This window comes from Blautia sp. HCP3S3_G3, from assembly GCF_052063365.1.
In the GTDB taxonomy this organism is placed as follows: domain Bacteria; phylum Bacillota; class Clostridia; order Lachnospirales; family Lachnospiraceae; genus Blautia_A.
Genome location: NZ_JBQHXR010000002.1, coordinates 1 through 56161, shown reverse-complemented (window position 1 = coordinate 56161; position 56161 = coordinate 1). Strand labels below are relative to the sequence as shown.

Genomic DNA, 56161 nt, shown 5'->3' with positions numbered 1-56161 from the left:
AATACCAGTGCCTGCGGTTTTTCCATTGGATTTGAACGAATCGTTATGCTTCTTCTGGAGCGCGGTTATGAAGTTCCCACTGCAAACGGCAAAAAAGCATACCTGATCGAGAAGAATATGCCGGCAGATAAGCTGCGTGAGATTCTGAAACAGGCGGAAGAAGAACGCAGAAATGGAGCACAGGTCAATATTGCCATTATGAAGAAGAATAAAAAATTCCAGAAGGACCAGATGATGTCTGAAGGATATACGGAATTTGTGGAATTCTTTAAAGACCGTATGTAAGAACAGATTATAAGTAAGAAAAGCTTGAAAAAAGGAGAACAATCATGGCTGAAAGTATGAAAGGTCTGCATAGAACCTGCCGTTGTGCAGAAGTGACGAAAGAAATGATCGGCAGCGAAGTGACTTTGATGGGATGGGTGCAGAAAGCACGTGACAAAGGCGGAATCGTATTTGTGGATCTGCGTGACCGTTCCGGAATCATGCAGTTGATTTTTGAAAACGGAAGTATTGATGAAGAAGGTTTTGAAAAAGCCGGTAAGCTGAGAAGCGAATTTGTGATCGCAGTCATTGGTACTGTTGAAAAACGTGGCGGTGCTGTCAATCCTAATCTTGCAACAGGCGAGATTGAATTGCGTGTAAAATCTCTTCGTGTTCTTGCGGAATCCGAAGTTCCGCCATTCCCGATTGAGGAGAACAGCAAGACAAAAGATGAAATTCGTCTGAAATACCGTTATCTGGATCTGAGAAGACCGGATCTTCAGAGAAATATCATGCTGAAGAGCCGTGTGGCAATGCTTACAAGACAGTTTTTTGCAAATGAAGGATTTCTGGAAATTGAAACGCCGATGCTTGGCAAAAGCACTCCGGAAGGTGCCAGAGATTATCTTGTTCCTTCCCGTGTACATCCGGGATGCTTCTACGGACTTCCGCAGTCTCCGCAGCTTTACAAACAGCTTCTGATGTGCTCCGGTTATGACCGTTACATTCAGATTGCCCGCTGCTTCCGTGACGAGGATTTAAGAGCAGACCGTCAGCCGGAATTTACCCAGATCGATATGGAGCTTTCATTTGTAGATGTGGATGATGTCATTGATGTCAATGAAAGATATCTGGCATATCTGTTTAAAGAAGTACTGGACGTGGATGTACAGCTTCCTATTGAGCGTATTACCTGGCAGGAGGCTATGGACCGTTTTGGATCTGATAAGCCGGATATGCGTTTTGGAATGGAACTTCACGATGTAAGTGAAGTTGTGAAAGATTGCGAATTTGTTGTATTCAAAAATGCACTGGAAAATGGCGGAAGTGTTCGTGGTATCAATGCAGAAGGCCAGGGAGCAATGCCGCGTAAAAAAATCGACAAGCTTGTGGAATTTGCAAAGGGATATGGTGCAAAAGGTCTTGCTTATATTGCAATTGCAGAAGATGGTACAAGAAAATCTTCTTTTGCAAAATTCATGAAAGAGGAAGAGATGGATGCCCTGGTACAGGCTATGGATGGCAAGCCGGGTGACCTGCTTCTGTTTGCTGCAGATAAAAATAAACTGGTGTATGATGTTCTTGGCGCACTTCGTCTGGAACTGGCAAAACAGATGAATCTTCTTGATAAAAATGAATATCGTTTCGTATGGGTAACAGAATTCCCGCTTCTTGAGTGGAATGAGGAGGAAAATCGTTTCACAGCCATGCATCATCCATTTACGATGCTGATGGAAGAAGATCTTCCGCTCCTTGATACAGATCCTGGAAAGGTACGCGCAAAAGCATATGATATCGTTCTGAACGGTAATGAGATTGGTGGAGGTAGTGTCAGAATCCATCAGAATCATATTCAGGAGAGAATGTTTGAGGCTCTGGGCTTTACAAAAGAAGCAGCATATGAGCAGTTTGGTTTCCTTCTGAATGCGTTTAAATATGGTGTTCCGCCTCACGCAGGACTGGCTTACGGTCTGGACCGTCTGGTTATGCTCATGGCAAGGGCAGATACGATTCGTGATGTCATCGCATTCCCGAAAGTAAAAGATGCTTCCTGCCTTATGACCCAGTCACCGAGTTATGTCAGTGAAGCTCAGCTGAAAGAACTGAGCCTTGCGGTAGATGTGGAAGAAATAGCAGAAAGTGAACAGGAATAATACCGGAGAGAGATGATGGAACTTACGATACAGAATTTTTTGATTGTATGTCCGTTGGTATTTCTCGCGAGTTTTGTAGATGCTATTGCAGGCGGCGGAGGTCTGATCTCCCTGCCTGCATATTTGCTGGCAGGAGTACCGATGCATTATGCGATTGCCACGAACAAGCTTTCTTCGGCAACGGGAACTGTTTTTTCTACCGTGCGGTTATGTAAAAATAAATTTGTGGACTGGGGACTTGCTGTTCCCTGTATTTCCATGGCTTTGCTGGGATCTTATATCGGTGCGAATCTTGCGCTTCTGGCAAGTGACAGAGTGCTGAAAGTGATGCTGATTCCGGTTCTTCCGATTGTTGCTTTTTATGTTTTGAAGAAAAAAGACCTGGACAGAGACGGCGATGCGGAGATTTCCAGAAAGAAGCAGTGGCTGATCTGCGGAATATGCTCTCTTGCTGTCGGATGCTATGATGGATTTTATGGTCCTGGAACAGGGACTTTTTTGCTGCTTCTGTATACAGGAGTGGCAAAAATGCATGTAAGGGAAGCATCCGGAAATATGAAGCTTGCCAATCTTTCTTCTAATGTGTCAGCACTGGTGGTATTTCTTTTCAGCGGAAAGATTATTTTTCCGCTGGGACTTGCAGCAGCTGTTTTTTCCGTTGCCGGACATTATACAGGTGCCGGAATGGTTATGAAGAATGGAAGCAGAATTGTAAGACCGGTGATTCTGGTTGTGATCACACTTTTATTTATAAAGATTTTATTGGATTTTTAAAAAGTCCGGGATAACGGATGACGCCTGCCTGACAGCTGCAAAAGAACTGTCAGGCAGGCGTCTGTACGTAATTCCGGACTTTTGACTTATGATTGAGAGAAAAATATCGGATTTGAAATATTCCTGAGAATAATTTGAGGAACAATCTCAATGGGAACGGTTATTCTGCCGATTCACTGTCTTCTTCTACCGGAGTAGTGGCCAGTGTACCAAAAATGGCATTGCCCAGTTCCTCATTTCCATTTGCCAGCTTCCAGGAAACACCGTCATTGATAAGCTGAAAATCCGCGGATGCTGTTTTTACCGCTGTATTCTGTTCGATGTTTTCAAGAAGCAGGTCATAGGATTTCTGGTAACGCTTCTGTGGACCGTCAATCACGGCATCAGGAGAAGAGAGATATTCATCCAGTTCTTTCTGATAGCTTTCAAGAATAGCATCGCTGTCAAAGGTAGTTATTTCTGTACGGATAGATGCAGTATATCCTTCCGTGGAACAATCTTTGATCTCAAAATTAAAATTTTTATGTACCTGTTCCACAAGAGAGGAAGCGAGAGCACTTTTGGCGGAATCAGAGGTATTGATGATACTTTCTATGCCAAGATAATTGCTCATTTCTTCTGTATCCATGTTTTTGAGGGTGTTCAGATAGATGGCAAGTGTATCCTCCGGTGAGAGGGTATCACTGTCGGACAGATAGGTCATAAGACCGCCGACCAAATCATTCTCCAGGGCATGTGTCCGTTTTATTTCCCAAATATCTTCTTTATCACCGGTATTCTTCAGCTGCATGGTGCAGTTGGTCTCTACCGTATTGTATTCATGATCCTTCAGGAGTCTGTTCAGAATCAGATAACGTTCTTCCAGTGTAGGGATCGTTTCTTCAGTATTTTGGGAACCGGAGGCAGCGGCTGCCAGGATTTCCTCTTCCAGCTGGGCTTTTGCATAATCGCTGGAAAGAGTTTTTGCATCGATGGTGGTCAGACGGATGGAGGCAGTTGCAGTGGTTTTGTCTTTGCCGACGTCAATATCCATGATTTTGTAATCAAAATTATGGAAGAAGAGTGAAAATACTTCCTGTATTTCAGCAGAAAGTTCTGTTTCATCTGGGGTATCGGGAAATAGTTCTTTGTAGGAAATATACTTTTGTACCGTTTCGGAATCCAGATTTTTTAATAAATCCAGTTCACTTGTTATTACCTGTTCCACTTCTGTCTTGTTCAGGTGGGAGCAGCCCAGTCCAGTCAGGGCCAGAACGAACAGAAGAACAGGCAATATACACTTCAAGATCTTCATACGGGTCTTTTCTTCCTTTCCAATCCAAATTGTTTCTATCTATTCTAACAGATTTTGTATGAAAAGTCAAAAAAACCATAATTATGTATGGATTACCTAAAAAAAGAATGAAAATTTTGTGAAAAATGAATAGTTTCGCCCGAAGACTTTTCTTTTTACACGTTATCTGTTATCATATGTTATGATGTTACGCAGTAAAAAATCTGTTACTGTGGAGCGAACAGTAACTGTCTCTTGTGTATGAAAAAGGAACAAAAACTGCAGAAATTGGAGGAAAATATGAAGAAACGTTATTTGGCTGTCGGGCTGATCCTGATGGCAGCAGGTGCAGCCGGCGGTTTTGGATGGTATTATTTCCATGACGGTATGGATTTATCTTCCGATGAACAGGCTGTTTACGTGTCATCAGTCAGTTCCATTGTCGGAAGCGAGTCCGGAGTTACGAACAGGTATGCCGGTGTAGTGGAACCGCAGAAGACCGTGGAAGTGTCAATTGAGAGCGGACGTACCGTCAAGAGTGTGAATGTCAAGACCGGACAGGAAGTCAGTCAGGGGCAGCTTTTGTTTGAATATGATCTGAGCAGTATTCAGGATGATCTCAAACAGGCACAGCTGGATCTTGACAGACTGAAAAACGAGGCAATGAGTCTGAATGAACAGATTGCCACGCTGGAAAAAGAAAAGAAACAGGCAAGCAAGGATAATCAGCTTTCCTATACGATTGAGATTGAGACCAGCAAAATGAATCTCAAGAAAAATGAATATGATCAGGAGAGTAAGACGGCTGAGATCGAGAAGCTGCAGAATGCCACCGGAAATACGGAAGTACGCAGTGAGATTGACGGTGTGATCCAGAAAATCGATACATCCAAGATGACGACAGAAGAGGGGGATTATCTGGATGAGAGTTCTATGGATACATCGTCTTCGTCTGATGGCAGCAGTAATGCCTTTATTACGATTTTAAGTACCGGTGCTTATCGTGTCAAAGGCCAGATCAATGAATTGGAAGCGCAGTCTTTGATGGAAGGAGAACCGATGATCATACGCTCCAGAATAGATGAGGATCAGATCTGGCGCGGAACCATGGGAACCATTGACCGGGAGAATGCAGTTTCAGACAGCAGTAATTCCATGTATTATGGAATGATGGATACCGGCAGTTCCCAGACAACATCCAGTACCTATCCGTTTTATGTGGAACTGGATGCTTCAGATGGACTGATGCTTGGACAGCATGTTTACATAGAACGGGATAATGGACAGAAAGAGGAGAAGGACGGTCTCTGGCTGAGTGAGTTCTATATTGTGGACGCAGATACTCCGGATCCCTATGTATGGGCAGTCGATGATAAGAATAAACTGGAAAAGCGCAGTGTGATCCTTGGCAATTATGATGAGGGGCTTTGTGAATATGAGATTGTGGATGGAGTAACCCTGCAGGATTATCTGGCATATCCGTCCGACAGTCTGGAAGAGGGAATGAAAACCACAACCAGCGAAACCGCTCTTTTGAATTCCGAGGATATGAATTCCGAGGATATGTATTCTGAGGACATGTATTCGGAAGAGATGTATTCCGACGATTTGGAAGCAATAGATGAGTCCGAAGAGGAATATACAGAGGATTCGTACGGTCTGCCTGAAGATGGCGAAATCATCGAAGGTGACTCCGGGGAAGAAGTTCTGGATTCTGAGATGATGGAAGATGTTTTTGAAGAGGATCTGGTGCCGATTGAAGAAAATGAAGAAGAGTATTACAGTGAGGAAGAAATCACTTATGATGATGCGGAGGATTTGGAATGATTTTGGAACTGAAGGGAATTTATAAAAATTACCAGCAGGGAAAGATGACCGTTCCGGTATTGAAAAATGTTGATTTTTCAATGGAAGAGGGCGAATATGTCGCAATCATGGGTCCTTCCGGATCCGGAAAAACGACACTGATGAATATCATCGGCTGTCTCGATCAGGCTACGGAAGGAAGCTTTCTGCTGGACGGGCAGGATATTCGTTCCTGTTCGGAGAATGAAATGTCTGATATCCGGTTGCATAAGATTGGTTTTGTATTTCAGAGTTTTCATCTTCTTCCGAGACAGACGGCCCTTTCCAATGTGGAGATGCCGCTGCACTATGCAAAAGTACCCAAAAAAGAGAGAAGATCGAAAGCATTGAAGGCCCTGGACAGGGTAGGATTATCCGACAGAGTGGATTTCCACCCCAATCAGCTTTCTGGTGGACAGATGCAGAGAGTTGCCATCGCAAGAGCAATTGTGAATAGTCCGAAGCTTCTTCTTGCAGATGAGCCTACCGGTGCCCTGGACAGTAAGTCAGGCGCACAGGTAATGGAGCTTTTTAAGACATTGAATGAAGAAGGCGTGTCCGTGCTGATGATCACTCACGACCCTGAAATTGCGGCTCATGCGAAACGGGTAGTTACGATACGTGACGGAGAGCTGCGGGAGAAAGAGGTGAAGACATGAGCAGAATCAAAAAGGTCATTGCCGGAGTTGTAGTGACTGCTCTGCTTGCCGGAGCGGCTTCCGCCGGTGCAGTTTATATCAGAAAATCCAATGAAACGGAAGTTCTGGTATACGATGTGAGCAGCCTGGCCAGTGATTATTATTCGCAGGATACGTATCTGGATGGTACGGTTACGACCAGTGTTTCACAGAATGTGACGGTAGACAAGGATATGATCATTGAAGATGTTCCGGTTCAGAAAGGAGACAGTGTAAAAAAGGGTGATGTTCTTATCACATTTGATATGACACTGGTGGAAATGGAACTGAATATTGCGAAACTGAAAAAACAGCAGCAGGAGCAGAATCTGAATAAAGCGGTGAACAGACTGAACAGTCTTCAGAATGGCGGGCCTTTGGTAGAAGAAGATGACAGTGTGCCGGACAGTATTGAGAATGATACTTCCAGTCTGAACAGCACCACAATGAATGAGGAAGCTTCGGCAGCAGCGGGATCTGCTGGTGCTTATCTGGCAGCTTCATTCAGCCCTGTGCTGCTTGCAGCTGCGGTAGGAGATCTCTTTTCGGAAGGAACGGAAGAATCGGGAAATTCTGATGAGACAATGCTTTCGGAAGGCGTCGATCAGGATATGGATGTAATGACAGAGGAATCTTCCGGAGAAACACCGGTGTCAGACAGTGAATCAGGAAGTGAGTTCAGTTCGGGCGAAAATTCCGGATCCGGGGATTCTTTTATTTCCGGAGAGATCGATCCACCTTTGGCAACTCCTACACCGGTGCCTGATTTTGAAGAGGATATCGATATTTTTGACCCGTATCCGACGCAGGGAGATTCTCAGTTCCATGATGGCAATCCCGTATTTTACAGCAGGCTGGATGGAGATTCCATACCGTTTACGGGCCGGGGCAGTGAGACAGAGCCTTATGTATTCTTATGCAGCTCTGCAACCGGCAAAGTTGTACTGACAGGGGAATTTCTGAATACCATGGCAGGCTTCAGTAAAGATGGAACCAGAGTATTAAGTGAAAACGGATCCTGGTATCAGCTTGAATTTCACAATCTTGATACGATTACAAATTTTGAAGACCGTACGCAGTCCTGTACCGGATATTATCTGATTGATGGAAATCTTCTGGAAACACCTGTGAGTGATGTTGCAGAAATGGAACTTACTCTGGAGGATGCAAGTAAATATACACAGGAGGATATAGAACCGGAAATACCTGGAAGTAATTCCGGAACAGGCGGAAGTACTTCAACACTTACCAGATCGGAAGCAATCAAACAGAAGCAAAACGAGATCGCAAGTCTGAAACTGGATATCCAGGAAAGCGAGATCAATATTTCCAAACTGGAAAAAAAGGTGCAGAAGCAGGTTGTTTACAGTAAGATCGACGGTACAGTATCCTATGTCGGTGACCCGTTGACAGGAACTTCTTCCGAGAATGCCTTTCTCATCGTGCGAAGCAAGGACGGATACTATGTCAAAGGTACGGTCAGTGAGCTGATGCTGGATGAGATGAAGGACGGAACGATACTGAACTGTCAGAGTTACGAGAATGGCAGTTTTGAAGCCGAAGTTGTGGATGTTTCTGATTTTCCGGTATCTTCCGGCAGCGGGTACTATTACGGTGACGGCAATCCGAACGCATCTTATTATACCTACAGTGCCATTGTGACGGACAAAAGTATCAAGCTTTCCGATCAGGACTGGCTGACGGTAACTTTGAACAGCCAGACTTCCAGTGAAGGCAGCCTTGTACTGGACAAAGCCTTTGTATTATCTGAAGATGGAGTAAGTTATGTCTATAAAGATGATAACGGTGTTCTGAAAAAACAGGTATTAGATTCCGGCGGCAATGTGAATGGCGGATACAGTGTACTGGTAAAAGGCGGAATCACCCGGGAGGATAAGATTGCATTTCCGTATGGAAAAGACATTAAAGAAGGTGCAAAAACAAAACAGGGAACAATGGAAGATTTGTATGGATACTAAGGAGGCGGGATTACATGATTGAAAATATTCGAATTTCTTTTCAGGGCATCTGGTCTCATAAGATGCGTTCTTTCCTGACCATGCTTGGTATTATCATCGGAATTGCATCCATTATCGCGATTGTTTCTACGATTAAGGGAACCAGCGAACAGATCAAAGAAGACCTGATCGGAGCAGGAAATAATACAGTAAATATCAGCCTGTATTATGGGGATACCACTTATGACAGCGATTATGGAATGGGAGGTACCCCTCCGCTTTTGACACAGGAACAGAAGGAAGAAGTTCTGGAGATGGAACATGTGGAAAATGCCACATTTTTTTACAGCCGTTCTTATTCCAGCAATATTTATTATCAGAATACCAGTTTTCAGGGCGGCAAGGTATATGGAATTGACCTGAATTTCCTGGATACCTGTGGTTATGAACTTCAAAAAGGAAGAGAATTTATTCAGAAAGATTATGACGATTTTCATAAAGTGGTACTGATTGATTCCAATGCAGCGGAAAATCTGTTTCCCGGCGAACAGGCAGTGGGAAAAATCATAGAAATCGGATCTGAGCCGTTTACGGTGGTCGGTGTAGTTCATCAGAGTGATGATTATCTGCCGAATATTGATAATATCCAGGAGTTTTATGAGTATTACCAGACGGTTATGGGTACGGTAATGATTCCGTCCAGATGCTGGCCGATGGTATTCAAATTTGATGAACCGGAGAATGCGATTATTCGTGCGGATTCCACGGATAATATGAGTACAGCAGGCAATGCTGCGGCAAAGGTTCTGAACCAGAATATTTCCGGTCAGAATGGGGAGAGCAGTTCTACTTACGAATATCGGGCAGATGATGTGATGGAGCGTGTGAAAAACCTGCAGAAACTCAGTGAGAGTACCAATCAGCAGCTGATCTGGATCGCCAGCATTTCTCTTCTCGTCGGAGGAATTGGTGTGATGAATATTATGCTGGTTTCCGTTACGGAACGAACACGCGAGATTGGTCTGAAAAAGGCGATCGGAGCCAGAAAGAAAACAATTCTGTTTCAGTTCCTGACCGAGGCTTCTGTTTTGACGAGCATCGGCGGAATCATAGGAGTTGCATCCGGAATTGCGCTTTCCAGGGTGGTTTCGCGGTTGTCCGGATCGCCAACTGCAATCAGTGTTCCGGCAATTGTTGGATCGGTTGTATTTTCGATGCTGATCGGAGTGATTTTTGGCCTGCTTCCTTCTGTAAAAGCAGCAAACCTGAATCCGATCGATGCACTGAGAAGTGAGTGATACCGGTACAGGAAAAGCCGGATATAGAAATGTACTCAATAGATACAGGAAAGCAGTATCAAAACAAAAGAGGATTTTGCCATTACAGCAAAATCCTCTTTTGTTTTGCAATTTCCAGACATGTTCCGGAATCTGTTAAAATCCAAGTTTCTCTCCGCAGAGTACCACGGTGATTCTTCCTGGAACTCTGGAATATCTGGTGACAAGAATCTGACAGCAGATACATTCCGGACTCAGGCAGTCGCCGCATACGCCGGTTTTGGCACAGGGAGTCTGGACATTGACACGGACAGCATTAGGCGGAGAAGCAAGAGTGCGGATACGTCTGACAGCATCCTCTACGTTGTCGCACATTTTATCCATGCTTGCCAGAACGATGACATGAGCCGGTCCATGAGCGATACATGCCACGCGATTGCTGGCTCCGTCAATATTGACCAACATACCGTCTTTGGTAAAAGCGTTGGTACTGGTAAGAAAATAATCTGCACAGACGATCTTGCCGTATAAAGCCCGTGCTTCTTCCGGAGTTTTGGCAGATTTGCGGTCGATCACTTCATAATTTCCCTGATTGACAGCTTCGATCACTCCGGCTTCCATCATGGATTCTGTGCCGCCCCAGGTGACGGAAGAACCTTCCGGAATTATGGAAAGGATTTTTTCTTTTGCTTCTTCTGCTGTAGCGCAGTAACAGGCATCCATGCCGTGACGGGCAAATGCTTTTTTCAGTGTTTCGCCTGCCATGAGAAAACTCTCTGATCTGTAAGACATATGTATGATCCTCCTTTTCTGGTATTCAGACAAAATGATGGTGCAGATGTGCGGTACCTTCATTCTGCCGCTTATTTTCTGATAATTCCTGTAAAATTATATCACAGCAGATTCACATTTTCAATTGAGATACCGATGGAAATATGATACACTACATTAAGAGCGTAGAAAAAAACGCTGTATTCAGGAATTATCAGGAATCAAGGAGAAAGAGAATATGGGAAAAATTGCTATTGTTACAGACAGCAACAGCGGTATTACACAGGATCAGGGACGTGAGCTTGGAATCTTTGTTGTACCGATGCCCTTCTACATTAATGAAAAGATGTACCTGGAAGGGATTACTCTTTCACAGGAAGAATTTTATAAACGACTGACGCAGGACGAACCGATTTCTACTTCTCAGCCGAATCCGGGAGAAGTTTGCGGTTTATGGGATAATCTTCTGGAGGAATATGATGAAATCGTTCATATCCCCATGTCCAGCGGACTGAGTGCATCCTGTGAAACAGCTATGGCTCTTGCCCGTGACTACGATGGCAAAGTGCAGGTAGTCAATAATCAGAGAATTTCCGTGACACAGAGACAGTCTGTTCTGGATGCTATGGAACTGGTAAAGGCTGGCAGAAATGCTGCTGAGATCAAACAGACACTAGAAGATGAGAAATTTCAGTCCAGTATTTATATTACACTGGAAACATTGAAGTATCTGAAACGAGGCGGAAGAATCACACCTGCTGCTGCGGCTATCGGTACCGTGCTGAACCTCAAACCGGTTCTGCAGATCCAGGGTGAGAAGCTGGATTCTTATGCCAAAGTCCGCGGCAAAAAACAGGCAAAACGTGTGATGCTTAAGGCCATGCAGGAAGATATGGAGAAACGTTTTTCGGAATATTTGAAGAAAGGGGAAATGTGCCTTCAGATTGCCTATACGGGAACGAGCGAAGAAGCAGAGGAATTTAAAAAGGAAGTACAGGAAACATTTCCTGAAATTCATGAGATCCATATGGATCCGCTTTCTCTGAGTGTGGCATGTCACATTGGGGATGGTGCACTTGCCATTGCCTGTGCCAAAAAAGTAACAGTCAGTGAAAATGCGTAAATATTTGAGACAGATTGTGAGGAGTCAACAGGAATGAAGAAACTTATGGAACAAATGGCGGAAGAACTTTCTGCCGCTTTTGAAAAAGCAGGATATGATCCATCTTATGGAAAAGTGACGGTTTCCAACCGCCCGGATTTATGTGAATTCCAGTGCAACGGAGCGATGGCCGGAGCCAAGGCTTATAAAAAAGCTCCTTTTATGATCGCCGATGACGTTGTGGCAAATCTGGGAGACAGCCGTGTATTTTCCATGGCAGAGGTAGTAAAACCGGGTTTTATCAACTTAAAAGTAAAAGAAGAATTTCTTGCAGATTATCTGGAAGAGATGGCTGCAGATGAAAAGCTTTCGGTTACAACGGCAGAAACACCGAAAACCATCATCATTGATTACGGCGGACCGAATGTGGCCAAGCCGCTTCATGTAGGACATCTCCGTTCTGCGATCATTGGTGAGAGTATCAAGAGAATCGGGCGTTATGTGGGACATAAGGTGATTGGAGATGTACATCTTGGTGACTGGGGTCTGCAGATGGGACTGATCATTACAGAGCTGAAACACCGTCAGCCGGATCTGGTATACTTTGACGACAGCTTTGAGGGAGAGTATCCGTCAGAAGCTCCTTTTACCATCAGTGAACTGGAAGAAATTTATCCGTGTGCCAGCGGAAAGTCCAAGACAGATGAAGAATACCGCAATGAAGCACTGGAGGCGACCCATCTTCTGCAGCAGGGCAAACCGGGTTATATGGCTCTCTGGAATCATATTATGAATGTTTCAGTAACAGACTTAAAGAGAAACTATGATAATCTGAACGTTTCGTTTGACTTATGGAAAAAAGAGTCGGATGCACAGCCGTATATTCCGGATATGGTTGCGAAAATGAAAGAGCAGGGCTTCGCTTATGAAGACCAGGGTGCTCTTGTCGTGGATGTAAAAGAAGAGAGTGATACCAAGGAAATTCCTCCGTGTATGCTCCTGAAATCAGATGGTGCATCGCTTTATACGACGACTGACCTTGCTACGATCGTGGAACGTGTGAAATTATTTGATCCGGATGAGATTCTTTATGTGGTGGATAAGCGTCAGGAACTCCATTTCATTCAGGTGTTCCGCTGCGCACGCAAGACCAGACTTGTAAAAGATGAGACAAAGCTGTCTTTCCTGGGATTCGGAACGATGAACGGCAAAGATGGAAAGCCCTTTAAGACAAGAGAGGGCGGTGTGATGCGTCTGGAAAACCTGATAGCCGATATTGATGAGGAAATGTTCCGCAAGATTGTGGAGAACAGAAGTGTCAGGGATAAAGATGCCGATGAGACTGCAAAGATCGTTGGCCTTTCTGCAATCAAATATGGAGACCTGTCCAATCAGGCCACCAAAGATTATATTTTTGATGTTGACCGGTTCACTTCTTTTGAAGGAAATACAGGCCCGTATATCCTTTATACAATTGTCAGAATTAAATCCATTCTGAACCGGTATACAGATGAAGGCGGAGATACAGATGCAGGCAGAATTCTTCCGGCTGTCAATGACAGCGAGAAAAATCTGATGCTTCAGCTGACCGGATTTGGTGCTGTGATCGAGAATGCTTTTGAGGAAAAGGCACCGCACAAAATCTGTGCATATATTTATGAAGTATCCAATGCGTTTAACAGCTTTTATCATGAAACAAAGATTCTCAGCGAAGAGAATCAGGCACAGAAAGAATCTTTCATTCAGCTCCTGAAGCTGACAAAGAAAGTGCTGGAAACCAGTATTGATCTTCTTGGATTCTCTGCGCCGGACAGAATGTAACAGGGGTAGTCAATCATTTATCAGCAGAGCCGGAGTCATGATGAGGATTCCGGCTCTGTGATTGTGTGACAGATGCGTAAGCAGAATGAATAAGGAATATACCTGAGGTGACGAAATGAAAATCGGAATAGGAATTGATACGGGCGGCACATATACAGATGCAGTTATTTATGATTTTGAAGATAAAACCATTCTTGGCAGTGCCAAAAGTCTTACAACGAAAAATGATCTGGCAATCGGAATCATAAATGCGATTGACGGACTGCACACGGATCTGGTACAGAAGGCGGAAATCATTTCTCTCTCGACAACACTTGCTACCAATGCCTGTGTAGAAGATAAAGGAGGACAGGCAAAGCTGATTTTTATGGCGGATCCTCACAGGAGCCAGACTGGGAACTGTTTAACAGCCGGATAGACAATGGATTTGAAAATCTGGACGGGGTAGGAATTCTTGAGATAAATGCCATGAGAAATGGTGCTGTGGTCGAAAAGAAAGCAAAAGAGATTTTTCAGAAGAAATTGTTATATAAAAAATGGTTGACAGAACCGATGTATCAGTAAATAGATGCAATGGTTCTGTCGGGATAATTGTGTCAAAGTAAAATGTTTTGAAAAAAGGAATCAGGGCATAGTTTTAAGGAGTTTACTGGTCAGGGAGTGAATCATCATCAACGGATCGGAAATGAACAGCATCTCCAGGAGTTTATAAAACAACCGGTTTTTCACAAAATAATCACAGAAAAACAGAACAAAGTGTGCTATAATCAAATACATATTTCTATGAGTTGGCATTCTGTTGTATTTCAACAGCAGCTTTATTTTATCATAGGAAAGTACTTTGCATTTTCCTATGATCATTTAAATATTGAAATCTTATTCTTTTCTAAAGTGTTTTTGGTATGAAAATGATAATTTTTTGTCTAAAAATACGTATTCTTAATTTTCTATACTTCGAAAAAATCCATGTATAACCAATAATAGCATAAAAGGAAATGGAGTGAGTAGAATCGATCGGATTGGCATTATTTTAAAAGGACGCTATTGTATGATCGAACAGATCGGTCAGGGAGGAGAGGGGAACCTTTACCTTGCGCGGGATATGGAGCTTGGAACTTTATGGGCAGTCAAAGAGCTTCCTCTGGAACGGAAAAAAGAGGCTAAACTGATGAGACTCCTCGAACATCCGGCCTTACCGAAAATGATGGATTATACGGAACGCGGTGAGTTCTGTTATCTTGTGATGGAGTATATCCGGGGAAAATCCATCAGGGAATGGATGGAGGAGGGAAGGAGTTTTTCGCTGGAAGAAATTCTTCATATTGGTCAGGAAGTCACGGAAGTGATGGAATATTTTCATAAGCAGAAACCTGCTGTTTATTATGGGGATCTGAAACCGGATAATCTGATGCTTACAGAAAAAGGCAGGCTGTATCTGGTGGATCTGGGAAGTGCTGTTTTTGGATACAGGGAATCACAGAAAATCTGTATCGGTACACCGGGATTTGCAGCGCCGGAGCAGCATGAAGGAAGAATGACAGCGGCAAGTGATATTTATGCATTTGGAAAAACATTGTCTGCATTGTGTGGCAGGAACAGAAAACGATATATTTTCCAGCATCCCAGGTTGGGTTTTCTGCTCTGGAAATGCTGCAGAAAAGAGGAAAAATTACGCTATCCGGATATGGTAACCGTCCGGAAAGAAATCAGAACTATTTCAGAAAATAATATTCCCGCAAAAATCAGGAACCTGTGGATGCTTCTGTTCATGATGTTATGTATTATTTTGTCTGTGCTGGTCTGGTTAAGAAACTGGTCAGAAAGGCCTGTACTGGAAGAAAGACTGACAGAAGTGACTCAGAATTATTATAGTGATGCATTTTTGCATAACAGTCTCTCTGACAGGAAGAAAATATGCGCAGAGACAGAAAAAGAGCTTCAGCTGCTGCTGAAAGAATATCCGGAAAAAGAATTTCAGAGAAAACTTCTTCTTATGCTGGCTTTGAACAGTGAACTGCAGGGGGAAGAAGAGCATGCCGCTATTTATTATGAGCAGCTATTGCTTTATGATGAAAATTACGGGGAAGCATATGGACAATATGGTCTTTTTCTGTGCAGAATCGGATTAAGAGAGGAAAGCATCCGGTTGTGGGAAAAGTATCGTATGATGGAAAAGAAGACGATGGAATCTATGGAGCCAGGGACATTCAGGCAATGGAGGGAAAGGCTGTATGAAAATATGGATGAAGACGGGAATGAGATCACATCAAACGAAGAATATACGGAAAAACAATAGAAATGATGGAAAATCGGAAAAAGTTTCAGCGGAAAAAGCAGATAAGGAAGGGAAAAGAATAACAGCAAAAAAGACGAAACAGAATTGCAGGATAGTCTTTCTTATTTCAATCTTTATGCTGTGTGCGGTGCCGGCATCAGGGATGGAAATGGGAGGCTTTGATATAGAAATCGGTGCCGGAGAACAGAAAGATTTCGCGTCATTTGGACAGAATAATGCTGTGGAATTGCCTGATGCTGGAAGTGAATCCCAGGATACGTTTTCTGGTGGTGGTTCTTCGGATTCAGGGACAGGTTCGTCAGAAGCAGCTGCTCCGGAAGCAGACAAGGGTTCGGGAACAGGTCAAAATACAGGTGGGGGAGCAGGTACAAATACAGGTGGGGGAGCAGGTACAAATGCAGGTTCGGGAGCAGGTACAAATGCAGCTGGGGGAGCAGGTGCATTTGTAGGTGGAACAGGTACCAATACAGGCAGTGGAATAGGTACAAATGCAGGAGGCGGAACAGGTACAAATGCAGGAGGCGGAACAAGTACAAATACGGGTGGAGGAACAAGTACAAATACGGGTGCAGGAGCAGGCACAAATGCAGGAGGAACAAGTACAAATACCGGCAGTGGAGCAGGTATGAATGCAGGCGGAGGAACAAGTACAAATACAGGTAGTGGAACAGGTATAAATGCAGGAAGCGGAACAGGTACAAATAGAGGAAACGGAACAAATATAAGCAATGGAACAAATACAAATGTAAGTACAGGAAAAGGTACGGAAAAAGAAAACAGTTCGATACAAAAAGAATTGCCGTCCGGTGTTTCAGGCAGGAAACCTGCACAAAGCGCTTCCGGCAGCAGTGGGCATAGTCAAAACAGTTTGAAGCAGAGTAACCATACCAGTCAGAACGAAATGAGAAACGGCAGTAATACAGGTCAGAAAGCATTGATAAGCAGCACTTTATCCCCGACGCCTTCTCCTGCTCCCCAATTATTTTTTTATCAGAAAAAGCCGGAAGAAACCGTACAGGAAAGTGTTCTTACGGTATCTTATCATCAGGAAGAACTGGAGACTTCAGGAGGTCCATTGAAGTTTCGAATCTCTGCGGATTGTCCGGTACTGATACTGTCGGCGAGAATCAACCAGAAAGAGTGTCTCTGGCACTGGGAAGGGAATGTACTTGTACTGGAGAATACAGAAGAAGGAAAGTGCAGTGCTGAGTGGATCTCAGCGCATGAGGCAGAATCCATAAGTGCTTTTGTTTTATAGAAGCAGAATTCATAAGTGCTTTGGTTTTATAGAAGCAGGATCCGTAAGTGTTTTTTGCGTGGACTGAAAGAGTAAAGCGTGATATAATAAAACATCAGCACATTGTTTATGAAATAACGAAGAATAAATCGGAGGAACTATGTATAAAGCAATTATGTTTGATCTGGACGGAACGCTTACGGAGTCTGGAGAAGGAATCACGAAATCGGTTCAATATGCATTGGAGAAAATCGGCAGACCGGAACCGGATCTGGAAAAACTGAAAGTATTTGTAGGTCCGCCGCTTCTGGATCAGTTTATGAAATATGCGGATACAGATGAAGAGACAGCCAGACAGGCGGTTGCCTTTTACCGGGAGCGTTATGGAGTGACCGGAATTTATGAAAACAGCGTATATCCGGGAATTCCGGAACTTCTGGAAGAACTCCGGAGAAAAGGATATCTTCTTGCAGTAGCATCTTCCAAGCCGGAAAACTATGTGAATCAGGTTTTGGATTATTTTCATCTGTCCGGCTATTTTGATGTAATCGTTGGAAGTGAAATGAATGGAAACAGAACCAGAAAGGCGCAGGTGATCGAAGAAACTCTGGAACGGCTGAAGCTGTCCGGGCATCGGAATCAGGTTCTGATGGTGGGAGATAAAGAACATGATGTGCTTGGTGCGAGAGAGGCAGGTGTGTCCTGTGTTGCGGTTTCCTACGGATATGGAACGATGGAAGAACTGGAAGCAGCAGAACCATTGAAAATTGTTTCCTCTGCGGAAGAACTGCTTCATTTTTTCGGCTGAGCCCTCTGCGCAGACAGAGCTTTTTTTCACAGTTGTGGAGGGTTCTGTACCCGGTTCTGATTTCCTTCGCAATCGGTCAGATTGTCGGAGGCACTGCACTGGCATTGATCAATCAGTATGGAAAAGGAATGGATACGTATTACAAAAGTACTATGTTTTTGACAGGTGTGGCAGGACTTCTGACGATGCTTCCTCTGCTGTATTTTTACAGAAAAGACCGTTTATGCAGAATTGCAGGAGGAATCGTAAAGCCTGAAGGAATCAGGCACGGCAGAGTTTTGGATTATCTGCTGCTTCTTTTTATGGGAGCTGCAATGGCACAGCTTGGCAATTTGATTGTTGCGATTTTTCAGATATTCCTGCAGTCGTCCACCTATCAGGATACGATGTCACTGGTGACAGACGGGAAAAGCCTGATGGAAATGATCTACTGGATGGGTATCGTGGCTCCTGTAGCAGAAGAAACCGTATTCCGGTGGATGGTATTTGCGCGCCTGCGTGATTATATGAAACTGTGGCCTTCTGTTTTGATTTCCGCTTTGATGTTTGGCATCTATCATGGAAATATTGTACAGTTTTTATACGCGTTTCTGCTGGGATCGTTGTTTGCTTATTTTATGGAAATGACAGGGAGTCTCTATGCATCGGTACTTCTTCACATAGGAGCCAATATCTGGTCACTGGTGTATTCGGAATTGGGGCTATGGCTGCTCCAGTCGTCTGCGGTAGGAATCCTGACTGTAATTGACTTTGTACTGCTTGGAGTTTTACTTGCGGGAACCCGGTATTTTGCACGAATGGGAAAAGAAAGAAATGTCAGATGTGTCTAATCATTCGTTAAACAGATTTGTGTGAAAGCAAAATTGAGATAAAAATATGAAATAAAAAATATTCTGAAGGACTGCTTTGTGTGATTGACAAAGCAGTTTCTTTTTGATACGATAATACCACACCCCGGAGGGGTATATAAGGAAAGAAGATATAGACAGTAGAAGACAGAGAACAGCGGATAAGGGATAAAAGATAAAGGATAAAAGATAAAGGATAAAGGATAAAAGATAAAAGATAAAAGATAGAAGGGATTTGTATGAAAGCAGATAAACAGAAAGTTACCAGACTTCTGAAAACGGCACGAGGTCAGATCGACGGCATTCTCCGCATGGTGGAAGATGACAGATACTGCATTGACATTTCTCAGCAGCTCATGGCGACAGAAGCAATTTTGAACAAGGTGAATAAAGAAATACTTGCGGCTCATCTGAAGTGCTGTGTTTCTCATGCAGAGACGGAACAGGAGAAGGAAGAAAAAATAGATGAACTGATTTCCATGCTTGGAAAGATTATGAAATAAAGAAATAAGACAATCATGTATTCGTACATCGAAGCAGAGAAAAATGGTGTATGATTGGATAACAGGAGGAGATGATTTCGATTGAAAGAAAAATTTGATGTCACCGGTATGACCTGTTCTGCATGTTCTTCAAGAGTGGAGAAGTGTGTTTCGAAGCTGAACGGAGTGCAGAATGTCAGTGTAAATCTTCTGACGAACAGCATGCAGGTGGAATATGAGGAACAGGTGTTAAGTGAAAGACAGATTATAGATGCGGTAGTGAAAGCCGGATATGGGGCAAGCCCGAAATCCGAACAGAGCAGCACTCAGGTGCATCAGTCTGCGCATAAAGGTGCAGCAGATAACCCGGCAGAACGGGAGCAGAAACAGATGAAAATGCGTCTGATCGTTTCTTTTGTATTTCTGATTCCTCTGATGTATGTTACTATGGGGCATATGATAGGACTTCCGCAGCTTCCTTTTCTGCAGGGAGTGGAAAATGCAGTAAGCTTTGCATTTACGCAGTTTCTTCTGTGTCTGCCGATCATCTATGTGAACCGTAAATATTACAGCAAGGGTTTTCAGACTCTGTTTCATCTGGCACCGAATATGGACAGCCTGATCGCAATCGGTTCCTGTGCGTCACTGGTCTATGGGATTTTTGCGATTTATCGTATGAGTTATGGACTGGGACATGGAGATATGGAACTGGTTCACCGGTATTATCATGATCTGTATTTTGAGTCAGCTGCTATGATTCTTGCTCTGATCACGGTGGGAAAATATCTGGAAGCGAGGTCTAAAGGCAAGACGAGCGAAGCAATCAATAAACTTCTGGACCTGGCGCCAAAGACTGCTATTGTGGAACGCGGCGGCAGAGAAATGGAATTGCCGGTGGAGCAGGTGCAGACTGGCGATATTGTAGTTGTCCGTCCGGGCAGCAGCATTCCGGTAGACGGTTTTATCATAGAAGGATCCACCAGTGTGGATGAGGCAGCGATTACCGGAGAGAGTATTCCGGTACAAAAACAGGTGAATGATACGGTGATCGCAGCTACGATGAATAAAACCGGATTTATCCGATTCAAAGCAACCAGAGTAGGAGATGACACAACATTTTCCCAGATTATCCGTCTTGTGGAAGAAGCAAGTTCCAGTAAGGCTCCGATCGCAAAGATTGCGGATAAAATAGCCGGTATTTTTGTCCCGGCAGTGATGATGATTGCCGCAGTGACTGCAATCGTATGGCTGATGTCGGGAGCATCTTTTGAATTTGCGCTTTCCTGTGCCATCAGTGTACTGGTGATTTCCTGCCCGTGTGCTCTGGGACTTGCGACACCTGTAGCGATTATGGTCGGTACTGGAAAAGGTGCGGAAAACGGCATTCTGATTAAATCCGGAGAAGCCCTTGAAACTGCACATCATATTCAGAGTGTGGTACTTGACAAAACCGGAACGCTTACAGAGGGAAAACCTGTAGTGACAGATGTAGATACAACACTTTCCATGAAGGAATTTCTGGAAATTGCCGCAGGCCTGGAAACCAGAAGTGAACATCCGCTGGCAGAGGCCATTCTGGAATTTACGGGAAAACAGAATATCATACCTGCAGCAGTAACCGATTTTGTTTCTGTTCCAGGACAGGGAATCAAGGGGAAAATCGGAGACCTCTGGTATTTTGCAGGAAACGGGCGTTTGATGGAAGAGCAGGGAATTTCCCTTGATTCTCTTGAAAACAGGCTGAATGCTCTGGCTGATGAAGGAAAAACACCAATGCTTTTTGGAAATGAGAAGGGCATTCTCGGAATCATTTCGGTGGCGGACGTAGTAAAACCAACCAGTCGGGAAGCAGTGCGCCAGCTGAAAGAACAGGGGATTGAAGTAGTGATGCTTACCGGTGATCATAAACGTACAGCGGAGGCAATCCGCAGACAGCTGGATATTGATACCGTCATTGCAGAAGTCCTTCCGCAGGATAAAGAGCGGGAAATTGCCAGACTGCAGGATCAGGGAAAAATTGTTGCCATGATCGGTGACGGAATCAATGACGCGCCGGCACTTGCAAGAGCAGATGTGGGTATGGCAATCGGAGCAGGAACCGATGTTGCCATCGAAAGCGCCGATGTGGTTCTTATGAAGAATGATCTTCTGGATGCAGTTACGGCTATTCGCCTGAGTAAAGCGGTGATCCGCAATATCAAACAGAATCTGTTCTGGGCGTTTTTCTATAACAGTCTGGGTATTCCTGTGGCTGCCGGAGTTTTTTACCATGCATTTGGATGGAAGCTGAATCCCATGATCGGTGCAGCAGCAATGAGCATGAGCAGTATTTTTGTGGTAACAAATGCACTCCGGCTGAAAAGGTTCCGGGTTTCGGAAGTATCCTGTGACGATCAGGAAGCAGAGAAAACCAGTATAAAGGAAGCTGTGCTTCAAAGCAATGATAAGATAGAAAATGAAAATCAGGAGGTAACAAACATGATTACAATGAAAATTAATGGAATGATGTGTCCGCACTGCCAGGCAGCTGTGAAAAAAACGCTGGAAGCTTTTGACGGTGTGACTGCAGATGTGAATCTGGAAGACAAAGCTGCTTATATTACCGGTGATGCGGATGTGGAAGCGCTGAAAAAAGCCGTAACAGATGCCGGATATGAAGTAGTCGGAATTGAATAAAAAAGCAGTGCAGTCCCTCTGATGCCGGGAACGGAAAGAACCGGAATCAGGGGGATTTTTTTTGTGACCGTTATTCCATCGTTATTTTTATATATTTTTAATAATTAACCCGGTTGAAGGATTACATTGGATATGGTAATATAAGTGTATTAAAACAATTAATACACTTAACACACTTTGACGGAGCAGAAAGTGTAAGTGAAATATGGCGAAAGGGGTGGCATATGATTATTTTGGATTATCAGGACCGGAGACCCCTGTATGAACAGGTCACAGAGAAATTCCGGACACTGATTCTTAAAGGAATTCTGAAACCAGGGGAGAGAATGCCTTCCGTGCGGCAGATGGCAATGGAACTGTCGATCAACCCGAATACGATTCACAGGGCTTATATGACATTGGAGCAGGAAGGGCTGATCTATCCGGTAAAAGGCAAGGGAAACTTTGTTGCAGATGCGGATAAAATCAGGAAAAAGAACAGGGAAGAAGTGATCAGTGAGTTGGAGGACGTGGTCAATAAGGGACTTACGATTGGCATGGAAGAGGAAGAACTGCTGTATATTGTCAGCAGCATCTGTAAGGAGGGGAGACAATGATTGATATAAAAGAATGCAGCAAAGCATTTGACGATATTCATGCGGTAAATCATGTGTCACTGGATATCGGAGAGAGGGAAGTATTTGGTCTGGTAGGCAGCAACGGTGCAGGCAAAAGCACCCTTCTGCGGATGACAGCCGGTATCATCAGACCGGATGAAGGGGTGATCACCATCGATGGAACTTCTGTTTATGAAAATGAAGAGGCAAAGGAGAAAGTGTTCTATATTTCCGATGACAGTTATTTTCCGCCGAATTTCACACCTGAGGATATGGCAAAGTTTTACCGGAATTATTATGCGAAGTTTGATATGCAGAGATTCTGCAAATTAATGGATGAGTTCCATCTGGACAGGAAAAGGAAAATCAGTACCTTTTCCAAAGGAATGAAAAAACAGCTTCTTGTGATCCTGGGAATCAGTGCCGGAACAAAATATCTGCTGTGTGATGAGACGTTTGACGGACTGGATCCGGTGATGCGTCAGGCAGTGAAAAGTATTTTTGCGATGGAGGTCATGAACAGGGAATTTACTCCGGTGATTGCTTCCCATAATCTGAGAGAACTGGAGGATATCTGTGACCATGTGGGACTTCTGCACCAGGGAGGAATTCTCCTTTCCAGAGATCTGGAGGAGATGAAATTCCATATTCACAAAGTGCAATGTGTCCTTCCGGACAGGGCGAAAGAAAAAGAACTGGAGAAGGAACTGGAAGTGCTGAATATTCAGCATCAGGGTTCCCTTCTGATGATCACGGCAAGAGGAACAAAACTGGAAATCATGAATCGGATTCAATCCAAGAATCCGTTGTTCTGTGAAGTGCTTCCTCTTTCTCTGGAGGAAATATTTATCAGTGAAACGGAGGTTGCAGGATATGAAATCAAAAATCTACTCATCTGATTATATGAAAACAACATCAAAAGGACAATTATGGATTCCAGTTCTGCTTTCAATTGGCTATATGATCGCTTTTCCGGTTGTAGTTCTTCTGCTTTTGGGAAACTGGTTCAGCAGCGAAATAATTTCAATGGAACAGATCCGGCAGTTATATGAAGACCTCTGGAGGAATGAACTGATGAGTACCGGGTTTGCAGTCACATCTGTGGCAGCGGTTCTGAACGGGATCAATCATTTCTGGTACCTGTATTCTTCGAGAAAAACCGATTTTTATCACAGTCTCCCGGTGAAAAGATCAAAGATGTTCTGGCACCGCACTTTTATGGGAGTCCTGTATGTTCTGATTCCCTATGCAGTAATGGTATTTTTTGCAATCTGTATCGGAGCCATGCGGGGATGCTTCAGCCTGAAAATCATGGGACTGGCGCTGGAGATGCTGGTCATGCACATGATTTTGTATTTCCTGGTTTATTTTGCAGTGGTACTGGTTGTCTGTGTGACCGGAAACATCCTGATGGGAGGTTTGTGCCTGGCAGCGGTTTTTCTTTACAGCTATACTCTTGGAAAACTGATCCATTATTACAGAACGACGTTTTATGATACCTTTTACACAAATGTATCCAGCGGATTTGAGGAGTTTCTGATAGAATATGGTTCCCCGGTTTTTCTTGGAAATTCGTTTCTTACAAAATACGCGGAAAACGATTTCGGGAATCTTCTTCTGATCGTGCTGGGAGTAACGGGAGTTCTCGGCATCCTTTCCTGTGCGGCATACATCAGGCGGCCTTCGGAAAGTGCCGGCAGGCCTATGATATATGGATGGATTGGAGTGATTGTTAAATTTCTGGTCGTAATTCCCTGCGGACTTGGTGTGGGCCTAATCTTTTATTCCCTGCCGGAAAGAAGCTCCCGGATGATCTGGTGGGTGTTCGGTCTGATTTTTGGCACAGTGCTGGCACACGGATGTGTGGAAATTGTTTACCAGATGGATTTCCGCAGATTTCTGTCAAAGCGTATTCAGCTCGTGCTCGCAGGAATTCTGGTGGCAGTATGTGCAGTGTGCTATCGGACAGATCTTACGCATTTTGACCTTTATCTTCCGGAACAGGAGGAAATTGCAGCGCTTTACGTGGATTTCAGCAGTATGAATTACGATGAAGCTTATTATGTATATAGAAATGAGGATGGAACCTACGGGACCAATAGTTCATGGACTGAACACAGAGCAGCTGTTACAGGAGAGACGGGTGTAAATGAAGACACATGGGAAGCACTGGAAACAATCGTGTCTTCCAATGCCAGAAGAGCGGCTGACGGGAACGGAGGATTTGCAGAAGCTATGTTTGATGAAGAGGGATGGAGACATTGTCTGCCTGTTAAATATTGTCTGAAATCCGGTAAGGAAATCTATCGGAATTATACCGTAAGTCCCAGTGAGATATCAGCATTACTGCAGGGACTCTATGAAGAGGATGCATTTAAGGAAATACGATACGCATTTCTCAACCTGGAAGAGAAATATCTAGAAAATATTGATGGAATTTTCCTGGATAATCAGAGTTACCGTTTATTCCAGAATGAACCTGAGAAAAGATTGCAGCTTCTGGAAGCACTCAGAAAAGATATGGAAGAGGTGACACCGGAAGAACTGGTCGGAGAACCCTGTGCTAAGCTGAGCTTTCAGTTTGATCTGCCGCATAAACCGGAATATTATGAAAAGGCGGAAGCGGATGGATATGTTTATTATTCTTATTACGGCACTATACCGATAATGACGTCCTTTAAAAATACCATTGCAATTTTGAAGGAAACAGGGTATCCTCTGTCTATAGAGGATGTGGACATTCGATGTGTGAAAATCAACTACTGGAACAGCGGCAGCTATTATGAGAATGATGCGGAATACGTGGAATATACGGATGAAAAGAATTTGAAAGAGATTCGCAAAGCCCTTGTTCCCTCATCTTTGTGGTGCTGCTGGCTGAAATATGCGCCCAATCTGGATCTTACCTTCCAGATCGGACCGGATACGATGCAGTATGACGACAGCGGTTATCTGCTTATAGAAAAAATGCCGGAATTTCTGAAGGAAAAGGACAGCCAGCCGGATGATGGAGAAGATTCTTCGGTTACGGAAAAATCAGAATGATACGGACAAAGACTTTGAAATGGAAAAATAAATCCGTTTTTCTGATGCGGTAATCTGAAAATAATGTACGAACGCATGCAATATAACGGGAATGAAAGGGAAGACAGAACATGGCAAAAATGGTGAGGCTTGATAAGTATCTGGCGGATGCCGGAGCCGGAACACGAAGTGAAGTGAAAAAATATATTCAAAAGGGACAGGTACAGCTGAATGGAATGACAGTGAGACGTCCGGAACAGAAAGTTCAGCCGGATTTTGATGAAGTGATTCTGGCAGGTGAAGCAGTCGGTACAGTGCCGGAATTTGAATACTATCTGCTTCACAAGCCCGCCGGCTGTGTCAGTGCCACAGAGGATACCAGGGACAGAACTGTCATGGAATATGTGCCGTCATCCAGAAAAGGGCTTTTTCCGGTTGGACGTCTGGATAAAGATACAGAAGGACTGCTTCTGATCACCAATGACGGAGCGCTTGCACACGAGCTGCTTTCCCCGCGTAAACATGTGGACAAAACCTATTACGCAGTAGTATCCGGTATCGTAACAGAAGAAGATGTCCGGGCCATGCAAGAAGGCGTGGATATCGGAGAAGAGAAAAAGACACTTCCTGCCCGACTGGAAATCGTCCGTACAGCGAAAAATGTTTCAGAAGGAAAAGGGATTCTGCTCTGTATGGGGGATGCTGCAGACAGGAGTCCGGAGGAGATGATTCCATGCAGTGAAATTTATCTTACCATCTGTGAGGGAAAATTCCATCAGATAAAACGTATGATGGAGGCAGTTGGCAAAAAGGTCCTTTATCTGAAAAGAATTTCCATGGGGCCTCTGAAACTTCCGGAAAATCTGGAAAAGGGCGGCTGCCGTTCGCTGACAGAGGAAGAAATTGCGGCACTGAAAATGCGTGATTGATGCTGAATGGAAAACAGAAATGATATTTCAGGGGAAAATAGTTCGGTAAAAACAGCGCAGGAAGTATTATAGGAAAATACTTCGGGAAAAATGAAGAATTTTTTGGAAAACCCTCTTTACACGGAGGGTTTTCGTATGCTATAATTCAGAAGTTGCAAAGTCAGACGGCAGACGTCTGCCTCGTACTATAAGAAAAGTCAATTGCTGACTCACGGCATTTCTTGTACGGGAAAATACACGTACAGAGATTCCGAAAGGATGGTGCCCTGCGGTGTGATGGCGGGTCCTGACAGAAAATGATCTGTACGGAAGAATCTAACCAAAAAAGGAGAAAAAATCATGAGCGTTATTTCAATGAAACAGCTTTTGGAAGCAGGTGTTCATTTCGGACATCAGACAAGAAGATGGAACCCGAAAATGGCTCCGTACATCTACACCGAGAGAAATGGTATCTACATTATCGACTTACAGCAGTCTGTAGGAATGGTTGACGATGCATACAATGCAATCGCTGATATTGTTGCCAACGGCGGAAACATCTTATTCGTAGGAACCAAGAAACAGGCTCAGGACGCAATCAAAACAGAAGCAGAGCGCTGCGGACAGTTCTATGTGAACGAAAGATGGCTTGGCGGTATGCTGACCAACTTCAAAACAATCCAGAGCCGTATTGCAAGACTGAAAGAGATCGAGACCATGGAAGCAGACGGAACTTTCGATGTACTTCCAAAGAAAGAAGTTATTGAATTAAGAAAAGAAATGTCCAAACTGCAGAAAAACCTTGGCGGTATCAAAGAAATGAAACGTATCCCGGACGCAATCTTTATCGTTGACCCGAAGAAAGAAAGAATCTGCGTACAGGAAGCTCATACATTAGGAATCCCGCTGATCGGTATCTGCGATACCAACTGTGATCCGGAAGAACTGGATTATGTGATCCCGGGTAATGATGACGCTATCCGTGCAGTAAAACTGATCGTTTCCAAGATGGCAGATGCTGTTATCGAAGCAAATCAGGGAACTACTGAAGTTGACGGCGAGATCGAAGCTGAATCCGAAGAATTTGCAGGGGAAACAACCGAAGAATAATTCACAGAGAATATTCAGGGGAAATACCAGTTCAGGAGGAAAATAAAATGGCTATTACAGCAGCACAGGTAAAAGAATTAAGAGAGTTAACCGGCGTCGGAATGATGGACTGCAAGAAAGCTCTTGCAGCTACAGAAGGTGATATGGATAAAGCAGTAGAATTCCTTCGTGAAAAAGGTCTTGCTACCGCACAGAAAAAAGCAAGCCGTATTGCAGCAGAAGGTCTTTGCATGACTTTGGTTGCTGATGACGAGAAGAGCGCAGTTGTTGTAGAAGTTAACGCTGAGACAGACTTCGTAGCAAAGAATGAAAAATTCCAGAACTACGTAGCAGATGTAGCAGCTCAGGCGCTGACCACTTCCGCAGCAGATATTGATGCATTCCTTGCAGAAGCGTGGGCACTTGATACCACTAAGACTGTTAAAGAAGCTCTTGCAGCTCAGATTGCAGTTATCGGCGAGAACATGAATATCAGAAGATTCACTCAGGTAAAAGAAGAAAACGGTTTCGTTGCTTCCTATACTCATATGGGCGGAAAAATCGGCGTTCTTGTTGACATTGAAACAGACGTTGTAAACGACGCTGTAAAAGAAATGGCTAAAAACGTAGCAATGCAGGTTGCAGCTCTGAAACCTCAGTACACAGACCGTTCTGAAGTAAGCGAAGACTACATTGCACATGAAAAAGAAATTCTTCTTGCTCAGATCCAGAACGACCCGAAGGAATCCCAGAAACCGGAGAAGGTTATCCAGGGCATGATCAACGGTCGTATCAACAAAGAGCTGAAAGAAATCTGCCTGCTTGATCAGGTATATGTAAAAGCAGAAGACGGCAAACAGACCGTTGGTAAATACGTAGAAGAAGTTGCCAAAGCTAACGGCGCGAAAGTGACTGTAAAAGGTTTCGTTCGTTATGAGACCGGAGAAGGCATCCAGAAACGTGAAGAGAACTTCGCGGAAGAAGTTGCTAAGCAGATGGGAATGTAATATACAGTTTTTACTGTATTTGAAAAGTCCCGAAAATGCTGTATTTTCAAGGAAAATCGGCACTTTAGCAGATTTTACAAATGCATAGTTTTATCGTTATTAATCGCTGATTATCGCACAGTTTTGTGTCAAAGTTGTGTCAAAAATTGTGTCAAATAATTATGGTGATCAGTACGAATCAGAACTGAATATTTGGACATCTTAATAAGTCCATATACTTGTAGAAATATAAGTATGTGGGCTTATTTTAGTGTCTACATATATTACCGTACAATACCCCTACAAGCTCGTATTTGGGCTTTTAACGGACATTAACAATAAACACTAAGAAGAATATGGAAGGAGATGATGAAATGGTAAATAAAGGCGATTACGTTGTTAAGAACCAACAGTATTATCAAGTAATAGCTGCTTTGGGCTCAGCAATCTACCTGCTGCCTGTTTGTATTTCAAATATAGAGAGCAGAGCACAACTGCATGATATGGCTGATATTGAGCATCAGTATAGAAAAATTGAATATGTACAGAGCAAATAATTGATTCTGGTAATATCTGGACACAAATATGCTCTAATTAAAATGCTAATTTCATTGAGAGAAAAAATTGAAAAGGAGATGGTTCATTAGATGAACGAAAAAAGATTCCAGTGTAAAGAATGTGATTACATAAAATGCATTGCAATTAATAAGCAGATGTATTTCTGTGACCATGAAGCCAGGACAGATGATATGGGTAAACTGGGAGAAAATAATGTTCCAGAAGTCAGTCCTGATTGGTGTCCATTAAGAGGTGAACATCATGTACGGTAAGGTTACAAGATATTATCCAGACAGGGGTTATGGATTTATTCTCGGAGAAGATAATAATACATACTTCATTCACTGTTCTAAATTATATGGTGAGCAGATTGACAGAGGGTATTATGTATATTTCAAGACATTTCGTAACGACAAGAGCGATTATTATGCAAAAGGCGTGAATGTAATTGAAGCACCAGAAAATAAAAAACATCATAGAAAGAAAGGTAAAAAGAATGGTAAGAATTGACTGTTATAAAGAAAAATGTGCATTGGTTGCATACTATTTCTGTGGGAAAAAGAAAAGAAGTGTTTCGCCGGAACATGTATTTGGTATCTGGAAAAGCTGGTGGAAAAATGATTATGTGATGGAGAACCACCTAATTTATAAGATATTGGATGGACAGCTCATACATAACAAAGGTGATAAAGACAAAGACGACAAGTTGTTGAGCCAGTGCAATCAGACATTCCAAAGGTCATACCGATGGATTAGGGATTATATCAAAGAACATGACAAAAAGCAGGCAAAAGAAAAAGTGATCAGACAGCGAGTACGTCAATTAGCAGAACTGAAATCTCTTGCAGAGGGAAAGAACCTTAAAGCTTATTTGCATACAAGAGATGTCAACTGCGCACGTTTGGCACATTATCAGTTAGTTGGTGATGATGGATTCAGAAAAGATGGCAACTATGAACAATTGCTGCATTATTTAAAAAATTGTAAAGGAGATAATAAAGATGATAAATAAAGATAGATTGATAACTGATTTAGCAAGAAAGACAGGATTTCCGAAATATAAAACTGAGATTTTTCTGGAAGAGTTTAAAAATTTGATAGCTGACTATATCTGTGAAGGTGAGAAGGTTGGCATCAGAGGACTTATGACAGTTGAAGTAAAGGAGTATAAAGCAAGTAAGTTTTATAATTTTAGAACAAAAACTAGTCACGATCTTCCACCACATAAAAAAGTGAAAATTCATCCCAGTAAATTATTGAATCAGTTGGTAAAAGAAAGCTATGATGAATCTAAAGATGATGGTACAGAAGAGGATTGATTATTTATGTACCGCCATTGTGGCGAATTACTTTTCTATGGTGCAATTCTGCACAGTATCCCATTTTTGAAGAAGAAAAATAAAATTTTTTCCTGAAAGCGTGTAAAATTTGAAAGTTTTGTATTCTTAATATAGAAGAAGCGTATATGAGGTTTTATATCCATCCAGAAGGAGAATCAAATTAGAAAGAGATTTCTATTTTGGAGAAACTATTAAGGGAAATATTTATAAGAGAAAAAAGTATAAAAGGTTTTCAGACTGTCACCTCGTTTAGAGGTGCAAAGAGAATCTCTTTTAGTAAATGTATCTCCTTTAGTAGCAGTATCAAAATGGGCAAATGAATGCCCTTTTGTCCTAGAAGAAAAAATAAAAAAGGGCAATTCATTGCCATAAACGAAACTCAGGACGAGACAAGAAAGGATTTGAATTTATGTACAACAAGAATATTAAACCAATTTATAACTATGATTTGCAGGAATGTAATTTGCTGTTCAAAAAAAATATTCATCCCATCGGATGTGGTATCGGCGATAAAGACGGACGAGTATTTCATGTTTTTATGGCTGATAAAAGATATTTTGATGCCGTGAAATTGATTAAATATGAACAAAGTGAAAAATAGTAAGTTGGTTATTTTTATTTATGTGAGGTGTTATTTATATGAAGTTATTTCTAAGCAAAGATATTAAAACAGATGATAAAGAAACGGTGCTACTTGCGATACTTAACGGAATGTATAGCACAAAACAAGAATATTTAATTACATCTATTGGTTTGATAGGTCATGAAATGACAGGAAGATTTTTGAAAACCTCTATTAAGAGAGAACGTGTGATGATTAATGGAGTTAAAGAAGCAATGAAATCTCTTATAGATAAAGGGGTTATAGAGGTTATAGATCAGAATAATGATGACTATGTTTTGTCTCCAAAAGGATTGGAAGTAAATACAGAGAAGGAACACTTTGTAATTGTAGAACAATGGGAAATGCAGAGAATATTTGAAAGAGCAAATAAGCCGTTCAATGTATTTTCATTCTTTTGTTGCTTGCTTGGAACTATTAATAGTAAAACAAAAGAATGGCATATGTCACAAGATGAAATGGTTATTGCATGGCGGTATGGGAAAGAGACAATCAATAGTTATCTGGAACAGTTAGAAGAAATGCAACTTATTTATATCTATAGGCACAAAAAGCGTAGAACAGACGGTACATACCAGAAACTTAACAATTCTTATGGCAGGTATGCGGATAAAGATTCTATAATTAAAGCGGCGCAAGAGTATGCGGAGTCTGTTGAATGTGCGGATTTTATAGAACATATTGACAGAAGAGCCATCAAACTAAGATACAATGCATATTGTAATGGAGCAAAGAAATATAAAGATAATCCAGATGTCGTTATTGCTCTATACAAAGAGTGCGAATTGTACAATAAATCATTAAAAAGAAATCCTGTTGATGGTATATATGATGGTGAATGGAAGCAGGGAGAGCCGCTAGACTTATCGGTATTTCCTGATTATGTGGTGAATGGTGACCCGAAAGTTTCGGATGAAGCAGACCAATGGGGAGAAACTGATTCTATGGAGAATGATATTCTAGTAGAGGATAATGAGCCTGGTGTTTATGAGGTTCAATCAGACCTTGCAAAGGAAACTGATAGTGACCTTCATAGCGAAAGAGTCAATCCCAAAGCTATTGAAAATTTAGAGTTGATTGATATTGAAAGTATATTTGAAGATAAACCTGCATAAATCAAGGACTGTTGAAAATCCAACATACCTCACCACTATTTCGTGGTCAGTCATTAGAACAAGAATATTATTTCACAAAAGTATTTGAGTTAGCATTTTTGTGAACGATAAAATAGATGATACAAAGTAAACAACTTAATATTTATGAAGTATAGAGGCAGTGTGGATTCATGCTGTCTCTTTTATTATGTGAATTTATATCGGGGAATCTGGTCGAATTCTCCAAAGTGAGATATCGCCTACGGGTGAAAACTATTAAGAATTTAGGAAGGTATTTATGTTATGAGTATAGAAACAAAAATTTGTAATAAATGTAATCGGGAGCTTCCGATAGAAAGATTTGAATTAATGAAACCAAAAAATAAAAATCCATATCGTCTTAATACCTGTAAGGTTTGCAGATATAGCTATTGTAATGAAATGAAGAAAAAGCAACGTGAAGTGGTGCTTTCTGATGATATTGAGGTTCTGGTACATCGGTCGTACAAGTATATTAATCCTGCAAGAATCCTGGATTTTTCCAAGACAGAAATACAGCCTATTGGAGAAGATGAAATATTTGTGAAACTAATGGATTATAAGGATTTATGGCTGTCAAATTATGGACGGGCAGTTGATGGCTCTGATAATCAGTATTCTTTAATGCAAGGGTATTATGATAAAGATGGTAAAATGTGTTATGTGGGGCGTAAGTGTGTATATAGCAATGGAAAATGGACATATAAAAAGACTACTATCTATGCAGCACATGAAGTTGTTAGAGAGTTTATTGTCAATCCTGATACTGTGAATAATGTTTTTGTCTGGCATAGGGGATATAATAAGAGGGATAACTACTATAAGAATTTGTATCCTCTAAATAAGGATCAGTATTATGCTGTCAAAAGATACTATAATCAGCATGGAGATGATTCAGAAGAAGTTATCGTGAAAATAATGAATGACATCAAATATAAGCCAGAAAATTGGAGTGCAAAAAGCATGAAGCCTACAATGTGCGGAATAGGTTATGCGGGGAAGAGTGATGTTGACCGTAATTCTGTAGCTTATATTAGATGGCATGATATGATTAATAGGTGTTATAATGCGAAATTCCATGAAAAACAGCCACAATATGCACAGTGTACAGTTTGTGAAGAGTGGTTGAATTTTAGTAACTTTGAAAAGTGGTACAATGAGAATTTATATCAGGTAGAAGATATGGCTATGGATTTGGACAAAGATATTCTTATTAAAGGAAACACGGAGTATAGTCCTGCTACATGTTGCATTGTTCCGCATTGCATCAACACATTATTTCTTACCAGCAAAAAGAGCCGTGGTGATTTGCCAATCGGAATCTGGCAAGATAAAAGAGAAGGAAGATATCGTGCTGCAATGTCATATCAGGGAATACAAATTAAGATAGGTAGTTTTATGAATGCAGAAGATGCTTTTAACAGATATAAAGTTTATAAGGAAGATTTTATACAAGATATTGCGGAGCAACATAAAGGAGATATTCCAGACAAGACTTATCAGGCAATGATGAATTGGAAGGTTGAGATTACGGATTGATGCTATTATAGGGTATATCAGATAGGCAAACTATTTGGTATGCCCTTTTTTTTACTTTTCATGTCCTGCTGCTTCGGTAAAATTTACAGAGCCAATTTTTAGACGGGGTATATATAGGGCTAGGTACTTAGAGTTTTAGAATGTGAATATACCCCGGGGTATACATGGAGGTTTACATAATACAACGGCTTATCAGGTAGAGTTACATGATAAGCCTATTTTTTTTACTTTATTACAACTTCTGGTCATCTTCAGAAGGAACGTACACAGCAATATCTTGTATCTGACAATTGAGAATCCGGCAGAGGTCGTTCACAGTTTTCATACTGATATCCTGTCCATGCTTTAAACGGTGCAGTGTACTATGAGAAAGATGATGCTTTGTTGTCAGAGTATACCAATTCTCATCTGATTTTTTTAATGTCTCCCAAAATGGGGAATAGTCAATCATTTTCCCACCTCCTGCAGTATTGTATGGATTTATGGTAAAACATATCCCAATACTTGAATATCTTCGACAAAACGAATATAATTAAAGAAAACAGATTGAGGAGGAGAAGTATGGGAAAAAGAACATTAAAAAGTATAGGTGGCGTTGCTTCCGTCATTGGAGCAGGAATAACATGGTATGGATATTCTGGATTTGCTAAATCACAGTCAATGATTAGTGCATTGAATGCAGGAGATGCTTTGTTTGGTGGAAGCAGTTCTAAGAGCATTGATATATGGTCAGGACATGCGGATAATTATAAGATTGTGCTGATTATTGGTGCTGTGATTTTAGTGGTAGGTATTATCCTGCTTGTTTCTGGTTTTGTATCTGGAAGCAAGGGACAAGAGGTACATCCTGTTGTTACGTCTAATGATTCAGATAAATATGATCTGACCGAAAGACTAAAGAAACTGGATGAATTGAAAAATTCTGGTCTTATTTCTCAGGAAGAATATGACGAAAAGAGAAAGCAATTGATTTCTTTGTTGTAATATAATTGTAAGATAGTACTAAATATGGTAGTATTTACAGATAATTTATTAAGATGTATAATGAATTTCATATAATGTATATTGGAGGAACAAATGATGAAAAAGAAAATTGTTGCTATTGTATTATCAATCGGCATGACATTTAGTATGCCAGCTATTGCAAGTGCAGAATCATTGGAAGAACGGATTACGGCGCTTGAAAAGAGAGTTGCGGAACTTGAGGAAATGGTTGGGGTGTCCTCAGAAACAGAAGAAACTGAGATCACTGTTGAAAATGAAACTTCTTCCACAGAGAATGTAGAAGAGGAAGCAGAACCAGTTTTGATGGAAACTCAGCAGTTTATTGCTGATATTGCGGCTTCGTATAATGCGAGGAGTGTTGTAGCCAATAGATATACTGTAGCGGAAATTAATACTATGACTGATGAAGAATATGTAAAATATAGTCTAGATTGTGTCGAGGCGGAACGTGAATTCTATGAGAAGTATCAAAATGCTAAATTTGAAGATTTAAACATCCAATATCTCTGCAATCAATACATTGGCGGATTAAATAAACAGTATCAAACAAAGGATATATGGAACAAATCAAAAGATCGTATACAATTTGATACGCAATATACTTCCGGATATTATAATAGAGCTTATGTAATAGTTGAACTAACTGAATATTATGGCGCTCCTTTTACTGATATATCTGACATGAAAGCTAATACAGAAGCTATGGATTCCATTAATGAAGCAGAGACAAGGAATGCAGCGGTTGACCATGCAACAGTAAAGAAAACCCAGGAATTGCTTAATGGAATCGGTTTCTTCTGCGGAAATGCAGATGGGATCTCCGGTAAGCGTACTGTAAAATCTATTAAGAGATTTCAGGAGATGTATGGCTATGAACCAGTTGACGGTATGATTGATGATGAATTAATTGGACAGCTTGAAGTTGAGTTGGCAAAGAAACAATAATTATGTACAAAGGAGAAAATGAATATGGCACTAATTAATTGTCCTGAATGTGGAAAAGAAATATCAGATAAAGCGGAGAGCTGCCCAAACTGTGGGTATAGGTTGATTGAGGAAAACAGAAATAATAGTGTATTAGCTGAAAAATGCAGAACAATAAAAAATAGATTGTTACTTTTGGCAGTATTCTTTTTCTGTATCTCTGGATTTTTCTTTTATCGTTGTTATGATGTGAAAAATAACTATTATAATTCGGATTATAGTTCACTTGTTCAAAACGCCTATGTAGGTGGGGATGCATATAACTTTATAATTAATGGTACATATTTTGCTGGATATGCTGTGATTGCATCTGCAAGTGCTGTGTGCGGTATTATTTTAAGTAGCAGTGGGGCTATTATCAATTCAAAGATTAAAGAATGCGAATAGAGATATTGATTTAATTTTTAGAAAACATGTTACATAAGGAGTTGTGTGATGAAGAAAATACGAATTATGCTTTTAATGGGAATATGTGGATTATGTATGTCTGGATGTGGTAAAGATCCATTGTCGGCTAATCAAATAGAATACCAAAAGAAAATACTAGAATACAATACTGATAAAGTGGATGATATATTTTTTGACAATGGAATTGATTTAGACATTAATGATTCAAATATTGTACGAGCAATAACCATTACAAATAAAGATGTAAATACTTTTAGGGATATTTCTGTTGGAGATAAGAATACTAAGGTTCAAGAGAAATATAATAATGAAATCTCTATGGGTGAAACTATATTTGTTGTGATAAGTAATAATTCTGAAATAGACCCAATGTCAGAAGATAAACCGGATGATGCCATATATATTAATTATCATTGTAGTGGTGATATTATTGAGAAAATTCAAATATATGATTCTTTATACGCAGAAAAAATGAAGTGATTATGTAAGTGTTCGACCGTCCCCAAAATGACCTTAATGCATGAATTGAACACATAGGGGGTCTGGGAGAAAGACTCCGATTTTAGAAAATGTAAATGTACCGGACTACCACCTACCCACCCCCAGGGAGATCACCGCACAAAACAGTAGCAAATAGTCTAGAGAAAATCAGCGTTATACAGACCATTTTCAAGACTTTGCTTCTTACCCTAACAAGAATACACCACACCATACAAAATTGAAATTTGACCACCAAAACGCAATTTAACTCCACTAAATACACCAAAAAGGAAGAGCCTGACAGACTGTATAAAATCAATCTGTTAGGCTCATTTTTTTACGGTTATGAAATATTCAATTTAGATAAAAATAGTTAAGTATAAAACACCAGAGACAGAGAACAGGATCATTTCACCTGTTCTGCTTCCAGATAGTAACCACAACCATCATCAGTATAAAGCATCAATCCTGTTTCTGTTCCGCTGTATCCGGTAACTGTCCGCAGGTCAATATAATTCTCAATGAATTCATCTGAGTCCATATCTATATATCTATCTGAAATAGTTTCAATCTGTGATTCTGTCCGGCTTGCTGCTTCAACGGTGTTTCCGGTTCCTGTTGCTCCGACAAAATATGCTGTTGTTCCGACTGCTAATAATGTGATGATGTACAATGCTCTTTTCATGTTCTTTGTTCTCCCTTCTTATATATTGCAAAGGTGTAACCCTTGTGTGATTACACCTTTGTTGTCTTGTTCTGTTCCTGCTGTTATGCTTCCAGTCTCAGCCTGCTGTCTGTCTTTACTTCTGTGCTACCATATTTCTTTCTGATGTCGTCCATTGACAAGGTTTTACGACTCTTTTTAATATAGTCTTCTGAATGCCAATACCATTGCTTCTTGGTTGACGCCCATTTAAAACCGATCTCTTTAAACTCTTTACGATACTGGTATGTGTTACCTGATAACCAGATCCAGGAACCGCAGATTTCGATTGTCACACCTTCAAAGTGGATTATCTTCTGGAGAATCTCTCTCAGTTTTTCATCTTCTTCAAAACTGTATTTGTTGCTTTCATATGAAGATGATTTGCTTTCTGTTCCGGCTGTTTTGCTTTCGTGTCTGTTCTTTAAGACTTTGAAAAGCTGTTCATACTCAGTATTGATTGCTTTGGTAACTTCTTCTGAACCGCCGTTGTCCGGATGGTACTTCTTTAACAGGTCTCTGTATTGCTTTCTTAACTGCTCTAATGTTTCAATGTTTTTAAAGTATGTCATGGTTGTTACCTCCTAAATATTTGTCTTTGATTGATTTGTTAAATTGATTATACACTAATATACGTGCATAAGTCAATTGGTAAAATGCACGAATAACAGTGCAAAAATAACCACGAATATTAGTGAAAATGTCAATAGACAAAACACGCATATTCGTGTAAGATATAACCATCAACAAACAACACAGCAACCGAGTAAGCCGAAAGCACTCAGCAAACTTCAAGTCATATACCTGTGAGATTAGCAATCGGGCGTGTCAATAGTCAGGAAGATGCTTGAAGGGTTGCTCCTATAAGAAAGAATTCAAAATCAGGAGGATAAATATTATGTGTAACACAATGAATGAATTAGAAAAGGCTGTAGCAGATTACAGAAGCTTAAAGGCAATGAAAGAAGAATTAGAGGCACAGCTTAAAGATGTAGAAAAAGATATTATTTCTTATCTCGATAGTAAAAAGAAGCTTTCCGAAACTGGTAAGGACTTCACCGTAAAGGTTAGCACCTGTGAGAGAAGAACACTTGACAGCAAAAGACTTGAAGCTGATCTCGGCAGCCTTGCAGATTATCAGAGAATCAGCCAGTACAGAAGATTATGTGTGAAATAGGTTGGGGAGTATCCCCTTCCTAATAAATAAGAAAGAGAGGACAAAAGCCATGACAAAAAAAGAATGGGAAGAACAGAAGGAATTAAGCAGAAATACACCGGATGAACCGGAAGAAATACCATATGACATGGATGACCTTATGGCATACAACGGTGTAAGTTGGAGTGATTTCTTTTAAGTGGTCACAGCCACTATAAACAGGGCTTTAAGCTGTGAGCGTTCCGGGGCATCTGCTCCGGGGATAGCCAAAAACAAGGAGGATAAGAACAATGAGATCAACAAACGAATGGTACGGTATTATCAAAGATTATGCCACAGACAATCATAAAAACCTTTTAGCAGCTCTGAATGAAATCTTTCAGTCTGACAATGAAATGACAGAAGAACAGTTTGATGAACTTGAAGCAATTTTCAGAAATGAGGAAACAGCAATGTTATTCAGAGTACATTTTAACAGCTATGGAGCAAGTTATTCCAACTGCTTCACAAACAAAGAAGAAGCTGAGAGATTCTACAATCGCATTAGGAATTCATGTTGCTACAACAATGTAATATTTCAAATCGGATAAACAAGTTGCTGTGCTATCGGCTATACGGGCAGAAAGGACAAAACATATGATGCACAAAACAACAAATACATTTGTAGTAACTAATGATACCATCGGCAGATCACAGATATTACAACCTAAAGTCAATTACACTGGCAAGGGTACGAAATGGTTTGACGATTCCAAACTTGTTAGGAAGGACAAGAAACAGCAAGAAAAATAAAACATTGAGCAAGTGAGGGTAAAGCCCTGGGATATCCAGTTATCCGCTTGCTATCGGCAATAGAGCCAGTAATACAAATCAATCTTATTAAGAAAGTAGAGGTAAACAATTATGAGAAAACAGAACATTAAGGAACTTGGAGTTATTGATATTGACAGGGTGACATCCAACAACGGAAGGATTACAACATTTATTCCGATTAAAGTGATTGGAAATGAACTGGATGAACTTCTGGACACTTTACAGGCAGATTTTGAAGAGAAGCATCCAGAAGTAGAAAATCTCACGTTTACAGTCAACATTACATATATTTACGGAGAAATGGACAGCCCAAGATTTGAATTAGAGGTAATTGTTTGGGATGAAAGCAATGATAAAGTTGCAGAGTTCTATGATGAAATTGGAATCAATTTGTCAGAACAGGCAACTAAGGAAGTGAAAAAGATTATCTGGGATGCACTTGGAAAATCTGTTTTCAATCTGTAATCAGCAATCACACATGGGGAGCGTAACAACTCCCCTGAGAAAAGAAAGGAAGGGAAAGACAATGCCAGAGAATGTTGTAAGAGAAGAAACTTTGTATACCTACGAAGCTGCCATTAATCGTTATGAGCGTGAACGTCACCACGATTACCTGTGCAGACAAAAGCAATTAAAGGCAATCAGAGCGGAACAGAAGGCAAGAAGAACCTATTTCCGTAATCAGAGATTACTTGGATTACTGATGGTGGTGTTGTCTCTGGTGCTGATGGTACTTGCACAGGAAGGTCTGGCAGTTTTTGGAATCATCGCCGGGGCATGGGTAATGGTTACGAAGAAGATGGTTGTCTATAACGAATATTACCGTACGCATGGCGGTGCGGATCAATGGAAGTAAAGGAGAGTACAATAATGGAAAGAAACACATTAAAACCTTTGGCGGAACAGGAACGGAAATTTGCAGAGGAAAACCATAATTTGGTTTATGGATTCCTTCATACATACGGATATAGCATTGAGGATTTTTACAATATAGCGGTGTTTGGTTATCTCAAGGCAGTACAGGTGTATCATAGGAAAGAAAAGTATAAAGGGAACTACAATTTTTCTTCTGTGGCATACCAGTATATGAGAGCAGAAATTTCTAATCATCTGCGGATGCAGAATGCAAAGAAGCGGAAGCCATCGGAAAAAAATCTCAGTCTTGAATCGGAAAATATCCAGAACAAGACCAGTGAAAAATCACCCGAGCAAAAGTTGATGGAAGCGGAAACATTGACAGAGATATTGGAAAGCATGACAGAGCTTCAACGGAAAATAACCGGAATGAAGATGGATGGATATGAGAACAAGGAAATTTTTCTCGTTCTGGATATGAACCAATCGACATACTACAAGGAACTCCAGAGAATAAAAACCGCATTATCGGAAAAACATTGTTAGTTTCAACTAACTAAAAGAAAGGATGGAAATAATCATGATGACATCAAAATATTTTAACATGGGAACCGTTGTTGTAACGAATGGAATCAAAGAAGCTATGGCGGAAAGTGATCTGTTTAAACTGGAAGTGTTCTATGCTCTGGATGGCTACAGTAACAAGAACTGGGGAATCCTGTGTGAGGAAGACCAGAAAATAAATGAAGATGCTCTCAGCTATCCAGAGGACTTATATCTGCTTGGAGTATACCAGACAACCAAGGGGAAAATTGATATTATTACCAACAGAAAGTCAGAGATTGCTGGGGATAATGTGACGACCATCTGTTTCCCCGATGAAAGATAAGGCGGTGATGATATGGCTATATTACTGACAAATGGACAATTCTACATAGCGCATAATAAGACTGGTGCAGTGATTAAGGTATCAGATATTTCACAGGCACAGAATTTTTATACCGTGGAAAAAGCAGAACATCAAATAAATAAGACTCCTGGCAAATGTTCCGGATACTATTATATTGATACAGATGTTACACCTATTGAGACAGTCATGCAATCGGAAACCAAAAAGATTAAAAAGAAATCAGCGGTCAAACGGAAACATTATTCCGGTGCAGAACGGAAAGCAATCTATGAAAAAGCAGATGGATGCTGTCAGTTATGCGGAAGGAAAATTCCTTTTGATAATTTTACCGTGGATCATATTATTCCTATTTCGGAAGGTGGTTCTAATAATTTGGATAACACACAAGCATCCTGTTTTGTTTGTAATCAGTTTAAAGCTAATATTTACCCAGAACAGTTTGTTGACCGTATCACAGAAATATTCATGTTTCAAATGGAAAAGCAGTATGGAGACAATAGCACTTGGAAAATGGCACGTAATATGTTAATGGAGATATTGTAGTATATGGGGACGGAATAACAGTTTGTTGTTCTGTCCTTATTGGCTTTAAAAGTTCGGATTGTTTAATATGCGAAGGGATGGTATAATATTAGTGTAAATTAAGATGAAAAGGGGAATAACCTATGATATATTATGGAAAATTATTTGAATTGATGAAAGCGCAAGGAAAGAATACTACTCATATAAGAAATGAAAAGATCGTATCACAAGATACATTAGGAAAATTAAGAAAGGGTACGGGAATAATAGACGAAGGTCGTGATCCTAATAATATCTTGCCAAATGGAAAACAAGCGAAAAAGATAAGAATAACGGCAGTTGACACAAAATCTATAGAATCTCTTTGTACATGGTTAAATTGTCAGCCCAGCGATATTATGGAAGTAATCCCTAATACATGGGATAATGCAGATAGGTTATGTGAGATTCTTGGAGAAGAAAACAAGCCATTACCAAAAGAAGATCTTCCATCCAGAGTCCCAATGGAAGAAAAATAAACATAATACACATATATCATATATAACTATATCAGGAAGGAGTTGGAACGAATGAACACAACACATGATATTATTCTGGATTTTTCGCGGCAAGTAAAAAGAATCCTTGGGGATAAGCTGTCTAAAGTTATCTTGTATGGTTCATATGCACGTGGAGATTACAGGGCAAATTCTGATATTGATATTATGGTATTGACAACTCTGACTGATGATGAAATCGAAAAGATTGAAACAAGCATTTTTAATCTGGCTTTTGACTTCCAGATGGAATATGGAATAGATATAAGCGTGATTGTAAAGAATGAAGAACATTTTGTACATTGGCTTGGGGCATTACCTTTCTATGATAATGTGGAAAAGGAGGGTATAGTTCTTAATGGATAATAGACAGAAAGAATTGAGTATTTACAGGCTTCAACAATCAGAGGAAAGCTTAAAGGCTTCAAGGAATTGTCTTGAGAATGGATTTTATAAAGACTCAATTAATCGTTCTTACTATTCTGCATTCTATGCAATCAAAGCTGTGCTTGCTCTTGGAACGATTGATTTTAAACGTCATAAGGATGTTATTGCATATTTCAATAAGGAATATGTTGCTACAGAGATATTCCCTAGAGAATTAGGAAGAAGATTAGGAACATTAAAGCAGCTTAGAGAAAAAAGTGATTATGATGATTTCTATATTGCTTCTAAAGAAAAAGGTATGGAACAGATAGAGACAGCGGAAATTGTATTGCAAAGTATAAAGGAATACTTAGCAGCCAATATTGAATAGGAAATGATAAGCACCCGTGGAAGAAACTAATCTTCATGTGGTGCTTTATTTATGTCCGGCTGCCTATCATGGATTTCTGATATTGCTTTCTCAAGATACACCTTCTGCCATTGCTGACGGATTATCTCTTGTTGTAGTTCCTGAGTTCGTTTATCAATATAGTTTGTGATCCACTGCATGAGCGGTGATGGTATGCATCGTTCTGGCACTTTGGTTATAACATCAAACATAATATCTTCAGATTTGCTCTGTAGGTTCTCTATAAATTCTTTTGCCCTGTTTCTGGGCTTGATCTCAATATTCATATGGTGTTCAACTCCTTTTTGTAGGTATGCCCTTATTATATAGGAAGAAATCTGATAATACAATGGCTTGTAAGCGTTTTGGAAATCTTGTGCAAGAAAGCACTTGAAAGCATGAACAGTCAAAAAAGGAAATATTTTTACCTTTAATGAATGAAAAATAGGCTGTTTTTGTTCAAGAAAAAAATTGCACCCTTTTTTCAACAAATTTTCATTTTTCGTGTAATATTTCAAAGTTTTGTATTCTTATATATATAGATAGAAAAATGAAAGAAGGTGAATGATATGGAATATGGTTATGCTCGTGCCAGTACGAATGAAGATAAACAGGACATAGGTCGGCAGAAGAGAGAACTACTTGCTATGGGAATCAAAGAGCATAATATCTTCTGGGAATATGAAAGCGGATCACATGAGGATAGAGAGAAACTGCAACAGCTTCTCGCAACTGTAAAATCAGGAGATACTATAGCTTGTACAGAAGTAAGCCGATTGTCACGCTCAACGAAACAGTTGTGTGAGATATTGGAGCAAGTGGAGAAGATGAAGTTAAAACTTGTAGTGGGTGGATTCATTGTAGATTGTACAGGTGATGAAGTTGACCCTATGACAATGGGAATGCTCCGTATGATGTCAGTTTTTGCACAGATGGAAAGAGAGATTACAATTCAGAGAATAAAGTCCGGCATGGAAAACGCAAGAGCAAAAGGAAAACATATAGGCAGGAATAAAACTACCGCTGATGATATACCTGCTGCATTTTTTAGATATTATCCAAAGTTTGCTAATGGAGGAATCAATCTATCAGAGTTTGCACGATTGACGAATCTTAGTAGAAATTCCATATACAAATATTTGAAAATTGTAGAGGGAAAATAGCAGGACATATTTATATAGGAAAGAACACCATAAGCCAGGGAGGACAACGACATGATCTACATGGAAGAATCACAGTTGCAACAGTTATTGGAAGCAAAATATAAAAAAGGGGTACAGCATGGAGCAAAGATTATGCAGCAGAGAATGTTACTTGCTTGCGAGAACGGTACGCCGCTTGATATTGATGGAAGAGCATATTTCGTGCGCAGTGACCTGCAGAACCTGAGAGAGATTATTTCAAATATAGGAAGGGAAGGAAATAAAAATGAATTATGATTACTATGATGATTATGACTATGATGGAGATCGTGGTGTGGAAAGTCCAGCTAAGAAATGTCAATAGGTAAGATAAAAAATGTTAATAAAATTTATTTCAAGCAGTTGATGTAAAAAAGGGTAATCTTAATAAACCCATTGCTATGGGATTTTTAAAATTTGATTCAAATCTCCATCAGGCAGCGGTGTTCACAGATCCTGGGTGTTCTGCTTCATAACGTTCACAGTGTTCTTCCGGTGTAATGAGCATCAGAGAGATTGCAGAAGCAGTACATTTGAAATCGATAGCGAGCATTAAATATCATCTAAAAATATTGGAGCGGAATAAAAAGATAAAAATGAAACCAAATCAGTCCAGGACGATATCAGTTGTGGGCTATGAGTTCAGAAAAGCGGAGTGATGCAATAATGATTGTGCAGGTCAAGAAAGATAACCAGAATGTCAATGATTTACTTTACCAGTCTGAGCGGCAGAGAGTGGAGATTCTCAATAAGGAATTCTTTTATAATATAGAATTGACAGAGCAGGAAAACACTGTGCTGATCTGGCTGTGTGACTGGGATGATAGAACATTCGATGCAGTGGTGAGTGTGTTAAGAAAAGTGAGGAAATTATAAAATATATGGAGAAAAGTACATTTACCGTTTTGGTTCCGAGCGGAGATACAGAAACAGTCGAGAAAAGATATTACTCTGATATCTCGTATGTCAACTTCTGGACAGATAAACATGGCAATTCAATATATAAAGTTTATATGTTGAACGGAGAAAAATAATTGTAGCTGATAATCGAGATTTTTGTATAGAGTATGTGCCTAATAGAGTTAATGCGATAGGTTAAGGTACGTAGGAAAAAATATCTGTAATGAATATTAATTTTTGAAGAGTGGAGGTTTAAGTTATGTTTACAGTAGATAATAAATTTGAGATTGGACAAGAAGTACATGTGATTAACATGGAAAAGAAAACTATCTGGAATAAAAAAACCTGTGACATGTGTCTCGGTGCCGGAAGAATTGTACATAGAGGGTATAATGTTGTCTGCCCTATGTGTAATGGAGACAAGGATATCACATTAGACTATCAGAGGGTAGATGCATATGCTGTTGACCCTGATCCGCATACGATTACAAGTATGAGATATTCTATTACAAAAAGTGGAATGTTCTTGCGTTATCGTGTAAAAGGATACATGAACGTACGTAGTCTTGCAGAAGATATGATATTTGCCACCAAAGAAGAAGCCATTGCAGCATGTGAGAAATTGAATGAGCAAGGGTAGAAACAGGGATATTAGCATGATTAAGATTGTAAACAATTGTCTTATATTAGAGAGGTTGCACATTAATGTGTGACCTTTTCTGCTATAAGAAAGACATAAATAGAAAAATGGAAATTATTGTATTTACAACTTTAAATACAGATGATAAAATATTAGAAAGAATGTGGCGGAATTGAGGTGAGATATGAAGCGGATAATATTTATTATTTTTATGATTTTCTTCACTATTTTTATAGCCGTCATTTTATTTGTTTCGCTGATTTGCGGTATTCCTGAAAATAGTGCGGAAGCAGGCAGATATCTATTTGGTGCAATAGGTATGTCTGTTTTACTTCCGTCTGGATTTACAGCATTCTTTATTAGCACACTTCATCTGAGTAAAAAACTGGAAGAGATTGAAAAGGCAGAAGAAGTAGAAGATGAAGCAGAAAGTAATATCGCGGATGTTTTGGTTAATGCACCAATCCCAGAGTTAGTCAACGCATTGGCAGAAAAGCGAAATCTAACTCCGGAGAAAAAAGAAAGATTATTATCATACCTTGAGGATATGTAAACGATGCTTTGTATTTGTATGACGGTTGCTGGTTCTATTCCAGTTGTTGTGTGCTTGGTGTTATGGTTGATACAAAGGCAGTCTTATAATTATTACCTTGGGAAGAACCTTTTATTAATTGGAATGTTCTTTTATTTAGTTCCTTTCCAGATGGTAAAATATTTATTGCCGCAACGAATAGTGTCGGTGTTGAGTGTACCGATAGATATCAATGTGGAGCAGAACTTTAACAAAGTGGTGGCAGTGAAAAGTCTTCTGTCTCCGGGAGATTCTATCTGGGTTCCAAAATGGGTATCTATTTTATTGCTGGTCTGGTTATTATGCATCATAATTTTTTCCGTATACCAGATTATAAAATATAGAATAGATATCCGCAAATTGATGGCACAATCAGAACAGAGATTCCTTGATGTAAATGGTGAGACTGTGGAAGTATGGTTGAATAAGAACATCCATACGCCATATACAGTTGGATTCATCAAAAGATCAATAATTGTGCCGCAGGAAAGTCTTAATCATCCGTGTTTTGATATGTTTTACAAACACGAGGAACAACATAAGAGAAATTTTGACAGTTTGATGAAACTGATCTGCATTGTCATTATTTGCATACATTGGATTAATCCAATTGCAATATTGCTTCTGTTCCTCTATGGGATGACAGCTGAGTATATCTGTGATGCTAAGGCTTTAGACGGATATACCTATGAAGAGAAAAAGAAATATGCAAAGCTATTGATTGAGTTATCTACAGAAGATGAACCATTATCTATGGTTTGGAGAAATAACTTGTCAGGTGCGGAGCAATTGATAAAAAGGAGGATCACTTACATGATGAAGAAAAATAAAATGGGATTGTTGAGAAGAGGGATTGCTATTGCTGCATCTGTGATTACAGTGTTTGCTAGTGCAAGTACGATCATGGCATATGAGCCGTTTGATTGGGTGGATGACGGCAATGTTGATGTTACTGATTATGGCGAGTTTGGATCTTTTTCTGATGGGGACAGTACAATAGATTGTGACTTTAGTCTTTCTGACACTATATTTGTATATGAGGATGGGACACAAGTAGCTATCACTGATGATTCATCAAGTTATGTTTTATGCAATCATACAATGACAAGTGGATATTACAATGTTCATAAATCAAATAGTTCTGGTGGATGTACAGTAACTGTATTCAAAGCACAGAAATGCACTAAGTGTGGTTATTTGATAATTGGAGATTTGTATAAAACTGAAACGTATCCGGTTTGCCCTCATTAACAAAACAATGATTAAAGATTTTATGGAGCTGGTGTGAGAACACTGGCTCTTTTTTAAGTGAAAAACTGTACTTCGATTATCCAGTATGATAGATGCTGTTAAATATAGGAAAATAAAGGGTTTGCGGATATAATACGGTATTCTTAATGAGTATCTATATAGTTTAAAAATACACTAATATTAGTGATGTTCGTGAAAAGCTAGGAAACCAGAGGGATTTCTGGAATATTAAATGAATAATAGTATAAAATTAAACTATATATTTTTATTTAAAATACTTTGATAATCAAAGTAAAATCGAAGATAAATACGAAGTTAAATGTAACTAACTATTTAATGTGGAAGATTTATAGAACATGCGGAAACGCTTATAAATCAAGGCTTTTGGAAAGGTCGGGAGAAGATGGGTGTCATCTAATTCCTACTAAAATAGTCGGAAATATGACTGGATTTTGGTTCGGTAATTATATTAATTTGATGTGCAGAAGAATAAAATATTATGCAAACCAACATATCCTGCTATAATCATCCCAACACAATAACAATACTACCATATATAGTATCTAAATATTACAAAAACACTATATACAGAATCTCTGTTATTATGTTATACTTGCAATATAATAGTTAGAAAGTAGGGGATTTCTGTGAATATAGATGATCTTGAATTAAGTATCGGCTCAAAATCATATGAACAATATGAATTACTTCAACTCGCAAAGAGCTGGGGTAATTTTATATCTGACCGCATTATTATTTGGCGGTTACAATATATTTCGTAAAAATATCTGATTTTTGTTTTATACTATCTTCAAGAAATAGTGTATATATGTTATAATATAAAACTAAAAATAAATAATTTAGAGGTGATATTCATGGAAGAATTATTTGGTGGTTTGATTTTTTTCTATGTTATCTTAATTATTGCAATTATAGGATATACTATATATAAAAAAGAAAAAATAAATCAACAAATAGATGATTTGGCAAATAATGTATTAGAAATGACACCTGAAGAATTCATGAAAATGAGAGCAACTTCTTTTGGGGGTCGTGGTCGTCCATCTTATGCTTTAACAAAAAATTTTGCTGGTGTATACATACTATTTAATCAATCAAAAAATATGTATTACGTAGGGCAAGGTAAGCAAGTGTTGAACAGGGTAAATGCTCATTTTACTGGTAAAGGCAATGGCGATGTCTATGCTGATTATAAATATGGCGATAGTTTTACAATAAAAATGATAGCATTAGAAAATAGTGGTTTTGATACATTGAACGAATTAGAAAGACACACAATAGCAAGGTATAATGCTTTTTCAAAGGGATATAACAAAACAAGAGGAAATAGAAACTAATCCATGCAAACCTACCTACATCTTTACAGTAGGGGGTATTGGGTATAAATTTTATGATAAATTTATTGAATGAATCAGCCTATCAGGCAGAGTGATCCAGACACGGCGGTGGGAAAATCTCTTAGATTTTTCCGCTGTTTTTAAGTGGCTGGCTCACTTCGGCAGTTGAGTGAGCTTGCGAGCAAACATCAAGCCCCCGTTATCTAACAAGGGGGCACAAAAAACAAGAGACAATAGACACTACTAAGCGGAAAACGCTGTATTTACAAGGCAAAACCGCATTTTATATGGTGTGATATAAATTATGCCATTATCACTAAGAAAAATTGAATAAGACATAGGAAAGACAGTTTATTTCAAATAAGAAATTGATTGTCTTTTTCTTTTGCAGAAATTTAAGTATAGGGTAAGCGCTTAATTCTTGGGTAGATAGACATTTGCCTATTTCTAGCTCATAATGATGATAGTAAATAGATTTTTACTCCGCTCCATGGATAGGAGATAGAAAATTACTACATTTGGAGGTTTCATTATGAGTAACAAACGTGCCCCGACTACTGAAAAGTAGCCGGGTGTTTTTTTATCAACGGCTGAAAATTAAGCGCTTACCAACAATTAAGAGAAGGTGAGGCAATACACGAAGTTGAAGCATGGAAAGCCAAACAAAGAATGAAATTAAAGACCTCATAGAGTCTAACCTTCGTCAAAGAGGCATTGGAAATCCTAACCCAATAAAACTTGGAAGATGTATTAAGGAACTTGAGAGGATTTATGGAATTAGAGACGGATCTAGTGGAAAGCAGAAAATTTTGGACTCTAATAATTTGAGTCTAAAGCAAACAGACTTGGCTGAAAAACTAGGAATGTCTATGCAAACTCTTCAAAATTATAAACTACTTGCTGACATGATTCCTGAACTTTCTGACTTGGTTGATACAGGAACACATGCAGATTTATTTAATATGTAAAATGAAAAGGCTACTGGCGGTTCGTGTCCGTTGGTAGCCTTTTAAAATGAATATAGGTTATTAAAAACCTTGACATTATTAATTGGTAGTTGTATAGTTATACTAAGGTTATTGAAAACCAAAAGGAGAATATTTATGGATATAAAAAGTATTCAAATAGAAATACAAGAAAGATTATGGGCAGAAAGGATAATAGATATAGATGCTAATAAAGCTATGTTTGGCATCGCTACAATCGGACTTATTATTGGAAAAGATAGGTTGCTTGAATTATCTCAAGATCGATATTCAATGGAAGAAAGAAGGCATTTTGATAATGATGTTATTCTATCAAGTGTTAAGTGGGAAGGTGCAAGCAGTTTAAAAAGGGATGCGCTAAACCTTATTTCAAAACAGATTTCTTCTAAATTGTTAACAACAGTTATTAATATTTTGATGAATTTTAATTTGTTAGATATAGTTTTGCATATGGACTTCATGAGTACAGTTAAAAGTATACAAGAGGACTGTTTGCTATCATCAGTACCATGGATAAATAATCTTGTATTTGAAATAATGAAGTCACATGGTGGCAAAAGTGTATTTAATTGTGATTGTGGATATGGGGATTTCATTGTAAAAATGACCGATAAAGAAGATATAAATTTGATTGATGGATATTCTTTTGATGAATTAGCATCCCAGGTTGCAAAAATTAGAGGCTTTTTTGCCAGGACAAAATGTGATGTTACTTTTATATCAACACTTTATCAGCCAACAGATAAAAAATATGATATGATATATAATTCTTTGCCATGTGGAAAAAAGTATGATTTATCATATGTAATGGAACTTTTTTTGAAAGATTTGGGTTTCTCATATAGAATAAATAAAAAAAAGTATTCATTTGATTTGTTGTGGACAATCAACGCATTGCAAAGTGTCAACGAAAATGGAATTGTTGTGGCTGTGGTAAGTAATGGGGCTTTATACAATGAAGTAAATAATGATATAAGAAAATATTTAGTCGAAAACAATTATATTAAAGCGATAATATCGTTGCCTCCGTCTATCATTCCGTTTATGGGGGTAGCTGCATCACTTATTATTTTGGAAAAGTGTAAAAATAAAAAGATTAAAATGATAGACGCAAAGGAAATCTGTGAAAAACAACGAAGAATTACTTCTTTTTCAGATGACAATATTAATTATATCATGAAACTTTATTTAGAACCTATAGAGAGTAATGTGTCTTTTGAGGTGTCTTATGAACAGATTGTTAGTAATGACTATAATTTAGGAATTAATAAATATATTGAAACTGATCCAATGATAAATCCTACTCCATTAGGAGAAGTAGCAAAAAGCATTTTTAGAGGATACCAAATTAAAGCTACTGAGTTTGACTCCATTGCAACTATATACGAAGATGATACTGAATATAGAATGATTAATGTGTCTGATGTTCTAGCGGAAGGATTTGTAAAATCAAAGTTACAGCCAGTAATAATAGAAGATGAAAGAAAATATGGCAAGTATTTAGTTGAAAATAGAGACATTATCATTACTGCAAAGAATACAACAATAAAAACTGCAATATATAAACAACAAAATTATAAGACCATTTTAACAGGGAATTTGATTGTAATTCGAGTTGATGATTCAAAAATAAATCCATACTATTTAAAAGCTTTCTTAGATAGCAGATTAGGAGAAAGTATGATAAATAGTATTGCAACTGGAACTACAGTGAAGTCGATTAATCCAAATAATCTGAAAAAAATGTATATCTCGTTGCCAAGTATGGAGATACAAAATAAAATCGCACTGATGAGCAAGGATAATTTGGGTAGAATAAAAATGTTATTAGATAATTATAATAATGCAATGAAAAGACAAAGAAAAATCTATGATATAGTTACAGGTTATTAAAAACCTAAAAAGGTTATTAAAAACCTATTGACAAATTGGCAGTATAGTGATATTATCGGAAATAACAAAGGAGCCTCGTGTTTACCAGACAACGAGACCCCAGAATATGTAACTTGTATATGGCATTTACCAGATGCCAACAAGTAAATTGTACAGGCAAAGCTGCACATATGTATCTAACCAATTCATATTATATCAGCTTAAATCTATATAAGCAATCAGAACTTTTGTTCGATTATCTTTTACGGATATCCCGTACAATTTCCAAGATTACATTTTTATAGAAACAATTTTACAGTAACCCGTAAACCATCTAACAATTTCAGACTGAGTAAAGGAGAATCTTATTTTATCAGAGACAATAAGACTTGTATTAAAGTTACCCAAAAACTGAATATCGCTTATGAATGGGCTGAAAAGCCTATATATTTTTACAATTGAATGACGAGAAAAGAGGTGGAATGAATTAATATGACAAAATTTAGTTTAGAAATCTTAATGGTGCTAAATGGTAACAATGTGGATTCTTCATCGAAGGCATTGAGTGTAAGTCAAATTTTATCACTTATAGATGAGAAGAAACGAAAGTCCTATAGCACAACGTACCGCCATTTATGCAACATGGTACAGTTAGGTTATGTTAAATGTGGTTTAGTTGATGGATTAGCATCCACATACTTTATCACAGAAACAGGTCAAATATATTGTAATGAACAAGTATAAGAAAAGAAAAGGAGAACAGTATGCAGACAATTGAAAAAAGATACACAATCAGAACTATCAACAAGAGTATCGGAAATGGTGATATCGTATTTAACCATCCGATGCAGAGAAAGCCTGAGCAATGGGACACGGAACAGAAAAGCCTATTGGTGGATAGTATTTTGGCTTCATTTGCAGTTCCACAGATGTATGCAATGCCAATGATTGAAGGGGATTTTGAAACATTTTCAGTTCTTGATGGGAAACAAAGGCTTACTACTATCTACGAATATGCGAATGATGGTTTCCAGCTATCTAAAGACATGTCTCCTATTAATAGGAAGAAAAGCAAAATAGTCACAGATGAAAACGGACAACGTAGAAAAGAAAGTGTCATTGAAGAATATGAGATTGCCGGAAAGTATTTTTCTGAGCTGGATGAGTATTTACAGGAAAAATTGAAAGACACAGAAGTTTCCGTAATCATGCTGATTGATGCAACAGACGAAGAGATTGAGGAACAATTCTTCAGATTAAATAATGGAACAGCGTTGACCAAAGACCAAAAGACAAGAGTAATACTTGGTGATGAATTAGCATTGTTTATCGACCGTATAGAAGATAGTGAATTATTTTCTGAAAAATCTAAGAAAACATATTTCACATCTTCACAAAGAAAGCATGGTGAGATTCAGACAACAATATTGCAGACCCTTATGTTAGTTATGGATTATCCATTTAAAGATTTTAACAATGATACGATAATGAAGTTTGCAAAATGGTTCAGAGAGAATCATAAGTCCAGTGATCTTGAGTATTGTGAGGAGCTTTTCAGCAAGTTAAATGAAGCACTTCCGAAACCAGAAAAGGTAAATAAGTTAATGAAAAAAATCAATATTCCTATGTTTGCTTATCACGTCCAGACTGTAGATGAAATAGGAATGCCACTTGAAAAGTATGGTGAGTGGATTCAGAACTTTTTAAACTCTTATACTCCTGAATGTGAGTATGCTTCGTATTGTGGTCAGGGTACTACCAAAAAAGCCAAAGTAATGGGAAGATTAGAATACATTGAGAAACAGTTGAGAGAATTGGAGATTTAGTTATGGAAGAAAAATATAGAATTGATCCAGAATTAAATGATGTGTTGGATGAATTATCAGAAGAAGATTATTCGGCATTGGAAAAAAGTCTTTTGACAGATGGCTTTAAAGGTGCCCCGATTATGGTATGGGGTGATGTTATTATTGATGGTCATAATAGATATGAGATTTGCAACAAACATCATATTCCATATGAAGTCCAGCAGATTAATTTTGAGAATAAGGAAGAAGCTATACGTTGGATGGTGAGACAACAGCTAGGTCGAAGAAATCTTAATCCAATGCAAAGAATTAAGATTACAGAAAAATTCCGTCCATTCTATAAGAAAAAAGCCGATGAAAATAAATCAGCCAATGGTGGGGATAAGAAATCGGAGTTGAAGAATTCTGCGAAAGCGATAAAGAAAGAAGATAAGATTGATGTACGTGCAAAATGTGCAAAAGATGCAGGTACTTCAACAGATACCTATTCTAAAGGTGTAAAGATATTAGAATCTGGAAATGAAGAATTGATTCAACAAGCTATTAAAGGCGAGATAAGCATAAATAGAGCATACAATGAGTTAAAGGCAAGCCGGAAAAAAGAGTCTGAAAAGAAACAGGACAATATTATTCCTTCTGATACTAAGAGTGAATTACAAGACCTGAAAGAGAATAAAAGGAAAGAATCTGCACAGAAAGTAAGAGAAGCCAGGGATGAACATGGTTTTGACAGCCCAGAATATGAGGATGCAAAGCAACAACAATTAGACGTAGAAATACAAATCAATGCGTTGGAAAATGCTGTTTGCAATTCAGATGATATTGAGAAAGTAAAGCAGATTCAGAAAAGGTATCTGGATTATTTGAATGATTTTCAGACAGATATTAATTGGTTGCTGTCAATGGAATTCTACAAGAATGATGAAGAGATTACTAATGCTGTACATTCTGAGTTGAGAAATTGTATGGAAAGATTCAAAGGAATTAACGCATTGATTAATGGTATGTCAATTGATGAATTGGGATGTATTGTCATAGAAAAGTAAGTATTGAACAGTATTGAATAGCTGTGAGATATAGAAGTAACTATTAATGAACATATAAGAGTAAAGGAGATTACAAGTTATGAGAGAAGTTACAGTACAGGAATTAGTAAAAGTATTTGATGGACAGTTAGTAAAGATTGAAGCACCCGAACACTACGGGATTTCCATTGATATGGACAAGGCAAGCATTGACTACCATGAGGATGATAACGAGCTGTCCTTCACAGCCGGAAACTACAATCATGATGGCATCGGCACTGTGTCCGTTGATGTAGATGAGTGTATCGAGAGCATCCAGCTTGACGATAATGAGGATGAACCTGTATACACTATCACATTTACGGGATATATGTCGGATATCATGATTACACGCTTTAAGTCCATCGAGGAACTGGAAGCGGATCACAAGCAGACGATGCTGAAAAATTGATGTAGTGAAGTAATTGGATGGAGAAATAATACAGTGGGCGGCTTCAAGAAGGAGGATAAAAATGAATAATGTAAATAAAGAGATTTCAGATTTTTTTCAGTTACTAAAAGATAATGGATGTTTTCATGATGAGACAAAACCTGTTGATGATATGTTTTCTGAAATTGAGAAGAAATTAGTTTTTGATGAAAACGATAAAAAAAATAAACAAGTATAACTGTAGAAATAATACTATGGGCGGTGTATTCCGCCGATATGCCGCCCGCATTAAAAATAAAGGAGCAATCGCAATGAAAAGAAGAACTACAACAGCCCAGATTAATGCAGCTCTCCCTTTATTGGAACCGATTAAGGCTGAATATTACAACAAAGACACATACACTACAACCGACATTGATACAGCAACCTTTACAGAGAATCTTCAGTTCCTTGCAGAATCCGGCGCATTAACTGACTGTATGGGATGGACATACGAGAGAAATCCTGATGCAGATAAGGAATATATTTTTGAAACTGGAAGAATGAATGCAGAATCCAATGCTTTTGTAACAGTATGGATCCAATTAAAAGACGGTGTGAGCCGTGAGGATTTGGAGAAAATACTATTGATAGAAGATATATAAAGAAAAAGGAGGAATGAGTTATTTTTATGAATGAAAATAAAGAAATTTGTACAGTTAGGTCTTTAGATTTAGCTAATTATTTATGTAATCATGGATTCAAAATGAAAAAAGTTATTGATTCAGACAAGAATCCACAATTTAAGGTTTTTCTGTTTGAGGACAGTAAGGCTATTCAGAATAGTATAACTACATATCTCTCAAAGAAAGGGGTGTAGTCCTTATTGACCAAGAGTGACGAAAGAAAAATGTGGGTATCAGATATTATTGGAGATGATTATAAAAAATGGGAAGGTCGAAAAGTTTTACTAGGATTTGGAACTGGTAGAGGTAAGACAAGGTTTGCTCTAAATATATATTCAAGGTATGCTCTGAATCAAGGAAGAAGTGTATTATTCTTATGCAATCGAAAAACTTTAAAAACGCAAATTAAAGATAATATTAAACTATACGGTGTTTCAATGGTGCTAGAATATAAATAGTACAAGTCAAAATGAGAATTCCTAATCTAATATTTCATGGTACAATGTAGGTACCGCACTGAAGGAGGATCTCATTATGGCAAAGCACTAT

The 56161-nt window shown here is 39.3% G+C and carries 68 protein-coding genes (1 of these 68 cut by a window edge); 62 read left to right on the top strand and 6 right to left on the bottom strand.

Annotated features, from left to right (window positions below):
• The 3 genes in view from hisS to ACTNEW_RS04010 are tightly spaced (at most 44 nt apart) and all read left to right on the top strand, a layout consistent with a single transcriptional unit that may run on beyond the window.
• Nucleotides 1–285, top strand: the end of a protein-coding gene (gene hisS / locus ACTNEW_RS04020) for a histidine--tRNA ligase (protein ID WP_441058245.1). Its footprint begins 972 nt before the window's first position; the window shows 285 of its 1257 coding nt (coding positions 973–1257); its start codon lies off the left edge, out of view; it ends in the stop codon at nt 283–285.
• 44 nt (nt 286–329) lie between these two features.
• Complete coding sequence (gene aspS / locus ACTNEW_RS04015; RefSeq protein WP_441058243.1) at nt 330–2138, top strand: aspartate--tRNA ligase; 1809 nt, start codon at nt 330–332, stop codon at nt 2136–2138.
• 15 nt (nt 2139–2153) lie between these two features.
• Nucleotides 2154–2912, top strand: coding sequence for a sulfite exporter TauE/SafE family protein (locus tag ACTNEW_RS04010; RefSeq protein WP_441058241.1), 759 nt, complete (start codon nt 2154–2156; stop codon nt 2910–2912).
• 160 nt (nt 2913–3072) lie between these two features.
• On the opposite strand, the gene ACTNEW_RS04005 is transcribed toward ACTNEW_RS04010, so the two are convergent.
• Nucleotides 3073–4206, bottom strand: coding sequence for a hypothetical protein (locus ACTNEW_RS04005; protein ID WP_441058239.1), 1134 nt, complete (start codon nt 4204–4206; stop codon nt 3073–3075).
• A gap of 279 nt (nt 4207–4485) precedes the next feature.
• Between ACTNEW_RS04005 and ACTNEW_RS04000 the strand changes: the two genes are divergently transcribed.
• Genes ACTNEW_RS04000 through ACTNEW_RS03985 form a run of 4 tightly spaced genes read left to right on the top strand, consistent with a single transcriptional unit; the run spans nt 4486 to nt 9963 of the window.
• Nucleotides 4486–6012, top strand: a complete 1527-nt coding sequence (locus tag ACTNEW_RS04000; protein ID WP_441058237.1) for an efflux RND transporter periplasmic adaptor subunit — start codon at nt 4486–4488, stop codon at nt 6010–6012.
• Nucleotides 6009–6689, top strand: coding sequence for an ABC transporter ATP-binding protein (locus tag ACTNEW_RS03995; RefSeq protein WP_441058235.1), 681 nt, complete (start codon nt 6009–6011; stop codon nt 6687–6689). Before ACTNEW_RS04000 ends, ACTNEW_RS03995 begins: the two co-directional genes overlap by 4 nt.
• A complete protein-coding gene (locus ACTNEW_RS03990; RefSeq protein ID WP_441058233.1) occupies nt 6686–8686 on the top strand; it encodes a hypothetical protein in 2001 nt (666 codons plus the stop codon). The genes ACTNEW_RS03995 and ACTNEW_RS03990 overlap by 4 nt, the downstream gene beginning before the upstream one ends.
• Before the next feature lie 14 nt (nt 8687–8700).
• Nucleotides 8701–9963 (top strand): ABC transporter permease, encoded by a 1263-nt coding sequence (locus ACTNEW_RS03985; RefSeq protein WP_441058231.1) that lies wholly within the window; start codon nt 8701–8703, stop codon nt 9961–9963.
• A gap of 135 nt (nt 9964–10098) precedes the next feature.
• On the opposite strand, the gene ACTNEW_RS03980 is transcribed toward ACTNEW_RS03985, so the two are convergent.
• On the bottom strand, nt 10099–10734 hold the full coding sequence (locus ACTNEW_RS03980) for a lactate utilization protein (protein WP_441058229.1): 636 nt from the start codon (nt 10732–10734) through the stop codon (nt 10099–10101).
• 217 nt (nt 10735–10951) lie between these two features.
• Between ACTNEW_RS03980 and ACTNEW_RS03975 the strand changes: the two genes are divergently transcribed.
• The 23 genes from ACTNEW_RS03975 (at nt 10952) to ACTNEW_RS03865 (ending at nt 33778) form a co-directional block, all read left to right on the top strand.
• The gene (locus tag ACTNEW_RS03975; RefSeq protein ID WP_441058227.1) at nt 10952–11836 is read left to right on the top strand and encodes a DegV family protein; all 885 of its coding nucleotides are present in this window, start codon (nt 10952–10954) and stop codon (nt 11834–11836) included.
• A gap of 33 nt (nt 11837–11869) precedes the next feature.
• Nucleotides 11870–13636, top strand: a complete 1767-nt coding sequence (argS, locus tag ACTNEW_RS03970; protein WP_441058225.1) for an arginine--tRNA ligase — start codon at nt 11870–11872, stop codon at nt 13634–13636.
• A gap of 115 nt (nt 13637–13751) precedes the next feature.
• Nucleotides 13752–14054 (top strand): hydantoinase/oxoprolinase N-terminal domain-containing protein, encoded by a 303-nt coding sequence (locus ACTNEW_RS03965; RefSeq protein ID WP_441058223.1) that lies wholly within the window; start codon nt 13752–13754, stop codon nt 14052–14054.
• Nucleotides 14055–14636: 582 nt separating this feature from the next.
• Complete coding sequence (locus ACTNEW_RS03960; protein WP_441058221.1) at nt 14637–15932, top strand: protein kinase domain-containing protein; 1296 nt, start codon at nt 14637–14639, stop codon at nt 15930–15932.
• A 148-nt stretch (nt 15933–16080) separates the two neighbouring features.
• Nucleotides 16081–17190: a hypothetical protein gene (locus tag ACTNEW_RS03955; RefSeq protein WP_441058219.1), complete on the top strand. Its 1110-nt coding sequence runs from the start codon at nt 16081–16083 to the stop codon at nt 17188–17190.
• A 139-nt stretch (nt 17191–17329) separates the two neighbouring features.
• Nucleotides 17330–17977, top strand: a complete 648-nt coding sequence (locus ACTNEW_RS03950) for an HAD-IA family hydrolase (RefSeq protein WP_441058217.1) — start codon at nt 17330–17332, stop codon at nt 17975–17977.
• 32 nt (nt 17978–18009) lie between these two features.
• Nucleotides 18010–18807 (top strand): lysostaphin resistance A-like protein, encoded by a 798-nt coding sequence (locus ACTNEW_RS03945; RefSeq protein WP_441058215.1) that lies wholly within the window; start codon nt 18010–18012, stop codon nt 18805–18807.
• A gap of 257 nt (nt 18808–19064) precedes the next feature.
• A complete protein-coding gene (locus ACTNEW_RS03940; RefSeq protein WP_441058213.1) occupies nt 19065–19328 on the top strand; it encodes a metal-sensing transcriptional repressor in 264 nt (87 codons plus the stop codon).
• A 108-nt stretch (nt 19329–19436) separates the two neighbouring features.
• Nucleotides 19437–21983, top strand: a complete 2547-nt coding sequence (locus ACTNEW_RS03935) for a heavy metal translocating P-type ATPase (RefSeq protein ID WP_441058697.1) — start codon at nt 19437–19439, stop codon at nt 21981–21983.
• 224 nt (nt 21984–22207) lie between these two features.
• Complete coding sequence (locus ACTNEW_RS03930) at nt 22208–22579, top strand: GntR family transcriptional regulator (protein WP_441058211.1); 372 nt, start codon at nt 22208–22210, stop codon at nt 22577–22579.
• Nucleotides 22576–23478 (top strand): ABC transporter ATP-binding protein, encoded by a 903-nt coding sequence (locus ACTNEW_RS03925; protein ID WP_441058209.1) that lies wholly within the window; start codon nt 22576–22578, stop codon nt 23476–23478. Before ACTNEW_RS03930 ends, ACTNEW_RS03925 begins: the two co-directional genes overlap by 4 nt.
• Nucleotides 23453–25624, top strand: a complete 2172-nt coding sequence (locus ACTNEW_RS03920; RefSeq protein WP_441058207.1) for a DUF6449 domain-containing protein — start codon at nt 23453–23455, stop codon at nt 25622–25624. The genes ACTNEW_RS03925 and ACTNEW_RS03920 overlap by 26 nt, the downstream gene beginning before the upstream one ends.
• A 110-nt stretch (nt 25625–25734) precedes the next feature.
• Entirely contained in the window at nt 25735–26532 is a 798-nt protein-coding gene (locus ACTNEW_RS03915) for a pseudouridine synthase (protein WP_441058205.1), read from the top strand.
• Nucleotides 26533–26871: 339 nt separating this feature from the next.
• Nucleotides 26872–27621, top strand: a complete 750-nt coding sequence (gene rpsB, locus ACTNEW_RS03910; protein ID WP_441058203.1) for a 30S ribosomal protein S2 — start codon at nt 26872–26874, stop codon at nt 27619–27621.
• Nucleotides 27622–27668: 47 nt separating this feature from the next.
• On the top strand, nt 27669–28607 hold the full coding sequence (gene tsf / locus ACTNEW_RS03905) for a translation elongation factor Ts (protein ID WP_441058201.1): 939 nt from the start codon (nt 27669–27671) through the stop codon (nt 28605–28607).
• Nucleotides 28608–28960: 353 nt separating this feature from the next.
• Nucleotides 28961–29143, top strand: a complete 183-nt coding sequence (locus tag ACTNEW_RS03900) for a hypothetical protein (RefSeq protein ID WP_441058199.1) — start codon at nt 28961–28963, stop codon at nt 29141–29143.
• Between the two features lie 90 nt (nt 29144–29233).
• Entirely contained in the window at nt 29234–29416 is a 183-nt protein-coding gene (locus ACTNEW_RS03895; protein WP_441058197.1) for a hypothetical protein, read from the top strand.
• On the top strand, nt 29406–29654 hold the full coding sequence (locus ACTNEW_RS03890; RefSeq protein WP_441058195.1) for a cold-shock protein: 249 nt from the start codon (nt 29406–29408) through the stop codon (nt 29652–29654). The genes ACTNEW_RS03895 and ACTNEW_RS03890 overlap by 11 nt, the downstream gene beginning before the upstream one ends.
• Before the next feature lie 22 nt (nt 29655–29676).
• Nucleotides 29677–30156, top strand: coding sequence for a hypothetical protein (locus tag ACTNEW_RS03885; RefSeq protein ID WP_441058193.1), 480 nt, complete (start codon nt 29677–29679; stop codon nt 30154–30156).
• Complete coding sequence (locus ACTNEW_RS03880) at nt 30146–30463, top strand: HU family DNA-binding protein (protein WP_441058191.1); 318 nt, start codon at nt 30146–30148, stop codon at nt 30461–30463. Before ACTNEW_RS03885 ends, ACTNEW_RS03880 begins: the two co-directional genes overlap by 11 nt.
• 430 nt (nt 30464–30893) lie before the next feature.
• Nucleotides 30894–31085 carry a hypothetical protein gene (locus tag ACTNEW_RS03875; RefSeq protein WP_441058189.1) on the top strand — a complete coding sequence of 64 codons (192 nt, stop codon included), beginning with the start codon at nt 30894–30896 and terminating at the stop codon, nt 31083–31085.
• A 38-nt stretch (nt 31086–31123) separates the two neighbouring features.
• Entirely contained in the window at nt 31124–32221 is a 1098-nt protein-coding gene (locus ACTNEW_RS03870) for a hypothetical protein (protein ID WP_441058187.1), read from the top strand.
• Nucleotides 32222–32503: 282 nt separating this feature from the next.
• Entirely contained in the window at nt 32504–33778 is a 1275-nt protein-coding gene (locus tag ACTNEW_RS03865; RefSeq protein WP_441058185.1) for a hypothetical protein, read from the top strand.
• Nucleotides 33779–34010: 232 nt separating this feature from the next.
• Here ACTNEW_RS03865 and ACTNEW_RS03860 read toward each other — a convergent pair whose 3' ends face one another.
• Entirely contained in the window at nt 34011–34229 is a 219-nt protein-coding gene (locus ACTNEW_RS03860) for a helix-turn-helix domain-containing protein (protein ID WP_441058183.1), read from the bottom strand.
• Nucleotides 34230–34339: 110 nt separating this feature from the next.
• Between ACTNEW_RS03860 and ACTNEW_RS03855 the strand changes: the two genes are divergently transcribed.
• The 4 genes from ACTNEW_RS03855 (at nt 34340) to ACTNEW_RS03840 (ending at nt 36655) form a co-directional block, all read left to right on the top strand.
• Nucleotides 34340–34762, top strand: a complete 423-nt coding sequence (locus ACTNEW_RS03855) for an SHOCT domain-containing protein (RefSeq protein WP_441058181.1) — start codon at nt 34340–34342, stop codon at nt 34760–34762.
• A gap of 93 nt (nt 34763–34855) precedes the next feature.
• Nucleotides 34856–35728 carry a peptidoglycan-binding domain-containing protein gene (locus ACTNEW_RS03850; protein ID WP_441058179.1) on the top strand — a complete coding sequence of 291 codons (873 nt, stop codon included), beginning with the start codon at nt 34856–34858 and terminating at the stop codon, nt 35726–35728.
• Between the two features lie 24 nt (nt 35729–35752).
• Nucleotides 35753–36154, top strand: a complete 402-nt coding sequence (locus ACTNEW_RS03845; RefSeq protein WP_441058177.1) for a zinc ribbon domain-containing protein — start codon at nt 35753–35755, stop codon at nt 36152–36154.
• A 48-nt stretch (nt 36155–36202) separates the two neighbouring features.
• Nucleotides 36203–36655 carry a hypothetical protein gene (locus ACTNEW_RS03840; protein WP_441058175.1) on the top strand — a complete coding sequence of 151 codons (453 nt, stop codon included), beginning with the start codon at nt 36203–36205 and terminating at the stop codon, nt 36653–36655.
• 406 nt (nt 36656–37061) lie between these two features.
• Here ACTNEW_RS03840 and ACTNEW_RS03835 read toward each other — a convergent pair whose 3' ends face one another.
• Entirely contained in the window at nt 37062–37340 is a 279-nt protein-coding gene (locus ACTNEW_RS03835; protein WP_441058173.1) for a hypothetical protein, read from the bottom strand.
• Between the two features lie 83 nt (nt 37341–37423).
• The gene (locus ACTNEW_RS03830) at nt 37424–37930 is read right to left on the bottom strand and encodes a J domain-containing protein (protein WP_441058171.1); all 507 of its coding nucleotides are present in this window, start codon (nt 37928–37930) and stop codon (nt 37424–37426) included.
• Nucleotides 37931–38256: 326 nt separating this feature from the next.
• Here ACTNEW_RS03830 and ACTNEW_RS03825 point away from each other — a divergent pair, with 326 nt between their 5' ends.
• The 11 genes from ACTNEW_RS03825 (at nt 38257) to ACTNEW_RS03775 (ending at nt 42907) form a co-directional block, all read left to right on the top strand.
• Complete coding sequence (locus tag ACTNEW_RS03825; RefSeq protein WP_441058169.1) at nt 38257–38535, top strand: hypothetical protein; 279 nt, start codon at nt 38257–38259, stop codon at nt 38533–38535.
• 49 nt (nt 38536–38584) lie between these two features.
• Nucleotides 38585–38713 carry a hypothetical protein gene (locus ACTNEW_RS03820; RefSeq protein WP_441058167.1) on the top strand — a complete coding sequence of 43 codons (129 nt, stop codon included), beginning with the start codon at nt 38585–38587 and terminating at the stop codon, nt 38711–38713.
• Nucleotides 38714–38804: 91 nt separating this feature from the next.
• Nucleotides 38805–39104: a hypothetical protein gene (locus tag ACTNEW_RS03815; protein WP_441058165.1), complete on the top strand. Its 300-nt coding sequence runs from the start codon at nt 38805–38807 to the stop codon at nt 39102–39104.
• Between the two features lie 313 nt (nt 39105–39417).
• Complete coding sequence (locus tag ACTNEW_RS03810; RefSeq protein WP_441058163.1) at nt 39418–39792, top strand: hypothetical protein; 375 nt, start codon at nt 39418–39420, stop codon at nt 39790–39792.
• Between the two features lie 61 nt (nt 39793–39853).
• The gene (locus tag ACTNEW_RS03805; protein ID WP_441058161.1) at nt 39854–40183 is read left to right on the top strand and encodes a hypothetical protein; all 330 of its coding nucleotides are present in this window, start codon (nt 39854–39856) and stop codon (nt 40181–40183) included.
• Nucleotides 40184–40197: 14 nt separating this feature from the next.
• Nucleotides 40198–40728, top strand: a complete 531-nt coding sequence (locus ACTNEW_RS03800; RefSeq protein WP_441058158.1) for a sigma-70 family RNA polymerase sigma factor — start codon at nt 40198–40200, stop codon at nt 40726–40728.
• 34 nt (nt 40729–40762) lie between these two features.
• Nucleotides 40763–41071: a hypothetical protein gene (locus tag ACTNEW_RS03795; RefSeq protein ID WP_441058156.1), complete on the top strand. Its 309-nt coding sequence runs from the start codon at nt 40763–40765 to the stop codon at nt 41069–41071.
• A 12-nt stretch (nt 41072–41083) separates the two neighbouring features.
• The gene (locus ACTNEW_RS03790) at nt 41084–41635 is read left to right on the top strand and encodes an HNH endonuclease (RefSeq protein ID WP_441058154.1); all 552 of its coding nucleotides are present in this window, start codon (nt 41084–41086) and stop codon (nt 41633–41635) included.
• 122 nt (nt 41636–41757) lie between these two features.
• Nucleotides 41758–42132, top strand: a complete 375-nt coding sequence (locus ACTNEW_RS03785) for a helix-turn-helix domain-containing protein (RefSeq protein WP_441058152.1) — start codon at nt 41758–41760, stop codon at nt 42130–42132.
• A gap of 51 nt (nt 42133–42183) precedes the next feature.
• A complete protein-coding gene (locus tag ACTNEW_RS03780; protein WP_441058150.1) occupies nt 42184–42516 on the top strand; it encodes a nucleotidyltransferase domain-containing protein in 333 nt (110 codons plus the stop codon).
• Nucleotides 42509–42907, top strand: coding sequence for a HEPN domain-containing protein (locus ACTNEW_RS03775; RefSeq protein ID WP_441058148.1), 399 nt, complete (start codon nt 42509–42511; stop codon nt 42905–42907). The genes ACTNEW_RS03780 and ACTNEW_RS03775 overlap by 8 nt, the downstream gene beginning before the upstream one ends.
• Nucleotides 42908–42933: 26 nt before the next feature.
• Here the strand turns inward: ACTNEW_RS03775 and ACTNEW_RS03770 are convergent, their stop codons facing one another.
• On the bottom strand, nt 42934–43212 hold the full coding sequence (locus ACTNEW_RS03770; RefSeq protein ID WP_441058146.1) for a hypothetical protein: 279 nt from the start codon (nt 43210–43212) through the stop codon (nt 42934–42936).
• 282 nt (nt 43213–43494) lie between these two features.
• Between ACTNEW_RS03770 and ACTNEW_RS03765 the strand changes: the two genes are divergently transcribed.
• The 17 genes from ACTNEW_RS03765 (at nt 43495) to ACTNEW_RS03685 (ending at nt 56070) form a co-directional block, all read left to right on the top strand.
• Nucleotides 43495–44088, top strand: coding sequence for a recombinase family protein (locus ACTNEW_RS03765; RefSeq protein WP_441058144.1), 594 nt, complete (start codon nt 43495–43497; stop codon nt 44086–44088).
• A gap of 51 nt (nt 44089–44139) precedes the next feature.
• Complete coding sequence (locus tag ACTNEW_RS03760; protein WP_441058142.1) at nt 44140–44364, top strand: hypothetical protein; 225 nt, start codon at nt 44140–44142, stop codon at nt 44362–44364.
• 242 nt (nt 44365–44606) lie between these two features.
• The gene (locus tag ACTNEW_RS03755) at nt 44607–44765 is read left to right on the top strand and encodes a hypothetical protein (protein WP_441058140.1); all 159 of its coding nucleotides are present in this window, start codon (nt 44607–44609) and stop codon (nt 44763–44765) included.
• A 7-nt stretch (nt 44766–44772) separates the two neighbouring features.
• On the top strand, nt 44773–44982 hold the full coding sequence (locus ACTNEW_RS03750; protein WP_441058138.1) for a hypothetical protein: 210 nt from the start codon (nt 44773–44775) through the stop codon (nt 44980–44982).
• Nucleotides 44983–45265: 283 nt separating this feature from the next.
• Entirely contained in the window at nt 45266–45646 is a 381-nt protein-coding gene (locus ACTNEW_RS03745) for a hypothetical protein (protein WP_441058136.1), read from the top strand.
• A gap of 184 nt (nt 45647–45830) precedes the next feature.
• A complete protein-coding gene (locus tag ACTNEW_RS03740; protein ID WP_441058135.1) occupies nt 45831–46199 on the top strand; it encodes a hypothetical protein in 369 nt (122 codons plus the stop codon).
• Nucleotides 46200–46202: 3 nt separating this feature from the next.
• The gene (locus ACTNEW_RS03735; protein WP_441058133.1) at nt 46203–47468 is read left to right on the top strand and encodes a M56 family metallopeptidase; all 1266 of its coding nucleotides are present in this window, start codon (nt 46203–46205) and stop codon (nt 47466–47468) included.
• A gap of 875 nt (nt 47469–48343) precedes the next feature.
• Nucleotides 48344–48826, top strand: coding sequence for a GIY-YIG nuclease family protein (locus tag ACTNEW_RS03730; protein ID WP_226871049.1), 483 nt, complete (start codon nt 48344–48346; stop codon nt 48824–48826).
• Between the two features lie 650 nt (nt 48827–49476).
• Nucleotides 49477–49794, top strand: a complete 318-nt coding sequence (locus tag ACTNEW_RS03725) for a hypothetical protein (RefSeq protein WP_441058130.1) — start codon at nt 49477–49479, stop codon at nt 49792–49794.
• A 135-nt stretch (nt 49795–49929) separates the two neighbouring features.
• Nucleotides 49930–51705 carry an N-6 DNA methylase gene (locus ACTNEW_RS03720; protein WP_441058128.1) on the top strand — a complete coding sequence of 592 codons (1776 nt, stop codon included), beginning with the start codon at nt 49930–49932 and terminating at the stop codon, nt 51703–51705.
• A 743-nt stretch (nt 51706–52448) separates the two neighbouring features.
• A complete protein-coding gene (locus tag ACTNEW_RS03715) occupies nt 52449–53510 on the top strand; it encodes a DUF262 domain-containing protein (RefSeq protein WP_441058126.1) in 1062 nt (353 codons plus the stop codon).
• Nucleotides 53511–53512: 2 nt separating this feature from the next.
• A complete protein-coding gene (locus ACTNEW_RS03710) occupies nt 53513–54538 on the top strand; it encodes a hypothetical protein (protein WP_441058124.1) in 1026 nt (341 codons plus the stop codon).
• A gap of 79 nt (nt 54539–54617) precedes the next feature.
• Nucleotides 54618–54968 (top strand): hypothetical protein, encoded by a 351-nt coding sequence (locus ACTNEW_RS03705; protein WP_441058122.1) that lies wholly within the window; start codon nt 54618–54620, stop codon nt 54966–54968.
• 61 nt (nt 54969–55029) lie between these two features.
• On the top strand, nt 55030–55185 hold the full coding sequence (locus tag ACTNEW_RS03700) for a hypothetical protein (RefSeq protein WP_441058120.1): 156 nt from the start codon (nt 55030–55032) through the stop codon (nt 55183–55185).
• 73 nt (nt 55186–55258) lie between these two features.
• The gene (locus ACTNEW_RS03695; protein ID WP_441058118.1) at nt 55259–55591 is read left to right on the top strand and encodes a hypothetical protein; all 333 of its coding nucleotides are present in this window, start codon (nt 55259–55261) and stop codon (nt 55589–55591) included.
• Nucleotides 55592–55617: 26 nt separating this feature from the next.
• The gene (locus tag ACTNEW_RS03690) at nt 55618–55806 is read left to right on the top strand and encodes a DUF5659 domain-containing protein (RefSeq protein ID WP_441058116.1); all 189 of its coding nucleotides are present in this window, start codon (nt 55618–55620) and stop codon (nt 55804–55806) included.
• Nucleotides 55807–55836: 30 nt separating this feature from the next.
• Nucleotides 55837–56070, top strand: a complete 234-nt coding sequence (locus tag ACTNEW_RS03685) for a DEAD/DEAH box helicase family protein (RefSeq protein ID WP_441058114.1) — start codon at nt 55837–55839, stop codon at nt 56068–56070.
• Nucleotides 56071–56161: the final 91 nt, after the last annotated feature.

What these genes read in the sequence shown, in the direction of transcription:
- ACTNEW_RS04005 (WP_441058239.1), bottom strand. Translation starts at nt 4,206, where the DNA reads ATGAAGATCTTGAAGTGTATATTGCCTGTTCTTCTGTTCGTTCTGGCC.
- ACTNEW_RS03765 (WP_441058144.1), top strand. Translation starts at nt 43,495, where the DNA reads ATGGAATATGGTTATGCTCGTGCCAGTACGAATGAAGATAAACAGGAC.
- ACTNEW_RS03835 (WP_441058173.1), bottom strand. Translation starts at nt 37,340, where the DNA reads ATGAAAAGAGCATTGTACATCATCACATTATTAGCAGTCGGAACAACA.
- ACTNEW_RS03785 (WP_441058152.1), top strand. Translation starts at nt 41,758, where the DNA reads ATGATATATTATGGAAAATTATTTGAATTGATGAAAGCGCAAGGAAAG.
- argS (WP_441058225.1), top strand. Translation starts at nt 11,870, where the DNA reads ATGAAGAAACTTATGGAACAAATGGCGGAAGAACTTTCTGCCGCTTTT.
- ACTNEW_RS03965 (WP_441058223.1), top strand. Translation starts at nt 13,752, where the DNA reads ATGAAAATCGGAATAGGAATTGATACGGGCGGCACATATACAGATGCA.
- ACTNEW_RS03985 (WP_441058231.1), top strand. Translation starts at nt 8,701, where the DNA reads ATGATTGAAAATATTCGAATTTCTTTTCAGGGCATCTGGTCTCATAAG.
- ACTNEW_RS03995 (WP_441058235.1), top strand. Translation starts at nt 6,009, where the DNA reads ATGATTTTGGAACTGAAGGGAATTTATAAAAATTACCAGCAGGGAAAG.
- ACTNEW_RS03790 (WP_441058154.1), top strand. Translation starts at nt 41,084, where the DNA reads ATGGCTATATTACTGACAAATGGACAATTCTACATAGCGCATAATAAG.
- aspS (WP_441058243.1), top strand. Translation starts at nt 330, where the DNA reads ATGGCTGAAAGTATGAAAGGTCTGCATAGAACCTGCCGTTGTGCAGAA.
- ACTNEW_RS03820 (WP_441058167.1), top strand. Translation starts at nt 38,585, where the DNA reads ATGACAAAAAAAGAATGGGAAGAACAGAAGGAATTAAGCAGAAATACA.
- ACTNEW_RS03975 (WP_441058227.1), top strand. Translation starts at nt 10,952, where the DNA reads ATGGGAAAAATTGCTATTGTTACAGACAGCAACAGCGGTATTACACAG.
- ACTNEW_RS03685 (WP_441058114.1), top strand. Translation starts at nt 55,837, where the DNA reads ATGTGGGTATCAGATATTATTGGAGATGATTATAAAAAATGGGAAGGT.
- ACTNEW_RS03845 (WP_441058177.1), top strand. Translation starts at nt 35,753, where the DNA reads ATGGCACTAATTAATTGTCCTGAATGTGGAAAAGAAATATCAGATAAA.
- ACTNEW_RS03795 (WP_441058156.1), top strand. Translation starts at nt 40,763, where the DNA reads ATGATGACATCAAAATATTTTAACATGGGAACCGTTGTTGTAACGAAT.
- ACTNEW_RS03920 (WP_441058207.1), top strand. Translation starts at nt 23,453, where the DNA reads ATGAAATCAAAAATCTACTCATCTGATTATATGAAAACAACATCAAAA.
- ACTNEW_RS03760 (WP_441058142.1), top strand. Translation starts at nt 44,140, where the DNA reads ATGATCTACATGGAAGAATCACAGTTGCAACAGTTATTGGAAGCAAAA.
- ACTNEW_RS03940 (WP_441058213.1), top strand. Translation starts at nt 19,065, where the DNA reads ATGAAAGCAGATAAACAGAAAGTTACCAGACTTCTGAAAACGGCACGA.
- ACTNEW_RS03840 (WP_441058175.1), top strand. Translation starts at nt 36,203, where the DNA reads ATGAAGAAAATACGAATTATGCTTTTAATGGGAATATGTGGATTATGT.
- ACTNEW_RS03955 (WP_441058219.1), top strand. Translation starts at nt 16,081, where the DNA reads ATGGGAGGCTTTGATATAGAAATCGGTGCCGGAGAACAGAAAGATTTC.
- ACTNEW_RS03935 (WP_441058697.1), top strand. Translation starts at nt 19,437, where the DNA reads ATGACCTGTTCTGCATGTTCTTCAAGAGTGGAGAAGTGTGTTTCGAAG.
- ACTNEW_RS03810 (WP_441058163.1), top strand. Translation starts at nt 39,418, where the DNA reads ATGAGAAAACAGAACATTAAGGAACTTGGAGTTATTGATATTGACAGG.
- ACTNEW_RS03875 (WP_441058189.1), top strand. Translation starts at nt 30,894, where the DNA reads ATGTACAACAAGAATATTAAACCAATTTATAACTATGATTTGCAGGAA.
- ACTNEW_RS03990 (WP_441058233.1), top strand. Translation starts at nt 6,686, where the DNA reads ATGAGCAGAATCAAAAAGGTCATTGCCGGAGTTGTAGTGACTGCTCTG.
- ACTNEW_RS03800 (WP_441058158.1), top strand. Translation starts at nt 40,198, where the DNA reads ATGGAAAGAAACACATTAAAACCTTTGGCGGAACAGGAACGGAAATTT.
- ACTNEW_RS03770 (WP_441058146.1), bottom strand. Translation starts at nt 43,212, where the DNA reads ATGAATATTGAGATCAAGCCCAGAAACAGGGCAAAAGAATTTATAGAG.
- ACTNEW_RS03865 (WP_441058185.1), top strand. Translation starts at nt 32,504, where the DNA reads ATGAGTATAGAAACAAAAATTTGTAATAAATGTAATCGGGAGCTTCCG.
- ACTNEW_RS03925 (WP_441058209.1), top strand. Translation starts at nt 22,576, where the DNA reads ATGATTGATATAAAAGAATGCAGCAAAGCATTTGACGATATTCATGCG.
- ACTNEW_RS03775 (WP_441058148.1), top strand. Translation starts at nt 42,509, where the DNA reads ATGGATAATAGACAGAAAGAATTGAGTATTTACAGGCTTCAACAATCA.
- ACTNEW_RS03825 (WP_441058169.1), top strand. Translation starts at nt 38,257, where the DNA reads ATGTGTAACACAATGAATGAATTAGAAAAGGCTGTAGCAGATTACAGA.
- ACTNEW_RS03730 (WP_226871049.1), top strand. Translation starts at nt 48,344, where the DNA reads ATGGAAGAATTATTTGGTGGTTTGATTTTTTTCTATGTTATCTTAATT.
- ACTNEW_RS03830 (WP_441058171.1), bottom strand. Translation starts at nt 37,930, where the DNA reads ATGACATACTTTAAAAACATTGAAACATTAGAGCAGTTAAGAAAGCAA.
- ACTNEW_RS03860 (WP_441058183.1), bottom strand. Translation starts at nt 34,229, where the DNA reads ATGATTGACTATTCCCCATTTTGGGAGACATTAAAAAAATCAGATGAG.
- ACTNEW_RS03725 (WP_441058130.1), top strand. Translation starts at nt 49,477, where the DNA reads ATGGAAAGCCAAACAAAGAATGAAATTAAAGACCTCATAGAGTCTAAC.
- ACTNEW_RS03695 (WP_441058118.1), top strand. Translation starts at nt 55,259, where the DNA reads ATGAAAAGAAGAACTACAACAGCCCAGATTAATGCAGCTCTCCCTTTA.
- ACTNEW_RS04010 (WP_441058241.1), top strand. Translation starts at nt 2,154, where the DNA reads ATGGAACTTACGATACAGAATTTTTTGATTGTATGTCCGTTGGTATTT.
- ACTNEW_RS03880 (WP_441058191.1), top strand. Translation starts at nt 30,146, where the DNA reads ATGATAAATAAAGATAGATTGATAACTGATTTAGCAAGAAAGACAGGA.
- ACTNEW_RS03950 (WP_441058217.1), top strand. Translation starts at nt 17,330, where the DNA reads ATGTATAAAGCAATTATGTTTGATCTGGACGGAACGCTTACGGAGTCT.
- tsf (WP_441058201.1), top strand. Translation starts at nt 27,669, where the DNA reads ATGGCTATTACAGCAGCACAGGTAAAAGAATTAAGAGAGTTAACCGGC.
- ACTNEW_RS04000 (WP_441058237.1), top strand. Translation starts at nt 4,486, where the DNA reads ATGAAGAAACGTTATTTGGCTGTCGGGCTGATCCTGATGGCAGCAGGT.
- ACTNEW_RS03890 (WP_441058195.1), top strand. Translation starts at nt 29,406, where the DNA reads ATGTACGGTAAGGTTACAAGATATTATCCAGACAGGGGTTATGGATTT.
- ACTNEW_RS03740 (WP_441058135.1), top strand. Translation starts at nt 45,831, where the DNA reads ATGAAGCGGATAATATTTATTATTTTTATGATTTTCTTCACTATTTTT.
- ACTNEW_RS03690 (WP_441058116.1), top strand. Translation starts at nt 55,618, where the DNA reads ATGAATGAAAATAAAGAAATTTGTACAGTTAGGTCTTTAGATTTAGCT.
- ACTNEW_RS03710 (WP_441058124.1), top strand. Translation starts at nt 53,513, where the DNA reads ATGGAAGAAAAATATAGAATTGATCCAGAATTAAATGATGTGTTGGAT.
- ACTNEW_RS03900 (WP_441058199.1), top strand. Translation starts at nt 28,961, where the DNA reads ATGGTAAATAAAGGCGATTACGTTGTTAAGAACCAACAGTATTATCAA.
- ACTNEW_RS03715 (WP_441058126.1), top strand. Translation starts at nt 52,449, where the DNA reads ATGCAGACAATTGAAAAAAGATACACAATCAGAACTATCAACAAGAGT.
- ACTNEW_RS03850 (WP_441058179.1), top strand. Translation starts at nt 34,856, where the DNA reads ATGATGAAAAAGAAAATTGTTGCTATTGTATTATCAATCGGCATGACA.
- ACTNEW_RS03720 (WP_441058128.1), top strand. Translation starts at nt 49,930, where the DNA reads ATGGATATAAAAAGTATTCAAATAGAAATACAAGAAAGATTATGGGCA.
- ACTNEW_RS03755 (WP_441058140.1), top strand. Translation starts at nt 44,607, where the DNA reads ATGAGCATCAGAGAGATTGCAGAAGCAGTACATTTGAAATCGATAGCG.
- ACTNEW_RS03700 (WP_441058120.1), top strand. Translation starts at nt 55,030, where the DNA reads ATGAATAATGTAAATAAAGAGATTTCAGATTTTTTTCAGTTACTAAAA.
- ACTNEW_RS03805 (WP_441058161.1), top strand. Translation starts at nt 39,854, where the DNA reads ATGCCAGAGAATGTTGTAAGAGAAGAAACTTTGTATACCTACGAAGCT.
- rpsB (WP_441058203.1), top strand. Translation starts at nt 26,872, where the DNA reads ATGAGCGTTATTTCAATGAAACAGCTTTTGGAAGCAGGTGTTCATTTC.
- ACTNEW_RS03930 (WP_441058211.1), top strand. Translation starts at nt 22,208, where the DNA reads ATGATTATTTTGGATTATCAGGACCGGAGACCCCTGTATGAACAGGTC.
- ACTNEW_RS03735 (WP_441058133.1), top strand. Translation starts at nt 46,203, where the DNA reads ATGCTTTGTATTTGTATGACGGTTGCTGGTTCTATTCCAGTTGTTGTG.
- ACTNEW_RS03745 (WP_441058136.1), top strand. Translation starts at nt 45,266, where the DNA reads ATGTTTACAGTAGATAATAAATTTGAGATTGGACAAGAAGTACATGTG.
- ACTNEW_RS03915 (WP_441058205.1), top strand. Translation starts at nt 25,735, where the DNA reads ATGGCAAAAATGGTGAGGCTTGATAAGTATCTGGCGGATGCCGGAGCC.
- ACTNEW_RS03750 (WP_441058138.1), top strand. Translation starts at nt 44,773, where the DNA reads ATGATTGTGCAGGTCAAGAAAGATAACCAGAATGTCAATGATTTACTT.
- ACTNEW_RS03855 (WP_441058181.1), top strand. Translation starts at nt 34,340, where the DNA reads ATGGGAAAAAGAACATTAAAAAGTATAGGTGGCGTTGCTTCCGTCATT.
- ACTNEW_RS03705 (WP_441058122.1), top strand. Translation starts at nt 54,618, where the DNA reads ATGAGAGAAGTTACAGTACAGGAATTAGTAAAAGTATTTGATGGACAG.
- ACTNEW_RS03780 (WP_441058150.1), top strand. Translation starts at nt 42,184, where the DNA reads ATGAACACAACACATGATATTATTCTGGATTTTTCGCGGCAAGTAAAA.
- ACTNEW_RS03895 (WP_441058197.1), top strand. Translation starts at nt 29,234, where the DNA reads ATGAACGAAAAAAGATTCCAGTGTAAAGAATGTGATTACATAAAATGC.
- ACTNEW_RS03815 (WP_441058165.1), top strand. Translation starts at nt 38,805, where the DNA reads ATGAGATCAACAAACGAATGGTACGGTATTATCAAAGATTATGCCACA.
- ACTNEW_RS03980 (WP_441058229.1), bottom strand. Translation starts at nt 10,734, where the DNA reads ATGTCTTACAGATCAGAGAGTTTTCTCATGGCAGGCGAAACACTGAAA.
- ACTNEW_RS03870 (WP_441058187.1), top strand. Translation starts at nt 31,124, where the DNA reads ATGAAGTTATTTCTAAGCAAAGATATTAAAACAGATGATAAAGAAACG.